Here is a 56,342-nt window from a genome sequence, read left to right as displayed (position 1 = left end):
CGCCACACCGTCAGCGTTTCGGCGACGGAACTCCGCCGAACTGGACCGACTTGCGCGTCAGGGGGCGGCCGCAGTGGTCGCACAGGAGGATCGGCCGCAGCCGGTTGCCGCACTCCACGTGGTGCAGCGTGATGTCCGGTTCCTGGTCCGTCACCTCGAACCCGCGGGACCACTCCGCGATGAACGCCAGCGCCGGGAAGAACCCCAGCCCCTTCGCCGTCATCCGGTAGTCGCGCGCGTCCGTGCGCGTGGCCGCCGTGCCCGTGCGCAGCACGCCCACCTCGACCAGCTTGCTCAACCTCGCCGACAGCACACTCGGCCCGATCCCCAGCTCGCGCTCGAACTCCGAAAAGTGCCGGCAACCCAGCAGCGCCGACACCAACAGCCCCGTCGACCAGCGGTCGCCCAGCAGCTCCATCGTGTCGGGGAAGAACATCATCGGGTCGCCCGCCAGGGACTCCGCGTCCTTGCGGCGGAAGCGCTTGGACGCCGTCGCCGCCGCGACACCCGTGCTGTCCAGCCGCGACGCCCGCACGTCACGCGCGTCGACGCGGCGGCCGCACGCTCCACAACCCAGCGGCGCTGATGTAGCCAGCTCGCAGTCGAGGTGGATCAGCGTCGGCAGCACCTCGCGCCGGCCCTCGACCCACTCGCGCTCCCAGGCCCAGATCGAAATCAGCAGCGGCCACAGCTCCAGGCCGCGTTCGGTGAGCCGGTACTCGTGCCGCGTGCGACGCGCGTCGCGGTACGGCACGCGGGTGAGCATCCCCGCGTCCACCATGTCCCGCAGCCGTCCGGACAACGCCGTCGGCGAGATGCCGAGCCGCAGCCGCAGCTCCTCGTAGCGCCGGAACCGCAGGAACAGGCTCTGCAGGATCAGCAACGTCCACTGGTCGCCGACCAGCTCGAGCGCCCGGCGGAGCGGATCGCCCGCCGGCCGGACGCGCTGTGCAGTCGCCTGAACCACTTCATCCCCCTCGTTACATCGCCGCTTCAGGGTAGCACCTGACTACACCTAAAGAAGCCTATTGACAGCTGGGTACACAAATCATAGTCTCGTCTCCATCAGCCAGCGCGGTGAGCCCGAGAGTCAGGGAGCAGCCCGATGACCAGCACCTCCGAACAGCCGCTGATGGTGGCCCGGACGGCGGACACCGGCGAGGCCAACCCCTACCTGCTCGGCGTCTACGCCCCGGTCGAGACCGAGATCGACGCCGAAGACCTGCAGGTCATCGGTGAGATCCCGAAGGACCTCAACGGCGTCTACCTGCGCAACGGCCCGAACCCGCGGTTCGCTCCGGAAGGCCGCTACCACTGGTTCGACGGCGACGGCATGATCCACGCCGTCCACCTCGAGAACGGCAAGGCGCGCTACCGCAACCGCTGGATCCGCACCAAGGCCTTCGAGTCCGAGTCGGAAGCCGGCAAGGGCCTCTGGACCGGCGTCATGGAGAACCCGGAGGGCAACCCCTTCGGCAACGCACACGGCCTCGGCCTCAAGGACAACGCGAACACCGACGTGGTCTTCCACCGCGGCCGGATCCTCGCGACCTGGTACCTGTGCGGCTCGCCGTACGCGGTCGACCCGCTCTCGCTGGAGACCCTCGGCGCCGAAGACTTCCTCGGCACGCTGGTCGGCGACATGATGGCCCACCCCAAGGTGGACGAAAAGACCGGCGAGCTGTTCTGGTTCGACTACGGCCCGCGCCCGCCGTACCTGCGCTACGGCGTCATCAGCGCGGACGGCCAGGTCGTCAAGACCACCGAGGTCGAGCTGCCCGGCCCGCGCCTGCCGCACGACATGGCCATCACCGAGCACTTCGCCGTGCTGATGGACCTGCCGCTGGTGCAGGACGCCGAGGCGGCGAAACTGGGCCGCCACAAGCTGCACTTCGACCGCTCGATGCCGAGCCGCTTCGGCGTCATGCCACGCTACGGAGACGGTAGCCAGATCAAGTGGTTCGAAGCGAGCCCGTGCTACATCTACCACGTCGTCAACGCCTGGGAGCAGGGCGAAGAGGTCGTCCTCGACGTCTGCCGCGTGCGCAAGCCGGCCCCGCGGGCCGACGCGCACACGCCGCTCGCGAAGATGCTCTCCTACCTGCGCCTGGACGCCCAGCTGCACCGCTACCGCTTCAACCTGCGGACCGGCGTGTGCCGCGAGGCCCCGCTCGACGACGACAACACCGAGTTCCCGACCGTCGACTCCCGAAGCGTCGGCCGCGTGAACCGGTTCTCCTACGCGGTGCACATCTCGCCCGAGTCGACGCTGAAGTTCGACGGGCTCGTGCGCTACGACAATCTTGCCGGCTCCAAGACCGAATACCGGTTCGGTCCCGGCCGGTGGGGCAGTGAGGCCCCGTTCGCACCCCGCGACGGAGCAGCCGCCGATTCGGCGGACGGTTATCTGGTGACGTTCGTGCAGGACGAGCGTGAGGGACGCTCGGAACTGGACATCTTCGACGCCGCCGATCTCGCTGCCGGACCCGTGGCCAGGGTCCTGCTTCCCCAGCGTGTCCCGCTCGGTTTTCACGCGACCTGGGTCCGGGCGGACCAGCTGGAACCACTCCGCGCATGAGGTGCCATCGAGAGGGTCGCGCCCGGGACTTCCGGGCGCGGGGATGGTGGCCTGCGGAGACGATCGACCAGCTCGTGAAGGAGCGGGTCAGTGCCGACCCGGAGGGTCTCGCGCTGGTCGATCCACCGAACACCGCCGCACTGGTCGGACGCGACCCGGTGCGGTGGACCTGGAACCGGCTCGACGAACGCGTCGACGTCCTGGCCGCGTTCCTGCTCGCCGGAGGGGTGCGAGCAGGCGACGTCGTGGCCGTGCAGCTGCCGAACTGCTCGGCCCTGGTCCAGGCGTTCCTCGCGATCGTGCGGATCGGCGCGATCGTCACCCCGTTCCCGGTGTCCTACCGGGAGCACGAACTCGGCCCGATGTGCCGGCGCACCGGGGCCGTGGGAGTGGTGACCGCATCCAGATACGGCGAGCACGAGCTCGCCGGGGCGGCCCTTGGGCTCATCGGCGCTGCGGCGCCGTCGGTCCGGTTCGTCGTCGCCCGGGGGGACGACGAACCGGCCGGCGCCCTGGCCTGGCCCGAAGCACCACTGTCCGAAGTAGAGAAGTCCACTTTGGACTCGAACTTGGCCGAAGCCGACGTGAACGACTGCGTCACGATCTGCTGGACGTCCGGCACCGAAGCCGAGCCGAAGGCGGTCCCGCGCTGCCACGGCGACTGGCTCGCGACCGCGGGCGGCTGCGTCCAAGCCGCCGGGATCACCCGCGACGACGTCCTGCTGTCGCCGTTCCCGATGACGAACATGGCCGGCATCGGCGGGATGTTCCTGCCCTGGCTGCTGACCGGCGCGGTGTTCGTCCCGCACCACCCGTTCGACCTGCCGGTGTTCCTCGGGCAGCTCGCCGCCGAACGCGTGACGTACACGCTCGCGCCACCGGCGTTGCTGACCATGTTGCTGCACAACGAAAAAATTCTGTCCGGAGTGGACATCTCGGCGCTGCGCAAGATCGGGTCCGGATCGGCGCCGCTCTCGCCGTGGCTCGTGCGCAGCTGGGCCGAGCGCTACGGCATCGACCTCATCAACTTCTTCGGCTCCAACGAAGGCACCGCGCTGCTGTCCGGCCCGGTCGACATCCCGGACCCGGACCAGCGCGCGAGCTTCTTCCCGAACTACGCCTCCGACGTCACGTGGTCGACGCCCGTCGCCGGCTGGACGTCGGTGCGGCTGCACGACCCGGTGACCGGCGAGCACGTCACCGAACCCGGGCGGCCCGGCGAACTGCGCATCGCCGGGCCGACGGTGTTCGCCGGCTACCTCACGGCGGTGGGCGAGCCGCTCGACACGGCGAGCTTCGACGAGGACGGCCACTTCCGCACCGGCGACGTCTTCGAGATCGCCGGCGAGCGCGGGGAGTTCCTGAAGTACGTGGACCGGATGAAGGACCTGGTCATCCGCGGCGGCATGAACATCTCGCCGGCCGAGGTCGAGGGCCTGCTGGCCGGGCACCCGGACGTCGCCGACGTCGGGGTCGTCGGCGTGCCCGACGACGTCATGGGGGAGCGGGTCTGCGCGGTCGTCGTGCCGGGCGAGCGCAAGCCGTCGCTCGAGGAGCTGGTCGCGTACCTGCGCGAGAAGAAGGTGGCCGCGTTCAAGCTGCCGGAACGGCTCGAGTACGCCGATGCCTTGCCCCGCAACCCGGTGGGGAAGATCCTGAAGCGGCAGCTGCGGGAAAGTCTGGAGTGAGGCCATGACGGTGTTCGTGCTGGGCGGGGCGCAAACCGACTTCGCGCGCAACTACGCGAAGGAGGGGCGCGGGATCCTCGAGCTGTTCGCCGAGGTCGTGCCCGCGGCCCTCGCGGACGCCGGGGTCGGCGCGGAGGACGTCGAGGTCGCGCACGTCGGGAACCTCGCGGCCGAGCTGTTCACCGGGCAAGCTCAATTGGGCGGGCTGCTGGTGGCCGCCGTCCCGGAGCTGGACGGCGTCCCGTCGACGCGGCACGAAGCCGCGTGCGCGTCCGGCAGCACCGCCGTCCTCGCCGCGTGCGCCGACCTCGAAGCAGGCCGGTACGACCTGGCGCTGGTCGTGGGCGTCGAGCTGATGCGCAACGTCGACGGGCAGCGCGCGGCCGAGCACCTCGGGTCCGCCGCGTGGGCCGGGCACGAGGCCGTCGGCGCGAAGTTCCCGTGGCCCGCGTTGTTCGCCGACGTCGCTTCCGCGTATGACAAGCGGTACGGCCTCGACCCCGAGCACCTCGGGCTCTTCGCGGAGCACGCTTTCGACCGTGCGGCAAGGAATCCACTCGCGCAGGCCCGGGACTGGCGCTTCCCGGAAGGCGCTTTCGGCCCGGACGACGAGCTGAACCCGCTGATCGAAGGCCGGCTGCGCAAGCAGGACTGCGGCCGGATCACCGACGGCGCGGCGGCGGTCCTCCTGGCGTCGCCCGCGTTCGCCGAACGCCTGGGCGGCGGCTTCCCGCGCATCGCGGGCTTCGGGCACCGCACGGCCCACCTCGGCCTGGCCGAGAAGATCGCGGCCGACGGCGAGTACCTGTTCCCGCACCTGCGCGGCGCGGTCGTCGACGCCTACGAGCGCGCGGGCGTGGCCGGGCCGGACGCGCTCGACGTCATCGAGCTGCACGACTGCTTCACGATCACCGGGCTGGTCGCGCTGGAGCACCTCGGCGCCGCGCCACCCGGCGACGGCGGCCGGTTCATCGCCGGCGGCGGCCTCGACGCGGCCGGGATCAATCCTGGTGGCGGCCTGATCGGGCTCGGTCACCCGGTCGGCGCGACCGGCGTCCGGATGCTGCACGACGTCGCCCGGCAGGTGACCGGGACCGCCGGCGAAACGCAGGTCGAGGGCGCGCGGACGGCGTTGACGCTCAACGTCGGCGGGTCGTTCACCACGGTCGTCACGATGGTGGTCACCGCATGAGGCTGTCGGTGTCGCTGGGGCTCTGGCAGGACCGGCCACCGGAGGAGGCCCTCGAAACCGCGCGCGCCGCCGAGGCCGCCGGCTACCCGGAGCTGTGGATCGGCGAGATGGCGACGTGGGACGCGTTCGCGCTGGGCACCGCGATCGGCGCGGCGACCTCGAGGATCTCGCTCACGTTCGGGCCCTTGGCCGTGACCGTGCGTGACCCGGCGACGATCGCGATGGGCGTCGCGTCGGTCGCGGCCCTGACCGGCCGGACCACCGGGGTCGCGCTGGGCACGTCCAGCGACGTCGTGGTGCGCGGCTGGCACGGGCGGTCGCGTGCTCGCGCCGCGACGGCGTTGGGGGAGTCCGCGCTGGCTGTCCGGCAGCTGCTCGACGGCGAAAAGTCCACTGTGGACGGCTCGGTGGTTGGCTCGCGGGGGTACCGGTTGCGGCTGGCCGCGCCGAAGTCGCCGCTGACGATCGCCGCGTTCGGCCCGCGGGCCTTGGGAGTCGCCGCGCGGCACGCCGACCGGATGGTGGTCAACCTCGTCAGCCCCGCCGCCGCGGCTTCCTTGGTGCGGGGACTGCGGGACGCGGCCGCGCGGGCGGGAACGGCACCGCCGCCGGTCGCCGCGTGGGTGGTCGGCGCGGTGGACCCGGGACCCGCGGAGATCGAGCAGCTGCGGCGCGGGGTGGTCGGGTACCTGGCGGCGCCCGGGTACGGCGAAATGTTCCGCGAGGCCGGGTTCGGCGACCTGGTGGACTTCGCGCGCACCCGCCCGCACCCGCGCGAGCTGCTGGCCGCGGTGCCGGTGGAAGCGATCGCGACGGTGGGCCTGCTGGGCTCGCGCGCGGACGTCGCGGCGAAGGTGCGGGAGTACGCGGAGGCCGGGATCGGCGAGCTGGCGATCGTGCCCGCGACCAGCGACGACGATCCCGGCGGCGCGAAAACCCTCGCGGCGGTCGCCGCCGCGACCGACGCCGCCGGAAGCGAATCCTCGCCGCCTGTCGATCCGCCCTCTCCTCGTTCGACGCGTAGGCATGACTGAACCCACGAAGACCAAGAACCTCGACCAGAACGGCGCCCCGGCGCTGCCGTGGAGCCGGGCGCGCGACCTCCTCGCGACCCAGACCCCGAAGGAGGACCTGACCTTCTTCGTCGGGACCGTCCGCCCCGACGGCCGGCCGCACGCCGCCGGTGTCGGCGCCATCTGGGTCGACGACGCCCTCTACTTCGTCAGCGGGCCGGGCACCCGCCGGGCTCGCAACCTGGCCGCGAACCCGGCGTGCAGCGTCTCGGTGCGCCTGAAGGGCCTCGACCTCACCCTCGAGGGCGAGGCCGAGCAGATCACCGATCCCGCCACCCTGGAGCGGGTGGCGGCCGTCTACCGCGAGGGCGGCTGGCCCGCGACGGTGTTCGAAGGCGGGTTCGACGCGTCGTTCATGGCGCCGAGCGCCGGACCCGCGCCGTGGTTCCTGTACCGGCTCGAACCCACCCGGGCGATCGGCGTCGCCTGCGCCGAGCCCTACGGCGCGTCTCGCTGGGACTTCACCCGCTGATCGACGCCGCGACCAGCGCGCCGATGTGCCGCATGCCGGTGGCGTTCGGGTGCAGCGGGGCCGCCACCGCCGTCGGGATCACGCTTTCGAACCACTTGACGCCGGGCAGCTTGCAGACGTCGTGCCCGATCGACGCCGTCCGGACGTCGACGTACCGCGCGTCGTGCGCGGCGGCCTGCCGGGCCAGTGCGGCGTTCGTCTTGTCGATGCTGCCCTGGATGTAGTTCGCGTCACGCGGGGTCAGTGGCGCGATCGGCCAGCACCCGTTGCGCGGCAGGTAGGTGCCGTAGCCGGCGACGAAGACGTCGGCGTTCGGCGCCTTCGCGTGGATCGCGTCCAGCAGCGCGCCCCACGTCGGTTCGAACGCGGCGATCTTCTCGGCCAGCTGGTCGTGGCCGCCGGCGGTGTAGCGGTCGACGCAGTCGGGGTTGATGCCGGGCAGCAGGTTGATGCAGCTGGTGGCCGCGCCGACCAGGCCGACGTCGTTGCCGCCGATGGTCACGGTGACGGTCTCCGTGCTCGCACTCAGCGCGTCGAGCTGCGGCGGGACCGCGCCGGTTTCCGTCGACTGCGGCGCGTACATGTCCGCGGTCGTCGCGCCGGAGCACGTGACGTCCTTCAGCGGGCCGCCGAGCTGCTTCGCGGCGACGTGCGGGTAGTCCGCGAGCGACCGCAGGCACCCCGGGGACGAGAGGTCCGGGGGCAGGATCAGCGGCCCGGCCGCCGCCGAGTCCCCCAGAGCCACGTACTCGCCGGCGGTGCTCGCGGCCGCCGTGCCCGCTGTCGTCGTCAGAGCCGCGACCAGGATCGTGATGAACGCCGTTGTCCTCACTCGCACGCCGTCCTCCTTGACGTAGTTGGCTTCCGTGACACCATCGGCACCGAGGGCGGCCGGATTGACTGGGAGTCCGGGCAGAGAACGAGGGGATCGGTTGTGACGGAGCACAAAACCGGCGGCGACCTGACCCTCGGCGGCCAGCGCGTCCACGAGCGGCTGACCCGGGAGGAGCCGGAGCTGATCGCCCGGGTGCTGACGCGCATCCAGGAGGAGGTCGCCGACTACCGGCGGCTGCCGGTCGAGGAGCTGGCCGGCGACATCGCGCGGATCACGCAGCAGGCGGTGCGCGCGTTCGCCCGGAGCCTGCGCGAGGACCGGCAGCTCAACGACGCCGAGCTGCGGCAGATCGGCGCGTCCGCGGTGCGCCGCGCCGAGGAGGGCTTTCCCCTGGAAGCCGTGCTGACCGCGTACCACGTCGGCGCGCGGGAGATCTTCGCCGTCGGCTCGGCCGACTCGGGCAGCGCGGACGTCGCCGACCTCCTCGACGTCGCCGACCGGGTGCTCGCGTTCGTCGGGACCATCACCGGCGCCGTCACGCGCGGCTACCTGGAGGAACTGCGCACGAAGGTCGGGCAGGAGCACACCGCGCGCCGGACGCTGCTTTCGGTGCTGGCCGACGGCGGCCCGGTCGACGGCGTCGCCCGCAGCGCCGGGATCACGCTGCCGGCGCGGTACCTGGTTTTGAGCGTCGAGCTGGGGCCGCACGCCGACGAGGCGTCCCCGGGCGTCGACGCGGGGATCGCGATCCGCCGGAAGCTGCGGCGGTTCCTGGCGGCGTTCGAACAGTCCTGCGGCGACGGCGTCCTGGCGTCGCTGGACGGGCCAGGCGGGCTGGTGCTGCTGCCGCTGGCCAGCCGGCTCGCCGAGGTGGCGGAGTGGCGCGCGCTGCTGGACACGGCGGGGCGCGCGGCGGGGGTCGACGTGCTGGCCGCGGCCGAGACGGCGGCGCCGTCGGAGGTCCGGCTCGTGGCCGCGCGGACGGGCGAAGTGCTGGAGGTGCTGCGCTGGTTCGGGCGGCCGCCGGGGCTGTACCGGCTGGACGACGTCCTGGTGGAGTACCAGCTGACCCGCCCGGGCGAGGCCCGCGACCGGCTGGCGGCGGTGCTCGCGCCGCTGGACGCGCACCCGGAGCTGATCGAGACGGTGTCGGCGTACCTGGAGCTGGACACGAACCGCCGTCGGACGGCGGCCCGCTTGCACGTCCACCCGAACACGGTCGACTACCGGTTGCGGAGGGTGCGCGACTTGACGGGGATCGATCCGCTGCACCCGGCGGGCTTGCCGCGGATCATCGCGGCGTTGGCGGCGCGGCGGGCTTCGGAGCGCTGAAGGGCACCTTCCTCTCGTCAGATGCGACGAAGGTGCCCTTCAGCGCGTCCTATGTGAGGAAGGTGCCCTTCAGCCCACGCCGGTCAGGTCGGGACGCCGGGCTGCCACCTCCGCGGGCGGCCGAGGTGCCGGTACCCGCACCGGCACCCGCGGTCGCGATCGAGCGAGCAAGCCCACCACGACCGCCGCGCCCAGCACGCCCCCTGCCAGCGCCGATGCCGCGTCGAACCGCAGCTCGCCCGCCCGGCCGAGCACGAACCCCGCGTCCAGTGCCCACGCCACCGCCGCGACCCCGATCGCGGCCGTCACCGAGCTCCAGAACGCCGTCAGCAGCACCACCGGCCCGAGCGTGACCAGCGCGTACCACGGATCCCGCGTCGCGCCGGCCAGGTCCGCCAGCACCACCGCGACCACCGCCGCCACGCAGCCGAACGGGAACCCGAAGCCACCACTCATGCCGTCCAGCAAAGCCCCGGGCAACCCGCGGAGCATGACCCAGGACACATTCCCTACGCCGCGACCACCCGATCTTGACGCGCTATTGACCCGTCACGCCCACGATCGCTTCGACCAGCGTCGGCCACACCGCGCGCGGCAGGTTGTGCCCCATGCCCGGGATCACCAGCAGCTCCGCGCCCGGGATCGCCTCCGCCGTCGCCTTACCGCCGCTCACGTTGATCAGCGGGTCCGCGTCGCCGTGGATGACCAGGGCCGGCAGCCGCACGTCCCGGAGACGAGCCGTCCGGTCGCCGGACGCCACCACCGCCGCCGCGTGGCGCAGCGTGCCCACCGGGTGGCGGGCGCGGTCGTAGTGCAGCGTCGCCTTGGCCAGCAGGAACGCCTCGTCGTCGGGGTAGCCGGGGGAGCCGAGCCGCCGGTAGCCGTCGACGCTGTCGGCGAGCGCCTGCTCGCGCGTCGACGCCGGCGGGCGCGCCAGCAGCCCCAGCGCCCACGGCTCGGCCTGGCCGACCGCGGGGTCGCCGGTCGTCGACATGATCGACGTGACCGACAGCAGCCGGTCCGGGTGGTCGATCGCCAGCTGCTGCACGATCATCCCGCCCATCGACGCCCCCACGACGTGGGCACGCGCGATGCCGAGCGCGTCGAACAGCCCGACGGCGTCGTCGGCCAGGTCCGAAAGCAGGTACGGCGCCGTCGCCAGGTCGCCGGCGGCCAGCGCGGCCAGGTCCGGCGCGGGCAGGTGGTCGAGCCACGTCGAGAGCCCGACGTCCCGGTTGTCGTAGCGGACGACGAAGAACCCGCGCGCGGCGAGCAGCTCGCAGAAGCCGTCCTCCCAGGTGATCATCTGGGCGCCGAGGCCCATCACCAGGACCAGCGGCGGGTGGTCCGGATCGCCGAAGGTGTCGTACTCGAGCTCGAGACCGTTGGCCTGTGCGCGTGCCATGCCCCGATCCTGCCGTACCCCCGCGGCGCTGGCACCGGTCCCACCCGTGCGGTTACCGTTACCTCCCATGCCGACCTCATCCTCGGGCACGGGCCAGCGTCCCCGGTCGCGGGCCGCGGCGGGACTGCCGGCGCTCACGGCCGGCCGGATCATCGACGCCGCGACGACCCTGACCGCCGAACGCGGCCTCGACAACTGGACGCTGCGGGAGCTCGCGCGCGCCGTCGAGGCCTACCCCGCGGTGATCTACCACCACGTCGGCGACCGGGACGCGGTGGTCAACGCCGTCGTCGACCGGGTGGTCGGCCTGCTGGAGCTGCCCGCCGGGGACCTGCCGTGGCAGGACTGGTTCACCGAGCTGCTGGCCTCGCTGCGCGCGGTGCTGCGCACGTACCCGGGCTGCGCGCGGCGGCTGGCGCTGTTCGGCCCGTCCGTCAAGGCGGCCACGCTCAGCATCGACGCCGGCGTCGGCGTGTTGCTGAAGGCGGGCTTCGGCCGCGAGAGCGTGCTGGCGTACAACCTGCTGCTGATGACCGCGTGCCAGTTCGTCGCGATGGAGGACGACCGCGACGGCGCGCTCGCGCTGCGGATCGACAACACCGAGGAGTACGCGGCCTACCGCGAGCGGGCCGACCTGCCGGGCATGGCCGAGCTCGGCTCGGCGATGCACGACCTGATGGGCGACCCCGACCTCGCGGCGGGCTACTACGCGCAGCTGTACGACTACGCGGTCGGCCGGTGCCTCGACGGGCTCGCGGCGCGGCTCACCGAACTACGCGAATCGGGCGACGCGGGGTTGACAGCGACTTGACAGCGCTCCGGCGTACCGTGGACGTGCGTCGGCGGTTCGCCGCCGACCCGGAGCCCCTGGCGCCCTCCTCCCCCTCGTGGCGCCGGGGGCTTCGGTCTACTCCGGACCGTTCGGCTGCGCCGGTTCCGCCTGGATCGCCGGGAAGATCTCGCCGACGAGCGTGACGAGCGATTTGGACAGCAGCAGGTGCACCTGGGCGCGGGTCAGCGATCCGCGCACGAGCCATTCCCGGCCCGCGGACTTCACCATCCCGCCGAACGCGCGCACGAGCGCGTTGAGCTCGGGGCCGTGCTCGCTCGCACTGGAGAGCCCGACGGCTTCCAGCACGCGGTCGGCGGATTCGCGGTCGGCTTCTTCGAGGATGCGTTCGACTTCGAGGTCACGCCCGATGCCTTCCGGCGCGATCGCGGCCAGCCACATGCGTTCCTGGCTGGTGACCATGTCGAGGAACCACTCGATGGCGACGTCGGCCCGCAGTTCGAGCGGCCCGTCCGGGAGGATCTCGACGGCCAGCCGCGGCACGGTCAGCGCGCGGCGGATGATTTCCAGGTACAGCTCGCGTTTCGTGCCGAAGTAGTGGTTGATCAACCCCCGCGCGACACCGGCCGCCGCGGCGATGTCCGAAGTGGACACTTCGGAGTAGGGGCGGTCACCGAACAGCCGTGCCGCGCAAGCGTAGATCTGTTCCTTCCGTTCGTCCGGTTCCAGTCTTCGCCATCTCGGCGCCGGCTCGGTGTTCATGGTCCCATCGTCGCACGCGAGCTGGGGCGGGGCAGGGTAGTGGGCACGATGTCGGACCCGATGGCACGATCGGGGCACGCTCAGTCCGGCAGAGTGATCGGCGCGGGCCGGGTTCGCACCCGGTGCGCCCCGGTTGTGTGACGTGGGCTGAAGGGCACCTTCGGCGCATGTGGTGAGACGAAAGGGCCCTTCGTTGCGTCGAATGAGACGAAGGTGCCCTTCAGCCCGTCAGTCCGGCAGAGTGATCGGCGCGAGGTCCTCGAACAGGTCCCCCGGCCCCGGGTTCACCGGATCGGTTGCTCCGCCGAAGTGGTGCAGCACGCCCCACACCGCGTTCAGCGCCGTCTGGACCGCGCCCTCCGCCCAGCCCGCCGTCCACGACACGTCGTCGCCCGCCAGGAACAGCCCCCGGTACTTCGGAAGCAACGAATCCTGCATGAAGTGCGTGAACAGCCGGTGCTGGTAGCGGTAGTGGCCCGGCAGGTTCGCCTTGAACGCGCCCATGAAGTGCGGCTCCGCCTCCCACGACACCGTCACCGGGTCGCCGATGATGTGGCGCCGGACGTCCACGCCCGGGTAGATCTCGCGCAGCGACTGCAACATCACCTCCACGCGCTCGCCCGCCGACAGCGGCAGCCACTTCAGCGAGTCGTCGGCCCACGTGTACGACAGGCAGATCACCGCCGGCGAACCCGGGTCGGAGCCCAGCAGGTACGTTCCCCGCGGCATGCGGTCGGTCAGCGTCATGCTCATCGTGTCGCGGCCGGTCGCCGGGTCGGGGTCGAGCCAGAACGGGCGGTCCACCGGCACGAACACCTTCGACGACTCCATGTAGTGCGTGCGCTCGATCGCCGTCCAGTGGTCGATCGGGAACAGGGCTTCGTCGCATTCGATCTTGGACAGCAGCATCCAGCTCTGCGCGGTGAACACCGCCGCCGGGTACGTCCGGATGTGCCCGGACGCGTCGGTCACCGTGATGTTGTTCGGCGCCGTCCGGTGCAGCCGCGTCACGCCCGGGCGCGGCCCGCCCTCGTGCAGTGACGCCAACGACGTTCCGGCGGGCCAGAAAGCGATTTCCGGCGGCGCGTGGTCCCACAGCCGCAACGGCAGCTGCCTGCTGCCGCCGGCGATGCTGCGGTGCTCGTCGTCCGCGCCGGTGTAGACCACGCGCAGGATTTCCAGGATGGAGTTGGGGAAGTCGGTGTCCCAGCCGCCGGTGCCGAAGCCGACTTGGCCGAAGATTTCCCGGTGGCGGAAGGAGGCGAACGCGGGGGAGTCGCAGAGGAAGCCGTAGAACGTCTGGTTGTCCAGCCGCGGGACGAGCTCGTTCCACAGCCGCTTGACCGTCTTCGCGTCGCGGTCGCGGATCGCCGTCTGCATCTCGGCGAAGGAAGCGTGCTCGGCCAGCGTCCGGTCCCACGCCGCGGCGACGTCGCGGAACACCGCGGGCAGGTCTTCGGGCGTGCGCGCGTAGTGGCTCTGTCCTTTGAGGTCGACGACGGTGCTCGGCGTCCCCGGGGCGAGGGGGTTCGGGAACGGCGTGGTCTCCAGGCCCACCTTGTCGATGTAGTGGAACAGCGCGGTCGACGCGGGTGGGAAGCGCATCGCGCCCATCTCGGCGACGACGTCGTCCGGGCAGCCGGGGAACCGGACCGTGCGCAGCCGGCCGCCGATCTCCGCGATCTCGTACACCACCGGCCGCAGGCCCAGCTTCATCAGCTCGTACGCGGTGACGACGCCGGACAGGCCGCCGCCGATCACCGCGACCTCGGTGCCGTGGCGCTCGGCCGGGATCGAGCCGAGCCCGGCGGGGTGGGCGAGGTAGTCGTCGTAGGCGAACGGGAAGTCGGGGCCGAACATCGTGATCGGGCGGCCCGCCGGCTCGTCGTGGTGGATCGCGGTGGGTACGGCGGAGGTCATGCGGTGGTTCCTCGGTACAGTTCGGGCCGCCGGTCGGCCAGGTGGGTGTTCTCCAGCCGGGACGCGGCAAGCGCTTCCCGGGTCACTTCGGCGGTGACCAGCGCCGGGCCGGAGCCGGCGCGGGTGAGCACCGCACCCGTCGGCGCGACGACGCAGGAGCGGCCGCAGTAGGTCAGCTCCCGTTCGACGTCACAACGGTTGGCGTAGGCAACGAACAGCTGGCTTTCGTAGGCCCGCGCCGGCACCACCGTGTCCGCGACCACCTCGTAGGGGCTCATCAGCGCGGTCGGCACGACCAGCAGCTCGGTGCCGGCCAGCGCGTGCGCGCGGACCAGCTCGGGGAACTCGACGTCGTAGCAGATCAGCAGCCCGACGCGGACGCCGGCGACGTCGGCCTGCACGACCGGTTCGTCGCCCGGGGTGAACCACGCCTTGTCGAGGTCGCCGAACAGGTGCGTCTTGCGGTAGTTCGCGAGCCGGCCGGTCGCGTCGACCAGCTGGACGCTGTTGTACACGCGGGAACCGTCGGCTTCCGGGTACCCGTACGCCAGTGCGACGCCGGTTTCCTTTGCCAGCGCGGACATCTTCGCCGCCGTCGGGCCGTCGGCGGGCTCGGCGAGTTCGTGCGTGCGGGCGCCGATGTGGTAGCCGGTGGTGGCCATCTCGGCCGTGACGACGAGGTCGGCGCCGGCCGCCCGGACCGCGTCCGGCAGCGCGTCGACCGGGCCCTGGTGGATCGCGACCCTCATGCGAGCCTCGACCGCCGGATGCCGTAGCCGAAGTAGATGAGCAGGCCCAGTGCCATCCAGCCGCCGAAGACGACCCAGGTGGCGCCGTCGAGGCTGAACATCATGTAGCCGCAGCAGAGCACGCCGAGGATCGGCGTCACCGGCGAGAACGGCACGCGGAACGAGCGCGGCCGGTCGGGCTGGCGCCGCCGCAGCAGCAGGACGGCGATGTTGACCAGCAGGAACGCGAACAGCGTCCCGATGCTGGTGGCGTCGGCGAGCTTGCCGAGCGGGATGAACGCGGCCAGAACGGCGACGAACGCCGAGACGACCAGCGTGTTGATCCGCGGCGAGCCGGACTTGGCATCTACTTTGGACAGAGAAGAGGGCACCAGGCCGTCGCGGGACATCGCGAACAGGATGCGCGTCTGTCCGTAGAGGACGGTCAGCACGACGCTGGAGATCGCGACGATCGCGCCGACCGCGAGCAGGCCGGCCCAGAACGGGTTGTCCGACACGACGCTGAGCACGTGCGACAGCGCGGCTTCCTGGCCGTCGAACTGCTGCCACGGCAGGGCTCCGACGGCCGCCACGGCCACCAGGCAGTAGAGCACGGTGACGATGCCGAGCGAGAGCAGGATCGCCCGCGGCAGGTCGCGCTGCGGGTTCTTCGCCTCCTCACCGGCGGTCGACGCGGCGTCGAACCCGATGTAGGAGAAGAACAGCTTGGCGGCGCCGGCACTCATCCCGGCCAAGCCGAGCGGCAGGAACGGGGTGAAGTTCCGCGCCTGCACCGCGCTGAACGCGATCGCGCAGAACAGCACCAGCGTGCCGATCTTCACCGCGACCATGACGGCGTTGGCCCGCGCGCTCTCCCTCGCGCCGGACAGCAGCAGGAACATCGCCAAGACCACGACGACGATCGCGGGCACGTTGACGACCCCGCCCGAGCCCGGCGGCTGGCTCAGCGCGTCCGGGATGGCGAAGCCGAAGGCCAGCCGCAGCAGCTCGTTGAGGTACTGGCCCCACCCGACGGCGACCGAAGCGACCGAGACGCCGTATTCGAGCACCAGGCACCAGCCGCAGACCCAGGCGACCAGCTCGCCGAGCGTGGCGTACGCGTAGGAGTACGACGAACCCGACAGCGGGATCATGCCCGCCAGCTCGGCGTAGGAGAGCGCGGAGAACAGCGCGGTGACGCCGGCGAGCACGAACGACAGGACCACCGCCGGCCCGGCCACCGGGACGGCTTCGCCCAGCACGACGAAGATCCCGCTGCCCAGCGTCGCGCCGATGCTGAGCATGGTGAGCTGCCCGAGGCCGAGCGACCGCCGCAACGTGCCGTGCTCGCTTTCGGCGACCAGATCGGCGACCGGTTTCCGCCGCACCGTCGCGGCCCGCAAGTTCATGCCGCCGACGGTATCTGCCGTCCTGGGGCGCACAAAACAGGACGACGTTGCGCGTACAGATGAATCACAGGTGATTCATTGCACACGACGTACGAATCGTGGCGAATCGTTCCGCGGTCTACTCGGCGGCGGGGAGCAGCAGCGTGAACGTCGGCGGCGCCGGCTTGCTCAGCCGCAGCCGGCCGCCCTCGGCTTCGGCGAGGCCGCGCGCGAGGCGGAGGCCGATGCCGTCCCCGCCGGTCGCGGCCGCGAACGGGTCGGTCTCGCCGAGGTCGGGGCCTTCGTCGGCGACGTCGATGGCGAGCGTGTCCCCGGCGTCGCGGGCCACCACCGTGACGGTGCCCCGCCCGTGGGTCACCGCGTTGTCCAGCAGCACGCCGAGCACCTGCCGGACGGCCGCGGCCGCCACCCGGGCCGCCGGCGGGTCCTGCCGGACGATCCGCAGCTCCCGCCCGTGCGGTGCCAGCAGGGCCTCGCCGGACTGCCGGACTTCGTCGAGGAGGGCGTCGAGGTCGAGTTCCGCCCGCGGCGCCCGGCGCTCCCGGCCCAGGGCCAGGAGGTCGTCGATCGTGCGTTCCAGCCGGTCGGCGGACGCGATCCCGGCGCGGATCGCCGCGTACGGGTCGGCCGCCGGCGTCTGCAACGCGGCTTCGAGCTGCAGGCGCAACCCGGTCAGCGGGGTCCGCAGCTGGTGCGACGCCTCCGCGGAGAACGCGCGCTCGCGTTCGAGCGTCTCGCCGATCCGGGCGGCCGTGGTGTCGAGCGTCTCGCCGACCTGGTCGATCTCGGCGATGCCGGCTCGCGGCGACCGGGCGGTGAAGTCGCCGTCGCCGAGCCGCTCGGCCGCGGCGGCCAGCTCCTCCAACGGCCGGACCAGGCGGGTCGTGAACCGCCGGGCCAGCAGCCAGCTCGCCCCGATCGCCGCGACCGCGAGCCCGGCCATGCCGAGCCAGGTCAGCGCGACCCGCAGCCGCAGCTCCGACATCGGCAGCGCCGCGCGGACCACCCCGGTCACCCGGGAGCCGCTGACCACCGGCACCGCCAGCGCCACCTCGTCGCCTTCTTCGCCGAGGACGACGTCGACGGTCGCGCTCGCCGCCTGCCGTTCCACCGGGCCGCCGGCCGCGGGGCCGTGCCCGGCGAGCAGCCGGGCGTCCGGGCCGTAGATGCCGACTTCGCCGCCGACCTCGTCGTCGTCCTGGTCGAGCAGGGGCACGACCGGCGTCCGCCCGGCCTTCAGGTCCGCGGCCACGGCGAGCGCGACGGCGTCCGCGGCCCGCTCCAGGTCCGCCTTGGTGTCGTCGCGGTAGTACTGCATCACCGCGATGCCCAGCGGCAGGGCGAACAGGACGGTCGCGACCAGCGCGGCCAGCACCGTCAGGGAGATGATCCGGCGGCGCACGGCTCAGCCTTCGGCGACGGTCCGGGCCGGGTCCTCCAGCCGGTACCCGTGGCCGCGCAGGGTGGCGATCCGGGGCACCTCGACCTCGGGGCCGGCGGCCGACGCGAGCTTGCGGCGCACCGCCGCGATGTGCACGTCGAGGGTCTTCGTGGAGCCGTACCAGTGCGCGTCCCAGACCTCGGCCATCAGCGTTTCGCGGCTGACGGCGACCCCGGGCTGCTCGGCCAGCCGCGCCAGCAGGTCGAACTCCTTCGCCCGCAGCACGACCTCGTGCCCGCCCACGGTGGCGCGGCGGCCGGCGATGTCCACGGTCAGCCCGCCGACGGTCACCGGCGGCCGGGCCCCGGCCGGCGCGCCGCGGCGCAGGTGCGCGCGCACCCGGGCCAGCAGCTCGCCCAGCCGGATCGGCTTGGTGAGGTAGTCGTCGGCGCCGGCGTCGAGGCCGACGACGACGTCCATCTCCTCCTGCCGGGCGGTGAGGATGACCAGGACGGTGGCCGGCAGGGCGGTCCGCAGGCGGCGGCAGACCTCGACGCCGTCGAGGTCGGGCAGGCCGAGGTCGAGCAGCACGAGCTCGAACTCGCCGGCTTCGGCGGCCTGGAGGGCGGTGCGGCCGTCCCGGCGCCAGCACACCTGGTAACCGTGCAGTCGCAGGGTCGATTCGAGCACGCTGCCGATCGCCGCGTCGTCTTCCACCACCAGCAGGTTCGGCATGCCGGGAGCCTAACCAACGACCCGCCGGGAGCCCGACGACTGTGGCCTATTCCGCCCGCGTCCCGAGGCCGATCTGCGATATCCGCAGTGAAGCCCCGGCGACGGCTTCGGTAAACGCAGCGACTTCGGCGGGCCCGAACCGGCTGCCGGGTCCGGTGATCGCGAAGGCCGCGAGGACGCGCCCGTCGCCGTCGTGCACCGGCGCGGCGACGCTGGACGCGCCAGCCTCCGGCTCGCCGTGGCTGACCGCCGCCCCTTCGGCGCCGTCGAGGACCCGCCCGGCCGCGCCGAAGCCGAGCGACAGCTCGTCGCCGACGTGCCCGACGTGCCGGATGGACAGGGGTCCCTCCTGCTGGGCCACGCAGACCAGCACGGAGGTGCTGCGGACGTAGAGGTTGACGGTCTCGCGGCACTCCTGGGCGAGGTCGCGCAGCACTTGGCGGACGGGCTCGGGCAGTTGCCACGCGGAGTTCGCCAGCTGCGCCCACCGGAGCATCCCGGGCCCGACGGTGATCCGCCCGTCCGGCCGGGTCCAGAGCAGGCCGCGCTGTTCGCAGGTGGCGACGAGCCGCAGCACGGTGGTCTTGGCCAGGCCGCTGGCGGCGGTGAGGTCCTTGACCGCCCAGGTCCGGCGGCGTTCGGTGAAGAGGGCGAGGAGGTCGAACGCGCGGAGCACGCTCCGGACCGACCCGTCGTCGTCTGGTTTCATGAGCGACCCCCGTCCGCCTGGTGGTCCAGAGTACCGCCAGGTGGACCGTTTCAGGCCACGTGTCGCTCGAACGCCGCAACCGTCTCGGCCAGCACCTCCGCCCCCGGCCGCGCCCACAGCTCCGCGTTGAAGACCTCCACCTCGATCGGCCCCTCGTACCCCGCCGCCTCGACGGCCGCGCGCAGGTGGCGGTGGTCGATCGGCCCATCACCCGGTAGCGCTCGCCCCAGCAACGGGTCCGGCAGCGGCACCAGCACGTCGCACACGTGGAACCCGGCGATCCGCCCCGCCGCCGCCGCGATCGACGCCTCGATCCGCGGATCCCACCACACGTGGAACTCGTCGACGATGACCCCCACCTGCTCGGCCGGGTGCTCGGCCGCGATCGCCAGCGCCTGGTCCACAGTGGACAGCACGGACCGGTCCGCGCACTGCATCGGGTGCAGCGGCTCCAGCCCGAGCCGCACGCCGCGTTCTCCCGCGTACGGCGCCAGTTCGCCCACGGCGTCCGCCACCCGCTGCCGGGACGCCGCGAGGTCGTTGCCCGCGATCCCGCCCACGACCAGCACGAGCACGTCGGCGCCCAGCGCGGCCGCCTCGTCGATCGCCTCCCGGGTCTCCGCCACACCGTCCACAGGGGACCCTTCCGGCGTCACGCCGGTGAAGAACCCGCCGCGGCACAACGAAGAAACCCGCACCCCGTGGTCCGTCAGCAGCCGCGCGGCCGCGTCGACGCCGGTTTCCGCGACCTTGTCGCGCCACAGCCCGATCCAGCCGACGCCGGCCGCGGCGCACCCCGCCACCGCCTCCGGCAGCGACCAGGCCTTCGTGGTGATCTGGTTGAGGCTGAACCGCGGGTCCATCACGCCACCCCCGCCACGCGCAGCAGCGCCCGCATCCGCGCGACGGCCAGGTCCGGGTCGGTGAGCACGCCCGCGGTGTCGGCCAGCCGCAGCAGCGTGGCCAGGTGGGTGATCGTGCGCGCGGACTCGCTCCCGGCGAGCATCCGGAAGTGCTCTTGATGACCGTTCAACCAGGCGAGGAAGACGACGCCGGTCTTGTAGTGCCGGGTCGGGGCGCGGAAAATTTCGCGCGCCAGCGGGACGGTCGGGTCGAGCAGGGCGTGGAACCCGGCCCGGTCGCCGTCGTCCAGGCGACGCAACGCGGCCGCGGCCACCGGGGCGATCGGGTCGAAGATCCCCAGCAGGGCCTCGCTGTGGTCCCGGTGGTCGCCCGCGATCAGGTCCGGGTAGTGGAAGTCGTCGCCGGTGTAGCAGGCGACGCCCTCGGGCAGCGCGCGCCGGAACTCGGTCTCGACCTCGGCGTCCAGCACCGAGACCTTCACGCCGGCGATCGTGCCCGCGTGCTCGGCGCAGAGCGTGGCCAGCTCCCGGGCCGCCGCGCGGACGTCGTGGTGGCCCCAGTAGCCGGCCAGCGCCGGGTCGAACTGCTCGCCCAGCCAGTGCAGCAGGACCGGGCCGCTCGCCTCGGACAGCAGCTTCCCGTAGGCCGCGTGGTAGTCGTCGGGGCCCTTCGCCGCTGCGGCCAGCGCCCGGCTCGCCATGACGACGGGGACCGCGCCCACACCGCCGACCAGGTCCAGCTGTGCGCGCCAGGCGTCCACAATGGACGCCGGGGTGGCCGGCCCCGCGGGCAGCTGGTCGGTGCCTACGCCGGCACACCACCGCCGGCCGCCGGCGATCGCCCCGGTGCGCGTGACGAGCTCTTGGGTGGCCGCCCAGTCGAGCCCCATGCCGCGCTGCGCGGTGTCCATCGCCTCCGCGACGCCGAGCCCGCACGCCCAGACGTGCTCGCGGAAGGCCAGGGTGGTGTCCCAGTCGATCGCGCCGGGCTCGTCGGCGAGCGCGTCCACGACGACGTGCACGGCGGCGTAAGCGATCCGCGACGACGGTGGAGTGCCCGGCGGCCGGGGTGGCGGCGGGCCGGACGGCGACCAGTTCACCAGCCCGCCGCCGGGAACCGGGAGCACGAGCATCGGGTGACCTCCGCAGGCTCGGAAAGCGCTTTCTGCCGACCACGGTAGGGCTTGTGCCGAGAGGCGACAAGGCCCGACCGGGTGCGCCGCGCGTCAGCGCGGGGGACGCGCGGTGCTGTCCCGCAGCACGACTTCGCCCGACAGCCGGACGGTCCGCGGCCGGGTGCCCGCGGACCCCTTGACCGCCAGGTCCATCGCCCGTTCGCCGAGCTCCTCCAGCGGCAGCCGGACCGTGGTGAGCGCCGGGGCGAGGTCGCGGACGACCGGGATGTCGTCGAAGCCGGCCACTGAGATGTCCCCGGGCACGGACAGGCCTTCCTCGCGCAACGCCGTCATCGCGCCGATCGCCATCACGTCGGTGACGGCGAAGACGCAGGTCGGCAGCTTGCGCTTGCGGCCGGCGAGCAGCCGCTTCGTCGCCTCGTAGCCGCCGTCGCGGGTGAACGCGCCTTCGACGACGTCGTCCTCGCGCAGGGTGATGCCGTGCTCGGCGAGGCCGTCGGTGAACCCGGCCAGCCGGTCGATGACGGTGCTCAGCTTCCGCGGCCCGGCCAGCACGGCGAACCGCTTGTGGCCGAGCCCGGCGAGCGCCTTCGCGAGCGCCGCGGCGCCGCCCTTGTTGTCCGGCTGCACGGTGTCGATCTTGAGCCCGCGGTGCCGGCTGACCGCCGCGACCTGCCCGCCGCCGCGGCGGTACGGCTCCAGTTCGGCGGCCATCGCGCGTTCCCACGCGCGGTCCTCGAACGCCGACCCGATCAGCAGGATCGCCGCGGCCCGCTGCGCGCGCAGCGTCGAGACGTAGGCGACTTCGCGGTCCGGGTCGCGGAAGGTACCCGCCAGCATCACGAGCAGCCCGTTGTCGGTCGCCACCCGCATCACCCCGCCGGCGATCGCCGCGAAGTACGGGTCGCTGACGTCGTGGCAGATCACGCCGACCGTGCGGTGCGTGCCCCCGGCGAGCGCCTGCGCGTGCGCGTTGGGGGCGTAGGCCAGCTCGGCCGCGGCGGCGGATACGCGCTCCCGCAGGTCGGCGCGGACGGACGCGGTGCCGTTGAGCACCCGCGACGCCGTCGCGAGCGAGACGTTCGCGCTGCGTGCCACGTCTTCCAGTGTCACGTGCGGCCGGGCCTTCATGGCTGGCTCCTCCAAGATCGGTCTCGAGTGTCTCGGCGTGCTCGGTCGGTGCAATCTACTGGGAGGGGGGTGGGCCGGGAGAAGCCGCTGGCTGGGGGACCTGACCCGTTCGAGTGAATTGCGCGGGAAGATCCGCGGTGGCGGGTGTGTTGCAAACAAGGAGAACCTTCAAGTGGTTTGTACGCCACTGCTCTGACGACCGCGAAAGGAATCACGCATGCTGTTCGGTGACGAGCACGTCCGCCGTTACGAGGAGACCGACGGCGAGGTCGGCCACGACTGGAAGGACGGCGTCCCGACGCTCGTGCTGACCACGAAGGGCCGCAAGACGGGGCAGGAGCGCAAGTTCGCCCTGATCTACCAGGAGGTCGACGGCAACCCGGTGATCGTGGCCTCCAAGGGCGGCGCGCCGAACCACCCCGGCTGGTACTTCAACCTCGTCGAGACCCCCGAGGTCGGCGTGCAGGTGAAGGCGGACAAGTTCAAGGCCCGCGCCCGCACGGCCGAAGGCGAAGAGCGCGCGAAGCTGTGGGAGAAGCTGGCCGCCGTTTGGCCGGACTACAACAACTACGCGAAGAAGACGGACCGCGAAATTCCTGTCGTGGTTCTCGAGCGACTGTGATCTGCGCCGCCTTCGGCGCGCGCGGGGGCCGATCCGGCCGGTCGTGGGCTACGAATGACACCCATGGACCGCTGGACCGCCCTGGACACCGAAGGTGAGCTGCTCACCCGACGCCAGATGATCGCTTACGGCCGGCGCTTCGCCCGCGCCGGCCGGGGCGCCTGGTACAGCTTCGCGATCGAGGTCGTCTGGCAGTTCCTCGCCCAGACGACCCGCTTCCGGGTGCGGGGCTCGCACCACATCCCGAAGACCGGCGGCGTGCTGGTGGCGTCGAACCACCTGTCGTTCGCCGACCCGACGACGTTGACGGCGTTCTGCCTCGGGGCCGGCCGCGTACCGCGTTACCTGGCGAAGGCGTCGCTGTGGAAGCTGCCGTTGGTCGGCCGCGTGATGCGGTCGGGGCGCCACATCCCGGTGTACCGCGGCGCGGCGACGGCCGCGGAGGCCTACCGCGACCTGGTCGCCTCGGTGCGGGCCGGCGAGTGCTGCGCGGTCTTCCCCGAGGGCACGTTCTCGAAGGACCCGGACGGCTGGCCGATGCGCGGCAAGACCGGCATCGTGCGCGCCGCGCTCGAGACCGGCGCGCCGGTGATCCCGGTGGCCAACTGGGGCACGCACCGCCTGTTGCCGTCGACCGCGTGGTTCCCCCGCGGGTTCCCGCGCAAGACCGTCGAGCTGCTCGCCGGCCCGCCGGTCGACCTTTCGGACCTGCGTGACCGCCCGCTCACGCGCGAGGTGCTGGAGGAGGCGACGGCCCGGATCATGGGCGAGGTGACGTCGCTGCTGGAGACGATCCGCGGCGAGGAGCGGCCCGTCGCCGCGTGAGTTCCGCGTCACCCCGCCTCGACCTGCCCGAAGGGGTAGTTTCGGGCGTATGAGTGCACAACACTTCGATGTCGTCGTGCTGGGGGCCGGGGTCGGCGGCTACGTCGCGGCGATCCGCGCGTCCCAGCTGGGGCTGAGCGCTGCCGTGGTCGAGGAGAAGTACTGGGGTGGGGTGTGCCTGAACGTCGGGTGCATCCCGTCGAAGGCGCTGCTGCGCAACGCCGAGCTCGCGCACGTCGTGACCCAGGAGGCGGCCGCGTTCGGGATCTCTTCCGACAGCCCGATCCGGGTGGACTACACGGCCGCCTACGAGCGGAGCCGGAAGGTCGCCGACGGGCGCGTCAAGGGCGTGCACTTCTTGATGAAGAAGAACAAGATCACCGAGTTCGACGGGCACGGGACGTTCGTCGACGACCACACCCTCGAGGTGAACGGTTCGCGGATCACCTTCGATCACTGCATCATCGCCACCGGGGCCACTACTCGGTTGTTGCCGGGGACTTCGCTCAGCTCGCGGGTGGTCACCTATGAAGAGCAGATCCTGTCCAGTGAGCTGCCTTCCAGCATTGTGATCGCCGGGGCTGGGGCTATTGGGGTCGAGTTCGCTTACGTTCTTCGGAACTACGGCGTTGACGTCACCATCGTCGAGTTCCTTGATCGGCTGGTGCCTCTGGAGGATGCCGAGGTCTCCGCTGAGCTTGGCCGGCGGTATCGGAAGCTCGGGATCAAGGTGTTGACTTCGACTCGGGTCGAGTCCATCGATGACTCCGGTTCGTCGGTTCAGGTCACCGTTTCCTCGGAGAAGGATGGGCAGCAGGTTCTCTCCGCTGACAAGGTTCTTCAGGCCATCGGGTTCCAGCCTCGGGTTGAGGGGTATGGGCTGGAGAAGACCGGCGTTTCCTTGACCGAACGCGGTGCCATCGCGATCGATGGGCGGGGGCGGACCAATGTTCCGCACATCTTCGCCATCGGTGATGTGACGGCGAAGTTGATGCTGGCTCACGCCTCCGAGTCGATGGGGGTTGTTGCTGCCGAGACCATCGCTGGGGTTGAGACCATGGAGCTCGACTTCCCGATGATTCCTCGGGCTACCTACTGCCAGCCTCAGATCGCCAGCTTTGGGTGGACTGAGGAGCAGGCTCGGTCCAAGGGGTTCGATGTTAAGGTGGCCAAGTTTCCCTTTACTGCCAATGGGAAGGCTCAGGGGTTGGGGGATGCTGGGGGGTTCGTCAAGCTCATCAGTGATGCTCGGTATGGGGAACTCATTGGTGGGCACCTGATCGGGCCTGATGTCACCGAGCTGCTTCCTGAGCTGACTTTGGCTCAGCAGTGGGATCTTACTGTTCACGAGGTCTCGCGGAATGTTCACGCGCATCCGACTCTTGGTGAGGCCGTCAAGGAAGCTGTTCATGGGCTTGCCGGGCACATGATCAATATGTGATCTTCTCCTGCCCCGATGCCCGATTGTCACTACGGCCGGCGAGTTGTGTCAAGGCGGGAAAGCGTGCCTTGACACAACTCGCCGGCCGTGTACTGCGGCTTCGTATCGGGGCCGGGGAGGTTTGGGCTTGCTTGTGGTTGCTTCTGCGGGTAATGCTCGGCTTCACGATGTTGGGATGTTGAAGCGGAGTTCGGGCCTTTCCTAGCGGATCTTTGGCGGTCTTGGTGGGATTGTTCCGGTGCGTTGGGCGCCCATGTGGACGTAGAACTCCAGTGCCGGCGGGTGCGCTACCACGCGGATGCTCCGCATTCCGCGGGCTTGCGCTTCGCTCCGCATGTGGCTGATCAAGCGGCGGCCGATGCCTGAGCCCTGGGCGGCGTTCGCCACGAAGAGCAGGTCGAGTTCTGCTTCCGCGAGCGCGTAGAAGCCGAGCAGCTCTTCTTCGGCCATGGCCACGAAGGTCGGATTGGCGGCGATGTAGGCGGGCGTGACTTCGTAGCCCTCCAGGATCGATGCGTATTCGCCTTGGTACGCCGAGGAAGCATGCATCAACGCTGTCAGTGCGCCGGCTTGGGATGTCGTCGCGCGTCGGATCTCGACCATCTACCCAGCCTACGATGACGGACCTCGATCGGCTCCGCTGAACTCGCCGTCTTGACTTCAAGGTAACTCGAAGTATCACACTCGGGCTCATGAAAGCCGTTGCCTTCACCGAGTTCGGTGGTCCCGAAGTTCTCCGCGTTCTCGACCTCCCTGAGCCGCACGCCGGGCCCGGGGAGGTTCGCGTTCGCGTCAGAGCCGCCGGGGTGCAGCCCTTTGATGCCGCCGTTCGGGCCGGGTGGGAGCCGCCCCATCTCAAGCTTGGGTGGCCTCGGGTTCCCGGGAACGAGTTCGCCGGTGTTGTCGATGAGGGTGATCTCGCGGCCGGTACCGAAGTTCTCGGCTTCACCGCCGTGCAAGCCGCCGCCGAATACGTCGTCGTTCCCGTCACCGATGTCACGCCGAAGCCGCCCGAGATGCCGTGGGACGTTGCCGGTGGGTTCACCGCCGGTACCCAGACCGCCTCCATCGCGCTGGAGCTGCTGCGGGTGAAAAGGGGCGAGACGCTGCTCGTGCACGCCGCCGCCGGGTCCGTCGGGACCGCCGCCGTTCAGCTCGGGCGGCTCGCCGGGGCCAGGGTTGTCGGGACCGCGAGCGAGGCCAACCAGGACTACCTTCGCGAGTTGGGCGCCACCCCCGTCGTCTACGGGCCGGGACTCAAGGAACGCCTCGCTCCGTTCGAGGTCGACGTCGTGCTCGACGGGGCCGGTGGGGATGCCCTCGATGTCTCACTCGATCTGGTGAGTGACCGAACTCGGATCCTCACCCTCGTCGACCACGACCGGGCCGCCGACCTCGGCGTGCTCGTCTCGAAGTCCGGACGCTCCGCCGAGCGGCTTGCGGGACTCGCCGCTCTCTACGCCAAGGGTGACTTGCGGTTCCACGTCCGCCGCGCCTACCCGTACACCGAGGCCGTGGCCGCGCACCGGGAAATCGAGACCGGGCACGGGCGGGGAAAAATCGTTCTCATGTTTCCCTGATCGTTCCAGCATGTGGGCGCCCGGACGTTCCCGACTTTGGTCGGTGGACCACCGGGCGGTCACTACTTAGATTCTCCCCATTACACCCGGTTGGGTGTCATACGGCCGAGTGCCTTCAGGGAGAAATCGATGGTGAGATTCAGCCGGGTCGCCGCGCACGCGGTTCCGCTGACGGTCGGCGCCCTGCTGCTGACCACGGGGGTTTCCGCGGCGCAGCCGTCCACCGTGGACGCGGCGGCCGCGCGCACCGAGGCGGGCATCAACGCGCTGCAGGGCATCAAGAAGAGCCTGACCCCCGCCGAGCGCAAGCAATCGAGCCAACTCGTCGTCGAGAAGCGGTTGCGGGCCGATCGGTCGCTGGCCGCGAAGCTGCCGGACTACCGCTCCGGCGTCGGCGTCAGCACCGCCGGCACCGTCTCGGTCGACATCGCCGCCAGCCGTGACCAGGCCGTCGCGGACGCCGTCAAGGCCGCTGGCGGCACCGTCCGCTACGCCGCCGGTGGCGCCGTGCGCGCCGACCTGCCGCTCGGTGCCGTCGACGGGATCGCCGGGCGCGCCGACGTCGCCGAGGTCCGGCCCGCTTCGCAGGCCACCACCTGGAGCGAGCAGGGCAACCGGGACTTCCGCGAGGCCGCCGCCGTGCGGGCCGCCGCCGCGACCCAGGTGTCCGAAGGCGACAAGGCGCACGGCGCCGACGCCGCCCGCGCGACCTACGGCGTCAGCGGCTCCGGCGTCAAGGTCTGCGTCCTCTCCGACGGCGTCGACTCGCTCGCGAAGTCGCAGAGCGCCGGCGAACTGCCCACTGTGGACGTCCTGTCCGGCCAGAAGGGCAGCGGCGACGAGGGCACCGCGATGCTGGAGATCATCCACGACCTCGCGCCGAACGCCGCCCTCGGCTTCGCCACCGCGTTCACCAGCGAGGCCAGCTTCGCCGCCAACATCCGCGCGCTGCGCACCACCGGCCACTGCACGATCATCGTCGACGACGTGTCCTACTTCGACGAGTCGCCGTTCCAGGACACGCAGGTCGCGCAGGCGGTCAACGACGTCACCGCGGCCGGCGTCCTGTACTTCTCCTCGGCGGGCAACTCGGGCAACGCGACCGACGGCACGAGCGGCTACTACGAGGGCGACTTCCGCGCGTCGCCGTCGAAGATCAGCGGCATCACCGGCACCCCGCACGACTTCGACCCCAGCAGCACCACGCAGAACTTCGACGCGCTTTCGGCGGGCTCGCTCGGCAAGCCGGTGACGCTGTTCTGGTCCGACCCGTGGGGCAAGTCCGCCAACGACTACGACCTGTTCATCCTGAACTCCTCGGGCAGCGTCGTGGCCTCCAGCGAGAACGGCCAGTCCGGCGCGCAGAACCCGTACGAGATCGCTTCGGTGCCTTCGACGGGCTCCGGCTACAAGGTCGCGGTGGTCAAGTACAGCGGCGCCGACCGGTTCATCGCGCTGAACGTCATCCGCGGCCGGTTCGTGGCCTCGGGCTCGCTCAAGGCGTTCAGCACCAACGGCGTCACGAACGGCCACTCGGCGGCGGCGAACGCGTTCAGCGTGGCGGCGGCCCCGGCCGGCCCGGCGTTCGGTCGGCCGCTGGAGACCGGTGACCCGGCCAACCCGGCGGGCCCGTACCCCGGCCTGTACAGGGCGTCGAGCAAGTGGGAGCGCTTCTCCTCCGACGGCAAGCGTCACCTGTTCTACAACGCGGACGGGTCGGCGATCACGCCGGGCAACGTCTCTTCGACGGGCGGCACGACCCGCAACAAGCCGGACATCACGGCGGCGGACGGCGTGGCGACGTCGGTGACGGGCTTCCAGCCGTTCTTCGGCACGTCGGCGGCGGCCCCGCACGCGGCGGCGATCGCGGCGCTGCTGCTGTCGGGCAAGCCGACGGCGACGCCGGCCCAGATCCGGTCGGCGCTGGTGTCGTCGGCGATCGACCTGGGCGCGCCCGGGTTCGACACGGTGACGGGCACCGGCGTGATCATGGCCGGCCCGGCCCTGGCCGCGCTGGGTGTCCAGCCGAAGTAGGTTTTTCCACGGAAGAGGGCCCGGTGTTCGCCGGGCCCTCTTTTCGTTACGGTCGGAACATGGCGAAGACAGCGGTGGTGACCGGAGCCGGCTCGGGGATCGGGCGCGCGGTGGCCCGGGCGTTGCTGACCGACGGCTGGTCCGTCGCCCTGGCCGGGCGGCGCGCCGCCGCGCTGGAGGAAACCGCGGCCGGCTTCGACGGCGCCCTCGTCGTGCCCACCGACGTCGCCGACGAGGACTCGGTCGCCCGGTTGTTCTCCGCGGTTCGCGCCGAGTGGGGGCGGCTCGACCTGCTGTTCAACAACGCCGGCATCGGGGCCGCCGGGACGGTCGCTGATCTGTCCGTCGAGGACTGGAAGCGGACCGTCGACGTCAACCTCACCGGGATGTTCCTCTGCGCCCAGCAGGCGGTCCGGCTCATGCGCGACCAGGACCCGCGCGGCGGCCGGATCGTCAACAACGGCTCCATCTCCGCACACGTCCCACGCCCGGCGAGCGTGGCGTATACCGCGACGAAGCACGCGGTCACCGGGTTGACCCGCTCGATTTCCCTGGACGGCCGAGCGTGGAACGTGGCGTGCGGCCAGATCGACATCGGCAACGCGGCCACGGAGATGACCGAGCGCATGGCGGCGGGGATCCCCCAGGCGGACGGCCGGGTGGTGGCGGAGCCGACGTTCGACGTGGAGCACGTTGCTTCCGCGGTGCGGTACATGGCGGAGTTGCCGCTGGAGGCGAACGTCCAGTTCCTGACCGTCACGGCGACGACGATGCCGTTCATCGGCCGCGGCTAGAGGCGGTCACGCCACGGGTGCGACTTCCCGAGGGCGTCCGCGAGCCACTGGCGTTGGGCGGCGTCCAGCACCGGCAGCGCCGCGGTGAAGTCCTGCTCGTCCTTGGGCCGGGTGGCCCGCGACTTGGCGAACAGCTGCACTTCCGTTGCCAGGTAGGGGATGCCGTCCGCGGAGACCGCGCCGAGCCGGTCGATCGCGCGCCGCACCGCCGGGTTGCGGCGGGAGACCCACTCGCCGCCCTCCGATTCGTCGAGCATCACCTGGATCCGCCACGGCGCCGAGGCCGACGGGCGGCACCACACGTCGTCGACCCCGGGTGGCAGGACCTCGCCGGGGCGCCACGGGCGGAGCGTGCCAGGCGGGTCGGCCGCCCACCATTCCCATGACTGCAGCGCCTCCTGCACCGCCGCCTGGTCGCGCCGGAGTACCAGCACGTCGACGTCGGCGTGCGAGCGGAACGCGTGTCCCACGGCCAGCTCGATCGCGTGGCCGCCCGCGATCCACCACGGCGTGCGGACCCGCGAGAACAGCGTGACCACCTCGGACAGTGGCGCGGGACTCCAGGTCACGAAACCCCGATTCCCGCGAGCACCGGCCCCGTGAACGGCGTTGTCGTGACGTCGTGGACCCTCGGTGCCCACACCGCGTGGCCGTGGCCCGACCACAGCGGGGCCACCGGGAGGTCGCGCAGCAGCTGGTTCTCCGCCAACCGGTACAGCTCACCCGCCTCCTCCGGTGTCGCCGCCGCGTCGGCCAACTCCAGGTTCTGGCGGAACACCTCGTCCGTGTACCCGGACGCCGATGCCAACAGTGACAACAACTCGTACGGACTCGCCGTCGCCAGCGAGACGTCCAGTGTGGACGGTCCGTCCGCCGCGCCGGGGGACGGTTGGGCCGTCACCGAAACGTCCAACGACTTGTGCAAGCCGACCACTAGCGCTCGCGTCCACGCCTCGGTCGAAGGTCCGAAGTAGACAGTCGCTCCGCCGGGGAAGGACGCCTGCTGCAACAACGCCTTCCCGGCCGCCGCGTCGAAGGTGCACGGGCGGCACGTTCCCGATCGCTCGCCCGGTGCGTCCGCCGGGGGCAGCAGCGCCTTGGCCGGGTCCACCTGGTGCTCGAGCGGGCCCGCTTCGAGGGCCGCGCGGTCGATGCCGAGCGCGAAGCCGTGGCGGACCGTCGCGTCGGCGAACCGGGGGTTCGCCACCGGGAACGCCAGGTAGCCCGCCCTCGGCAACGCCCAGGTCGCGTGGTGGTCGTCGCCGAAGTCGGGGTGCATCGCGTCGTGCTTCTCGCCCGGGACCTCGGTCGCCAGGTCGAGCCTGCCCGCCTTCACCTCGTCGTACTGGACCACCGGGTCGCCGACGCGCAGGTCGATCTCCTCGGCCTTCCCGGAGCCGACGCGCTTCAGCGTGCCACCCGAGCCGGGCCGCCACGCGCCGTCGAGGCGGTACGGGCCGTTGCCGATCGGGGCCTTCGCGAAGCCGGTCCAGTCTTGGGACGCGAGCACCGACGCGGGCAGCGGGACCAGGCCCGGCGCCGACAGCAGGGCCGGTACCTGTCCCGACGGCCGGTCCAGGACGAGCGCGATCGTGGAAGGAGTGGGCGCCGTGATTTCGCGGGCGCGCAACAACTTCGTCAACACCGCCGCGGAAGCCCACTTCGACGACGCAACCGCTCGCCACGTGTCCACATAGGACTGCGAAGTGACCGGCGTGCCGTCGTGGAACTTCGCCGGCCGGAGCTTGACCGTCCAGTGCACCCGGTCGGTGCTCTCGATCGACTCGGCCGCGCGCGGCGTGACCTTCCCGGTCGCCGGGGCGTAGTCGGCCAGCGGTGTCCACAGCGCGCCGGTCACCAGCCGGCCCGCCTGGTCGGTGACGTCGGCCGGCAGGAGCGTCGCGGGCTCCCGGATGCCGGCGGACAGGACGCCGGGCCGGGCCGGGGCGGGGTCGGAACAGCCCGTGACGGCGAGGGCCACGACGGCGAGCAGGGCGAGCAGGCGCATGGGCCAGTCCTACCAGCCAGGAGGCAACCAAAGGTGGTTGTGTCCGGTTGATCTCCGTCGTACCGTTCGCTGGACACGCGTTCTGGGAGGTTCCGTGCGTACCTGGCTCCGGTCGTGCTTCGCCGCCGTCACCGTCAGCGCCACGCTGGTCGCGACCGGGCTCCCGGCCGCCGCCTGCGGCGAGGACGACAAGCCCGCGGTCCCGGCCGCGCGCACCCTGGGCGACCCGGGCGCGATCAAGAACGTCAAGGCCGTCGGCAGCGTCCCGGACGCCGCCGGCGCCATCTCGGTCAACTTCCTCGACTACGGCCGCCGCGACGTCATGGTCGTGTCCGGCGAGTTCGGGCTCAAGGTCTACGACCTGACGAAGAACCCGGCCGCGCCGAAGCTGGTCGGGCAGGTCAGCCTGCCCGGGCTGTGGGAGACCGAGGACACCGAGGTCGACCAGAACCGCAAGCTGGTGTTCCTCTCCCGCGACCCGCGCGCGTACGGCGGCACGACCCAGACCGGTGAGTCCGGCATCTACGTCGTCGACGTCTCCAAGCCGGAGGCGCCGGCGATCCTCAGCTACACGAAGGTCCCGGCCGGCCACACGACCAGCTGCGTCGACGGCTGCCGCTACCTGTGGACCGGCGGCCCCTCGAAGGCCGCCGACCAGCCCGCCGAGTGGGGCGGCCGGCCGATCTGGGTCACCGACATCCGCGACCCGCGGCACCCGAAGGTGAACCCGCAGCCCATCGAGCTGGCCCGCAACGACGGCAAGACCGACTACGTGCACGACGTCCAGGTGGACGACAACGGCGTGGCCTGGGTGTCCGGCCGCGGCGGCGTCCGCGGCTACTGGACGAACGGCGTGCACCGCGACCCGGTGACGAACAAGGTCCGCCGCGCCACCGCGCACGAGCCGGTGCCGTACGCCGGCGGCGGCATCGCCGAGACGGCCGCGCCCTCGCGGTTCATGCACAACAGCTTCCACCCGGCCGGCCACCGCATCGGCGACGGCGCGTGGCGCGGCCAGGACCTGATCTACGCGACGGAGGAGAACTTCGTCGACGGCTGCGCGGGCGACGGTGTCCTGACCATCTCGTCGCTGAAGGGCTCCTACCACGGCGAAGGCTGGCGTTCGACGCCTGAGCAGCCGTTCCGGCTGGAGAGCGTCGGCACCTGGGGTGTCAACGGCCAGGAGGGCAGCGACCCGGCGTCGGACGACTGCTCCGCGCACTACTTCGACGTCCGCGGCAAGATCCTCGTCCAGTCGTTCTACGCGCAGGGCACGCGGTTCCTCGACGTCAGCGACCCGACGAACCCGCGCCAGATCGCGTACTACCGCCCGGGCGACGCGAGCGCGTGGGCCCCGTACTGGCACGGCAAGTACGTCTACGTCGCCGACAACGCCCGCGGCATCGACATCCTGCAGCTCACGAAGTGACGCACCAGAAGCGCAGCCGCCCGGCCGAGCTGACGTCGGTGTAGACGCCGCCGTTGCGTTCGATCACGCGGCGCGACGCGTGGTTGTCCGGCGCGCAGGTCAGCAGGGCGCGCTCGACACCCGCGGCGCGCGCTTCGCCCAGGACGGCCCGCAGCAGCGCGGTGGCGTGGCCCCGGCCGCGGGCCGTGGGGCGGATGTCGTAGCCGATGTGGCCGCCGAACTCGGGCAGCTCCCCGGTGAGCCGGAAGTTGAGCCGGGCCCGCCCGAGGAAGTGCGGGCCGTCGACCCACCAGTAGACGCGGTGCGTGGGCGTGGCGGTTCCCGCGGCCCAGCGCCGGAAGGCCGCCGGGTCGGCGAGGACGTCGGTCCGGAGGTCGGTGTGCAGCCCCTCTTCGTGGAACTCGCGCAGGGCGGCGAGGAACGACGCGTGGTAGCGCGGACCAGGCACGGTCAAGCGGGGTTCGGACACCATTCGACCATCGCGAACGGCGATCGCCGGCGCAAAGCATTTTCGGGCTGATCCACCGGAGGCCGTCGCCGAGCCGGCTCGGCGACGGCCTCCGGTGCGTCGGTCAGGAGCGCAGCCAGACCGCCGTGTCGGTCGGCAGGGACTCCGTCACCGGGCCGCTGGCCAGCAGGACTTCGCCGGCCGGCAGTGGCACGGCCGACGCCGAGAAGTTCAACGCGACCGTGAACTCCGTCCCGATCCGGAACGCCAGCACACCCTCGCCGAGGTCGAGCCACTCCAGCGTGCCGGCCGGGAGGTCCCGGCGCAGCCGCAGGCCGTTGCGGTAGAGCGACAGCATCGACTCCGGATCAGCCGCCTCCGCCGCGGCCGTGTACGCCTTCCACTCCTCCGGCTGCGGGAGCCACGCGCCTCCCGACCCGAAGCCGAACGGCGGCTCGTCGCCCGACCACGGGATCGGGACGCGGCAGCCGTCGCGGCCCGGGTCGGCGCCGTTCGTGCGGGCCCACACCGGGTCCTGGCGCAGGTCGTCCGCGATGTCCAGGACCTCCCACAGCCCCAGTTCCTCGCCCTGGTAGACGTAGAGGCCGCCGGGCAGCGCCAGCGTCAGCAGCGCGGCCGCGCGGGCCCGCTGGGTGCCGAGCGAGAGGTCCACCGGCAGCTCGTGCAGCCGGTTCGCGAACGAGAAACCCGTGTCGCCCTGCCTGCCGTACCGGGTGACGTGCCGCGTGACGTCGTGGTTCGACAGCACCCACGCCGCCGGCGCGCCGACCTCGTCGTGCGCCCGCAGCGTCCGGTCGATGACGTCGCGAAAGCGCTTGCTGTCCCACGGGCAGACCAGGAAGTCGAAGTTGAACGCCGAGTGCAGCTCGTCGCGGCGCAGGTAGCGCGCCGCCCGGGACATGTCGGGCAGCCACATTTCGCCGACGAGCACGCGCTCGCCCGGGTAGCTGTCGACGATCTTGCGCCACGAGCGGTAGATCTCGTGCAGGCCTTCCTGGTCGGAGAACGGCGTCTCGTCGCCGTCTTCGACGTCGGGCAGGGCCGGGTCCTTCACCAGGCCGTCGGCGACGTCGATGCGGAAGCCGTCGACCCCGCGGTCGAACCAGAACCGCAGCACGTCCTCGAACTCCGTGCGGATTTCGGGGTTGTCCCAGTTGAAGTCGGGCTGGCGCGAGCTGTAGAGGTGCAGGTACCACTCGCCGTCGGGCACGCGCGTCCACGCGGAGCCGCCGAAGCGCGACTTCCAGTTGTTGGGCGGTTCGCTGCCGTCCGGGCCGCGGCCGGGCCGGAACCAGAACCGCTGCCGTTCCGGCGAACCCGGGCCCGCCGCCAGCGCGGCCTGGAACCAGCGGTGCTCGTCGGAGCAGTGGTTGGGCACGATGTCGATGATCACCCGGATGTTCCGGGCGTGGGCCTCGGCGATCAGCTCCTCGGCCTCGGCGAGCGTGCCGAAGAGCGGTTCGATGTCGCGGAAGTCGGCGACGTCGTAGCCGCCGTCGTCCATCGGGGACGGGTACCACGGGGTGAACCAGATCGCGTCGATCCCCAGGTCGGCCAGGTGGTCGAGCCGGGCGCGGACGCCGGCGAGGTCGCCGACGCCGTCGCCGTTGCCGTCCGCGAAGCTGCGGATGTACACCTGGTAGATCGCCGCGCTCCGCCACCAGCCGGTTTTCTCGGTCACGAAAGTGCCCCTCCTGAGTCGATTGGGAAGTCAGCCCTTGATGGAGCCGGCGGTCAGCCCGGCGAGGATCTGCCGCTGGAACGCCAGGAACAGCGCGACCATCGGCAGGCTGGCCAGCACCATCCCGGCGACGAGCACGTTGAGCGGCATGTCGATCGCCACCCGCTGCAGCATCACCGAGAGCGTCTGCTTTTCGGTGTCCGGGAACACCAGCAGCGGCCAGATGAAGTCCTTCCACGCGGTGACCACCGCGAGGATCGACACCACGGCCAGGATCGGCCGCGAGATCGGCAGGATGATCCGCCAGAGCGTGCGCACCGGCCCGGCGCCGTCGATGCGCGCCGCCTCGATCAGCTCGTCCGGGATCTGGTCGAAGAACCGCTTGAGCAGGTAGATGTTGAACGCGTTCGCGGCCGCGGGCAGCCAGACCGCGGTCGGCGAGTTGATCAGGTTGAGGTGCAGCAGCGGCAGGTCCGTCACCGTCACGTACGTCGGGACGAGCAGCGCGGTGGCCGGCAGCATCAGGGTCGCCAGCATCAGGCCCAGCACGACGTTGCCGAACTTCGGGCGCAGCTTCGACAGCGCGAACGCGGCCGGGACGTCGATGGCCAGCTGCGCCAGCCACGCGCCGCCGGCGACGACGAGCGTGTTGAGGAAGTACTTGCCCAGGCTCAGCTGGCTCCACGCGTCGCCGAAGGTTTCCGGGTGCCACTCGTGCGGGACGAGCGTCGCCGGTGTCTGCGCCAGCTCCTGCGGGGACTTCATCGCGCCGGTGATCACCCAGTACAGCGGGAACATGAAGGCGAGGATGAAGATCAGGAGTGTGCACGCGAAGACGACGCCGTAGACGACCTTGCCGCGCGGGCTGCGCAACGCGCTCGGCGAGACGAGGGTTCTCATGACTGGTCCGCCTTCCGCGTCAGCCGGACGTACCACGCGGAGAACACGCCGAGCGCCACGAACAGCAGCAGGCTCATCGCGCTCGCCGAGCCGAAGTCGTTGTAGACGAAGGCGTAGCGGTACAGGAGCAGGAGCACGGTGACCGTCGAGTCGTCCGGGCCGCCGCCGGTCATCACGTACGGCTCGGTGAACACCTGCATGGTCGCGACGATCTGCAGCAGGAGCAGCACCAGCAGGACGAACCGCGTCTGCGGGAACGTCACGTGCCGCAGGCGTTTCCACATGCCGGCGCCGTCGAGCTCCGCGGCTTCGTAGAGCTCGCCGGGGATCGTGCCGAGCGCGGCCAGGTAGATGAGCGTGGTGCTGCCCATGTTGGCCCACGTCGAGACGAAGACCAGCGACAGCATCGCCGTGCCGGACGAGTCGAGCCACTGGCCGCCGGGCAGGCCGACCGCGCCGAGCACGGAGTTGAACAGGCCGGGACCCGGGTCGTAGAACCACTTCCACATCAGCGCCGTCACGACCGGCGGCAGCATCACCGGCAGGTAGACGGCGAGCCGGAAGAACGCCTTGGCGTGCCTCAGTTCGTTCAGCAGCACCGCGGTGAGGAAGGGGACGGCGAAGCCGAAGACCAGCGCGAGCCCGGTGAACAGGAGCGTGTTGCGCCAGGCGACGCCGAAGAGCGGGTCCTCGAACAGGCGCTGGAAGTTGTCGAACCCGACCCACGTCGGCGGGTTGACGAAGTCGACCTGCTGGAAGCTCAGCAGGACGCCGCGGACGATCGGGTACCAGGAGAACAGCGCGAACACCACGAGCGCGGCGCACAGGAGGCCGTACGCGGTGAGGTTCTCCTTGATCTTGCGCTTGAGCTTGGTGCGGCGGCGTTCTTCTTGCGAGACGGCCGGGCGCCTGGCCCGCGACGAGGACGTCGCGGGCCAGGCGAGCAGGCTACTTGACCTGGGCGAGGACACTGTTGACCTTCGACGCGGCCGACGACAGCTGCTGGTCGATGTTCGCGTTCTGATCGGTCAGCACGGCCTGCATCACGCTGTCGAGCGCGGCGTAGATCTGCTGCGCGTTCGGCGGCTCGATGCTGCCCTTGATCTTGCTGGTCGTGTCCACGTAGGACTGGTAGTTCTTCGCGGGAACGTTGGCGTACTTGGCCTTCAGGGCCAGCTGCTGCTCGCGCACCGAGCCCGTCCAGACGTCCGGGGTCGGCTCGGCGGGCAGGCCGACCGGCTGCTTGCCGTCGACGTACTGCTGGATGTGCTTTTCGAAGCGGTCCGGGTTGAGGTACTTCCACTGGATCCACTCGAGGCCGGCCTTGACCTTCTCCGGCGAGGCCTTCGGGTTGATCATGTAGCCCTCGCCGCCGAGCAGCGTGCCCTGGCCGCCGGGCATGCCGGCGACGCCGTAGTCCTCGTACTTGCCGTTGAACTGCTTGACGAGCACGGGCACGTTGTCCGGGGCGGCCATGTACATGCCGAGCTGGCCGGCGCCCATCATGCGCTGCACGTCGGTGGCTTCGAGGAGCTGCTTGGCGCCCATCGAGTTGTCGGTCCAGCGCATGTCGTGCAGGTACTGCAGGGCCTGCTTGCCCTTCTCGTTGTTGAAGTCGGCAACCCACTTGTCGCCGTCCTTGCGGGCGATGTCGCCGCCCATCGAGTAGAGCCAGCCGGTCATGTGCCAGCCGCCCTGGTTGTTCTTGCTGTAGTCGGCGTACCCGACGGTGCCGTTGCCCAGCGCGGCGATCTTCTTGGCGTCTTCGCGGACCTCGTCCCAGGTGGTCGGCGGCTTGTCGGGGTCGAGCCCGGCCTTCTGGAACAGCGGGCGGCTGTAGACCAGGCCCATCGTGTAGTTCATCGTCGGCAGGCCGTAGAGCTTGCCGCTGGAGTCGCGGAAGTTGTCCAGCAGTTCCGGCTTGATGTCGTTGATGTGCGGAACGCTCTTCGCGGCTTCCGTGATGTCGGCGGCTTGGTGCCGCGCGATGATCTGGGCGGGGTCGGTGAAGTAGACGTAGTAGACGTCCTCGAGCTGCCCGCCGGCGAGCTTGGCGGAGAACGTCTTCGGGTCCATGAACCCTTCGTGCGGATCGATGTCGATGTTCGGGTGGGAAGCCTCGAACTCCTTGACGTCGGCGTCGAAGACGCTGCGCTCGAACGGCTGGCTGGTCGGCGGCTGGCCGGTGACGGTGATCTTCACCTTCCCACCGGTCTGGGCGGCGGTGTCGCCGTCACCGCAGGCGGCCAATCCGAGGGCCAGGCCCCCTGCGGCGATCAGGCACAACGTACGGCGGGACCAGGGACTGCTCATCTCAAGCCTCTTCTCGGGGTCGCGACGGCTGTCACGTGATTGCGGTCACTCTAAAGTGTGAGAGCAGATCGACGCAATAAGACGACGAGAATTTGCAAGTTACGAACAGGGCGCGCCCGCCCAGGGCGCCCCAATGTGGCCTTGGTTGCGTCAGACGCACCGAAGGCCGCCTTGGGTGCGCCTGACGCACCGAAGGCCACATTGGGGCGCTGGGTGCGGGCACGAAAAAGGCGCGACGGCTCGCAAGCCGTCGCGCCTCGGGGGAGGGAGCTATGCCGTGCGGCGGGCCGTGGATCCGCGGACCACCAGCTCCGGCGCGAACAGCAGCTCCTCGGCCGCCACCTCGCCGCCGTTGATCCGCTTCACCAGCAGCTCCACCACGGCCCGCCCCATGGCCTCGATCGGCTGGCGGGTCGTCGTCAGCGGCGGGTCCGTGCAGTTCATCAGCGCCGAGTCGTCGTAGCCCACCACCGAGATGTCCTCCGGCACCGACAGCCCCTGCCGGCGCGCCGCCCGGACCGCTCCCAGCGCCAGCAGGTCGCTCGCGCACAGCACCGCCGTCGCGCCTCGGGGGTACAGCCTGGCCGCCGCCGCGTGGCCTCCCTCGATCGAGAACATCCCGTGCTCGACCAGCTCGTCCAGGACCGGCAACCCCAGCTTCGCCGCGTACGCCTGGAACGCCGCCAGCTTGCGCTGCGACGGCACGTGGTCCGACGGTCCCAGCACCAGCCCGATCTTCTCGTGCCCCAGCGAGCTCAAGTGCCCGACGACCTGCTCGACCGCCACCGCGTCGTCGCACGAGACCTGGGGGAGGCCCAGGTGTTCGACCGCCGCGTTGATCAGCACCGTCGGGAGCCGGCGCTCGACCAGGTGGTGGTAGTGCGAATGCACCGCGTCCGCCTGCGCGTACAGGCCGCCGGCGAAGACCACGCCCGACACCTGCTGCTGCAGGAGCAGCTCGACGTACTCCGCCTCGGACACCCCGCCCGCCGTGCGCGTGCACAGCACCGGCGTGAACCCCTGCTGCGCGAGCGCGTTGCCCATGATCTCGGCCAGCGCCGGGAAGATGGGGTTCTGCAGCTCCGGCAGCACCAGCCCGACCAGCCGGGCCCGCTCGCCCCGCAGCTGGGTGGGCCGCTCGTAGCCCATCACGTCCAGCGCGGTGAGCACGGCGGCCCGGGTGCTGGCGGACACTCCGGACCGGCCGTTGAGCACCCGGCTGACCGTGGCTTCACTGACCCCGACCTGGCGGGCGACTTCGGCAAGACGACGCGTCATGAGTGAAACTTTACAGCAACCGGGCGCAAAAGTATGACAAGCCCGTACCGGTCTCGCTGACCGGTACGGGCTTGTCGCGAGCCGAGCTACGAAGCCGCCACTTCGAACTCGGACACCTGGCCCGCGGGCCAGCCCGTGTTGCCGGTGAACGTCAGCCGGACGAAACGCTGGGACGTCGCCGGGAAGGACGCCGACGCCGTGTTGCCGGACGCCGGGTCGAACGCGTAGCCGCGCGAGCCCACCAGGGTCGTGTACGTTCCGCCGTCCGTGCTGCCGGAGATCGTCACCGTCTGCGTCCGCGCGCCCCACGCCGAGGACGGCGGGAGGCGGAGCGTCACCTTGTTGATCGACGCCGCCGCGCCCAGGTCCACCGTCAGCGTCTGCGGGAACGCGTTGTTCGCGCTCTCCCAGTACGAGTTGGCGTCACCGTCGACCGCGTTCGACGGCGGGAAGCCACCGACCGACGCCGACGCGCTGATCGCCTTGCCGCGCGCGAGGTTGCTCCCCGACGTGGGCGGCTGCGGCGGCCCCGAGTTCGGCGCCGGCCACGTCGAGCAGTCACTCCACGTGCCGGTCCAGCCGCTGTTGCCCGACCCGCTGAAGGTCATCCGCGGGATCGACGTCGGGTACGGGCAGTTGTACGTCCCGGTCACCCCGACGCCGGACGCCGTCAGGTTGCTGATCGACACCGACCCCTGCGTCTGCGACTGCGCCACGAACGTGCCCACGCCCTGCACCGAGACGCCGTCGATCGTGATGCCCTGGATCGGCTTGCCCGCGCCGTTGCCGTCGATGAACTGGATCGCCTCGTACGGGCTCTGGATCGCGGTGAACCCGGTGACGCGGATCGTCACGCCGGTGATCGCCTGGTCCCGCGCGTCGAACCACAACGCGCCCACGCCGAACTTCCAGTTCGGGTCGAGCGCCCCGGCCCGCAGCGCCGTGTTGTTCGACAGCGTCACCGTGCCCGACAGCGGCACCGAGTTGAACCGGTTCGCCACCAGGTAGCCGCCGCCGAGCGCGTTGGTGTCCTGCACCAGGTTGCCGCTCACCGTGTTGTTCGAGCCGCCGTACAGCGCGATGCCGTTGGCCAGGTTCGGCTGCACGATCGTGTTGTTCACCAGCGAGTTGCCCGAATCGGCCTGGCCGTTGGACCACAGCGCGAGCCCGTCGTCGCCGTTGTTGCGCAGGTAGTTGTTGCGCAACGTCGAGTTGGTCACCGCGCCGTCGAAGTTCACGCCGTCGGCCTGGGTGTCGAGGATGCGGTTGTTCTCGATCGTGACGTTCGACGACGCGCCGTTCATCAGCCACAGCCCGCACTTCGTGTCCTGGATCCACAGGCCGCTGACGACCGAGCCGTTGCCCAGCACACCGTGGAACGCGTTGTCCGGGCTGCCGTCGTTCCGCTCGGTCACGTCGCCGAACACCGCGAAGTCGTACAGCTTGATGTTGCCGGACGCGCTGCCGTTGTTGAAGATGTTGTTGCCGTGCAACACGGTGTACCACTGACCCGCACCGCGGACCGTCGTCTGGTCGATCTGCAGAGCCGACCCGATCTCGAACCGGCCGGACGGCACCCACAACTCGCGACCCTGTGACCGCGCCGCCGCGAGGCCGTTGCGGAACGCCTGCGAGTCGTCGGAAGAGTCGTTCGCGGTGGCGCCGTAGTCGGTCACCGACAAAGCCGCGGACGGCTTGGTCCCGGCGCCGCCGACCTGCTCGAAGTCGGCGAGGTCGATGGTCGCCTGCCCGACATCACCCGAGTCGGCGGCCACCCGCACCTTCGCGCCGGCCGAAGCGTTCTGCCCGAACAGCAGGCGGGCGTCGTCGAAGAAGTGGTGCGTCTTCGCGCCCGGGATCCAGCTGGTGTCCACATAGGAATACCGGGACGTCACCGACAGCCCGCTGCCGAGCTTGGTCCCGTTGACGTAAACCGAAAGCCGGCCCGATGAGCCGTCCGGCAGGTTGTAGTGGACGTTGATCGAGTTGGCTGCCGCGGGCAGCGTGAATTCGACGTACTGGCCGGTCGTGATCCGCACGGCCTGCCGTCCGGACGCCTCCGAGGCGATCGAAGCCTGCGTGTAGTCGGGGCCGACCGCTGAGCCGTTCGTGGCGGAACACTCGGCCTCGACCGTCCGGAACGGCACACTCGCGCCGCCGGACGCCGTCGTCGGGCAGGTCGCGGCCGCCGCGGGTGTGCCGCCGGCCAGCACGGTCAGGCCGGACGCGGCGAGCGCGACGGCGAGTAAAGCCGGGATGCGGGACATCGTCATCACCTCTCAGGACGAATAGGCTTCGAGCTCGGACAGCTGCCCGGCGGGCCAGCCGGTGTTGCCGGTGAAGGTCAGCCGCAGGGTGCGGGCGGACGTCGCCGGGAACGTGATGGTCGCGGTGTTGCCCGACGCCGGGTTGAACGTGTAGCCGGCGGCCGCCTTGACGCCGTCGACCGAGATCGTCTGCGTGCGCGTGCCCCACGCCGAGGACGGCGGCAGCTTCAGCACCAGGCGCGACACCGAAACCGTGCTGCCGAAGTCGACAGTCAGCGACTGCGGGAACGCGTTGTTCGCGCTCTCCCAATAGGAATTCGCATCGCCGTCGACCGCGTTCGAAGCCGGGAACCCACCCTGGGACGCCGACGCGCTGATCGCCTTGTGCAGCGCCAGGTTCCCGCTCGGCTGCGTCGGCGTGGTGGTCGGCGGCGGGGTGGTCGTCGTGCCGCCGTTGTCCGAGCCGTACACCGGCGACGGCCACGAGCCGCAGAACGTCGTCGTCCACCCGGAGTTGCCGCCCTGGTCGGCCAGCCCGGCCATCGCGTCCGGGCCCATGCAGTTGTAGACGCCCGCGCGCCCGACGCCGGTCGCGACGACGTTCTTCACCGACCCCGTCGGCTTCGACTGCAGCTGCCAGGCGAACGTGCCGGCGCCACTGATCCGGACGTTCGTGAAGTGCACGTCCGTGGTCGCGCCGTCGATGAACTGGATCGCCTCGTAGTTGTTGTCCTGCAAGTCGAGGTCGGTGACGTCGACGCGGCCGGTGATGGCCGAGTCGCGGCCGTCGAACCACAGGGCGCCGACGCCGAACTGCCAGTTCGAGTCGAGCACGCCGGTGCGGATCGCGGTGTTGCGCGCGACCGTCGTCGTCCCGGACAGCGGCACCGCGCTGAACCGGTTGGCGATGTGGATGCCGCCGCCCTGGTCCTGGTTGTCGGCCACGACGTTGTCGGCGACGGTGTTGTCGTGCCCGCCGTAGATCGCGATGTTGTTGGCGAGGATCGGCAGCAGCACGGTGTTGAAAGAGAACGTGTTGTGGTGGTCGGCGTCGTGCTCGGACCACATCGCGAGGCCGTCGTCACCGGTGTTGCGCAGGAAGTTGTTGGTCACCGTCACGTTGCTGATGCCCTGGTGCAGGTTCAGCCCGTCGGCGGTCTGGTCGAGGATCCGGTTGCCGGCCACGGTGAGCCCGTCGAACGGCCCGTCGAGCCACAGCCCGACCTTCGTGTGCTGCAGCCACAGGTTCTGCACGACCGAGCCGCCGCCCAGCGCCCCGCCGATGGCGTTGGACTGGTCGCAGTCGACGCGCGCGTCGACCTGCCCGATGATCGCGAAGTCGTAGAGTTTCACCGCGCTGCTCGTGCCGGGCACGGCGGGGTTGCCGGGGTACGTCGACGTCCCGCAGCTCGCCGGTTCGCCCTTGCCGAAGATGCCGGCGCGCGAGCCGGTCAGCACCGAGTACCAGGGCCCGGCGCCGCGGATCGTCACCTGGTCGACCGTGATGTGGTGGCCGAGGGTGAAGGTGCCGGACGGGATCCAGACTTCCTTGCCCTGGCCGCGAGCCGCGGCGACCGCCGAGTCGAACGCCGAAGCGTCGTCGCTCGTGTCTCCCGCGATGGCGCCGTAGTCGGTGACGGACACCGAGTTCGCCGGCCGTGTGGCCGCCGCGCCGACCTGCTCGAAGTCGGCGAGGTCGATCGTCGCCGGGACGTCGCCCGCGTCGACCTGCAGCTTGATCTTGGTGCCGGCCGGGTACGACGTGCCGAGCAGCGCGCGCGTCTCGTCGTAGAAGTGGTGTGCGTGCCCGTCACCCGGGTTGTTCGTGAACGGGTACGAGCCGTAGTACCACGCCCACTTCGACGTCAGCGCGATGTCCCGGTTGTGGGTACCGCCGACGTACAGCGAGATCGTGCCGTTCACGGAATCGGGGACGCTGTAACGGAAGTCGATCGAGTTCGCCGGCGCGGTGAGCGTGAACTCGACGTACTGGCCCTGGCCGAGCGTCACGGCTTTGCGGCCGGACGCCTCGCCGGCGAGCGTGCCCGCCGCGCGGTTCGGGCCGATGACGGAACCGTTGGTGGCGGCGGTTTCGGCTTCCTGTTCGACGAAGGGCACGCTCGCGCCGCGGCCGGCGGCGAGCGCGTCGGCCGGAAGCGCGGCGATGGTGACGCCGGCCGCGGCGATCACGGCCAACGCAAGGGCGCCCAACCGGATTTTGGGCGCGCTGAAGACAGAGCTGGGAGACATGGGCGGCACTGGCCTTTCCGCAGCAGGTGGGGACCTCTGTGATCCGGATCATACGAATCGTGGACAGGAAATCGCAATAGTTGGACTAACTTACGCAAGTTTGCGACAGGAATTGACGACTGCGCCGGATGCCCGACGTTCGGTTGCGCCCGGCGGAGCAACGCCCTCGACGGCGGGTCGCGCTGATAGTTTTCAGGCATGAGCCAGCGACGTGCGGACGGCAGCGCCGGGGACGCGGACTACGGCGCGATCGGCGGGGTCTACACCGACTACCGCAAGCCGGATCCCCGCATCGGCCAGTACCTCCTCGACGCGCTGGGCGACGCGCGGACCGTGCTGAACGTCGGCGCGGGCGCCGGCGCGTACGAACCCGAAGACCGTTCGGTGACGGCGGTCGAGCCGTCCGCGTCGATGCGCGCGCAGCGCCCGGCGGACCTGCCGCCCGCGGTCGACGCCGTGGCCGAGAAGCTCCCGTTCCCGGACCGGTCGTTCGAGGGCGCGATGAGCACGTTCAGCGTCCACCAGTGGGCTGATCTGTGGACCGGGCTCAAGGAGATGCGGCGGGTCACCCGCGGCCCGATCGCCATCCTGACCTGCGATCCCGCGCTGCTGCGGCGGTTCTGGCTGCTGGACTACGCGCCCGAGGTGATCGAGACCGAAGCGCGGCGCTACCCGTCGGTCGACGACATCGCCGACGGACTGGGCGGCCACACGTCGATCGTCGGCGTGCCGATCCCGATCGACTGCACGGACGGCTTCAACGAGGCCTACTACGCGCGGCCGGAACGCCTGCTCGACCCGGGCGCGCGGCTGTCCTGCTCCGCGTGGAGCTTCGTCGACGACCGCGTGCACCACCGCTTCGCCGCCGAACTGCAGCACGACCTCGACGACGGCACGTGGACCCGCCGCTACGGGCGCCTGCGCGAACAACAGACGTTCGACGGTTCCCTGGTCCTCGTGGTCTCGGACCCGACGTCGTGACGCCGCCGCCGTTCGACCCGGAGCTGGCGCCGGTCGTCGAGATGCTGCGCGCCCTCCGGCCGCCGCTGGCTTCGCTGGACGACATCCCCGGCCGTCGCGAGCTGAACGCGGCCGAACACCGGACCGTCGAGGAGCTGGCTGCCGCGTACCCGGCGTACAAGGTCGCCGAGGAGTACGCGGGGGACGTCCCGCTGCTCGTCATGACCCCGGAATCGAGCGCGGGCGTCCTCTACTACATCCACGGCGGCGGCACGATCGTCGGCAGCCACCTCGGTGCCGACGTGCCCAACCTGCTGGCCTGGGCGGGCGAGGCGAACCTGACGATCGTCTCGCCCGGTTACCGGCTCGCTCCCGAAAACCCTTACCCGGCACCGGTCGAGGACTGCTATGCCGGTCTCTTGTGGACGGTCGAGCGGTTCGCCGGACCGTCGGTGCTCGGCGGGATCAGCGCGGGCGGCGGGCTCGCGGCGGCGACCGCGTTGCTGGCCCGCGACCGCGGCGGGCCGTCCGTTGCCGGGCAGCTGCTGCTGTGCCCGATGCTCGACGACCGCAACGACACCGCGTCGGCCGTCGACCTCGACGGCCGCGGGCTGTGGGACCGCACGGCCAACAACATCGGCTGGACGGCGTACCTCGGCGGCCTCGCCGAGGTCCCGGCCTACGCCGCCGCGGCCCGCGCATCCGATCTTTCCGGTCTGCCGCCGGCGTTCCTGGACGTCGGCACGGCGGAGACGTTCCGCGACGAGGTCGTCGCCTACGCGAGCCGGATCTGGCAGGCGGGCGGCGAGGCGGAGCTGCACGTGTGGCCGGGTGGCTTCCACGGCTTCGACTCGCTGGCCCCCGAAGCGCGGATCAGCCGGGCAGCGCGCGCCGCCCGGCTGACCTGGTTGCGGCGCCTACTCGGCCAGTAGGTCCTGCAGCTCCCGGACCGCGACCGCGAGTTCGTCCGCGAAGCGGTGCATCTCGGCCGACACGTGCTTCGGCGTGCTCAGGTAGATGTTCCACCGGTCCGGCAGCAGGACGTACGCGATGCCGATGCACTGCGGGCTCGTCGAACCGAACCCGAAGTACTGGATGTTGACCGACGGCGCCGAGCTGGTGCTCAGGAAGTCGTCCCGGGACTTCAGCCAGCCCGGCGAGGAGTACAGCGCCAGGTTCGAGTCTTCGCCACGGCGCTTCGCGATCAGCTGCAGCTCCCAGAGGTGCTGCTCCGGCGCGTCCCCGGCCTGGCACTCCTTCGCCCGCGAAACGTGCTTCGCGGCCGCGGCACGGAATGCGGCACGCTTTTCCTCACGAGAGGCGTCCGAAGTCATCACGTCGGCGAAGCGCACGACCTCCGGCGTCACGACCCGCATGGCCTCGGTCCGGCCGTTCTGGAACTGCCGCGTCGCGATCGACTCGTACGTCGCGCCGGTCAGGCCCTTCGCACGGCGATGCGCGAGCTGGTACGACATCTGCGCGAAGGCGTCCGGGGACATCCCCAGCTCCTTCGCGCGGTTGGCGCCGAAGTCGAACGACACGGTCTGCGTCGCCGTCGCGTCCGCGTACGCGCGGAAAGCCGCCGCGGCCGCTTGGGCGTCTTCGCGGAGAGCGTCGGTCAGCGCGAACTCGACGACTTCGTAGCCCGGGACGCCGTCAGCCGGCTCGCGCTCGTCGCGCGAACCGCTCAGCAACGCGTCGGTGAAGCCGAGGATCGTCGTGCCGTCGAGTTCGCAGTGCTCGACGTTGATCCCGGCGGTGCCGTCCTCGAACACGATCAGCGAGACGGCCTTGTCGTACCAGCGGTTGTCGCCGTACAGCAGCCGGTCACCCGCCTCCAGGGCGTTCGACGGCGTGAAGTCGTCCAGGCACAGGCAGAACAGCGCGGTTTCGATGGTCTCCAGCGCGGCGGCGTTGCCCGCTTCGATGAGCGCCGCCCGCGAAGCCGCCCACTCCGCGCGCGCCTTCGTCGTGAAGGGGCCGGCCGGGACGTCGGTGACGTGGTCGTCCTTCAGGATCGCGTGCAGCCCGTCGGCGATCTGCTCCGGCGAATACGGACGGCCGTCTTCGGCGAGGACGTCCATCCGGAACGGTGTGCCCTTCGAGAACACGACGATGTGCCGCTCGGGCGACGGGTACCGCGTGCGCGCGGTGTCCAGCAGCTCGCCCGGGATCCGCGTCGCCGAGAACAGGTACTGGTGCTGCACCATCGACTGCGGCGTGCCGCGCAGGAGCACCGGCGGCACACGTTCGTCGTCGAGCTTCAGCTTGTAGTCCACGGCGGACGCGGTCAGCTCGGCCGCGCGCTCCACCTGGCCGAGCGGGGAGTCCTGGAACAGGAAGAAGAAGTTGGCGTTGAGCGCGATCCGGTCGCGGCGGCCGAGGTAGCGGTACGGCCAGAACGTGTCGAGCCAGCTGCGCACGCCGGGCGAGCGGTCGTACTCCTCGAGCGCGGCCTGCAGCCCGGGCCCGGGGCCCGCGATGAACTCCGCGAGCGCCGCCTCGGTTTCGGCCAGTTCGTCCGGCGTCAGCAGCGGGGCGCACCACTCGAGCAAGCGGCGGCGGCTGTCCTCCAGCGTGGGGACGGGGACGCGGGGGAGCCGGTCCTCGTTGCCGAAGGTGCGGGTGGACCAATCCGGACTGCTCACGGTCATCCTTCTTCGTCGGAGGTGCCCAGCGCGGCGGCGAGTGCGTCCGCGCCTTCAGGTCGGGAAACATACAGCTGCGCGTAAAGCCAGCCGTCGGCTTCGAGCCCGGTGGGGTCGATCCCGGCGGCGTCCAGGGTGTCGAGGATCTGCGCCTGCTCCTCGGCGGAGGCGAACTTCCGCTGCCGGAAGACCCCGGGCACCGGCGCGGTGTCGTACCCCAGCCCGGCCAGGCTGTCGGCGACCGGCTCGTAGGAGAACATCCGCAGCACGAAGTGCGCCATCCAGGGCCGCGACTCGCGCGCGATCCGGGCGATCGTCTTCTCGGTGACGTAGCCGACGCAGCCGGTCGAGATCACCAGGTCGACGTCTTCGAGGAGCTTGCGCTGGGTGCTGTCCGGGTCTTCGCTTTCGAAGTCGGCGTGGATCGCCTCGTCGAGGAACCCGGCGGAAAGCGCGTACTCGAGAGCCGGCGCCGACGCGTCCAGGCCGTAGAACTTCGCCCCACCCGGATCGGTGACGCGGGCGCGGTCGGCCTCGATCAGCTGCGCGTGGCTCAACGCCCGCACGTCCGGATCCGTGTAGTGCGCGTAGAGGTCGTCCATCGTGGCTTCGCAGCGCCTCAAGGCCGCGTTGACGCCGTACGAGCAGCCGACGTCGAGCACGGTCGGACGCTCGGCCGGGTGCTCGCCGATCAGCTTGGCGAAGTACGGCTTCGCCAGCTGCGGGATTTCGTAGTCCACGCGCCGCAGCGTGCCGAAGAACGGCCGCGGGTCGGGCGCGGTGTAGATGTGGTCGAACGAGATCTTGCCGGTCGAGTCGAAAGGCACTGGCCAGGCTCCTCATCGAATCGCAGCTCCGCTGTCCGTTGAGGGCGGCGGCGGGGGCATGGATGGACTAGTCGAGCAGTTCGTCGCCCCGGTCGGTGCGTCCGGCGAGGTGGGCCGGCAGGACCCGGCCGAACAACTGCCTGGTCCGCTCCACGCTGCCGATGACCCCCGGGCGCTCGCTGTAGGCGAAGATCGCGGAATGCCGCGCGATCGCACCCTCCACCGTACTGACCCGGTGCAAGGCGAAGCGTCCTTGAAAGAGCTGGAGATCCCCCGGACGGAGGCCGAGGCGCTGGACCGGATGGGTGCCGTCGTCGCGGATGACCGCCCGGACGGCCGGGAAGTTCTCGTCCGCCGCGGACCGGATGCCCGGGCAGTACTCGAAGGTCCCGCCCGCTTCGGCGGCCTGCGTCAGCATGCTCACGGTGTAGGAGTTCGTGTCGAAGTGCCACGGGTGCGCGCGGCCGGGCGCGATCACGTTGAGCGTCAGGCCGGACAGCGGATCGGCCAGCTCGTGCAGCTCCGGCAGGCCGAAGCAGTCGGCGACGAACCGCTGGAACACCGGGCTCGAGTAGAGCCGGGCGATGATCGACGACGCGGGGATGTGGTCCCGCGCGACGAAGGCGTTGCCGCGTTCCATGATCGTGCGGCCCGGGTGGTCTTCGGGCAGCGGCTCGTCGATCGCCGTGTTGTAGGCGTTGACCTTCTCGATCTTCGTGTAGGCGTGCGGTTCGAGCGCGGCGCACTCTTCCCGCAGCAGGTCGTGCAGCTCGGGCCGGATGAAGTCGGCGAGCACGCTGCACCCGACGTCGGCCAGGTCGGCCCGGGTGCGCCCGACGGTCTCGCGCCACGCGGGACTGTCCGGATCGGTGAGCGGGTAGCGGTCGGTGTCGACCATTTCCAGTGGCGCTACGGAGGTGCTCATCGAGGTCCCTTCCGGCGGGTGAAGGACCAGAGTTAGCACAGACTCCCGCTGGTCAACCGTCGGTTTGTGAGCGGTGACACAGGGTTGTCAGGCGCCGACCTCGGTGGCCCACGAGCTGACGGTGACGGTGTCCGTGGTGCCGAGGTCGGTGTCGAGCGGCTGCTTTTGCGCGGGTTCGCCCGGAACGGGCACCACCGCGATGGCCGCGCCGCTACGCGTGTCGCCGCTCGTGACGGTCGCCGACCACGCGAGCACGGCCACGACCTTCTCGCCCGGCTGGACGGTCAGGTCCTGCGGGCCGAGGTCCCGCGCGAAGTACGACGTCCCGTGCTCGACCTCGACCTCGAGCGGGGAGCCGTCACCCGCGAGGATCTTGAGGTCGGGGTAGCCGGTGACCTTCCGCGGCGCGGTGTCCCGGTTGGTCAGCGTCAGCACGCTCGCGCGGTGGCCGAGACCGGCTTCGACCTGGCCGACCGTGAGCGACAGACCTTTCGACGGCGGCGGCCCGTACGTCGGGCTCGGGGTGGACGTCGGAGTCGGCGCGGGCGGTGGCGGACTTTCACAGCCCGCCAGAAGCGCGAGGACGAGCAGCGGTGTGAAGCGGAAAACCCCCATGCGCCGGAAGGGTAGCGGAGGTCTTGAATGACTCATTCAGGACGCCAGGCGTCTTGAATGAGTCATTCAAGACCTTTCACGGAGTCAGCAGGGGCAGCAGCGGCTTGCGCACAGCGGTGGCGACGCCGTCCGACGCCGCCGCAGCGGCGACGCGCTCGGCCGACGGCCGCCCGTACCCCGTCGTCCGCTGCACCAACGGGCGGCCGAGTGGTTCGACCATCTCGCGCATGTCGCTGATCGTCTTGTACGACCCGTTGGACGCGCCCGCCATCCGGCTGATCGTCTCCTCCATCAGCGTCCCGCCGATGTCGTTGACGCCGCCCTGCAGCACCGCGCGGCTGCCTTCGACGCCCAGCTTCACCCAGGAGCTCTGGATGTTGTCGATCATGCCGTGCAGCAGGAGCCGCGACAGCGCGTGCACCGCGCGGTTCTCGCGCACGGTCGCGCCGGCGCGGGCCAGCCCGGCGAGGTAGATCGGCGAGCTCTGGTGGATGAACGGCAGCAGCACGAACTCGCTGAACCCGCGTCGCCCGTGCTTCTCCAGGCCCTCACGCTGCAGCCGCGCGAGCAGCTTGAGGTGCGCGACCCAGTGCGCCGGCGTGTCGACGTGGCCGTACATCATCGTGGACGTCGTCGGCAGCCCGACCTCGTGCGCGGTCGTGACGACCTTGATCCACTCCGACGTCGGCAGCTTGCCCTTCGTGAGCACCCAGCGGACGTCGTCGTCGAGGATCTCCGCGGCCGTGCCCGGCAGCGAGTCGACGCCGGCCTCCTTCGCCTTGATCAGCCAATCGCGAAGCGACAGGTTGGTCCGCGAAGCGCCGTTCACGACCTCCATCGGGCTGTAGGAGTGCAGGTGGATCTCCGGCTGACGGCGCTTGACCTCGGCCGCGAGGTCGAAGTAGGCGGTGCCCGGCAGGTCCGGGTGGATGCCGCCCTGCATGCAGATCTCGGTCGCGCCGGCGGCCCACGCCTCGTCGACGCGGTCGCCGACCTGCTCCAGCGAGAGCGTGTACGCGTCGGCGTCGGTGCGACGCTGCGCGAAGGCGCAGAAGCGGCAACCCGTGTAGCAGACGTTGGTGAAGTTGATGTTCCGCGTGACGACGAACGTGATGTCGTCGCCGACGGTCTCGCGGCGCAGGTCGTCGGCGAGCTTCGTGAACGCGTCCAGCTCACGACCGTCCGCGTGCAGGAGTGCCAGCGCGGCGTCGTCGGACAGCCCGGCCGGGTCCTTTTCCGCGCTGCGCAACGCTTCCAGGATGTCCGTGTCGAACCTGGCCGGCCCGGTCTTGATCCGGTCGCCGATCTCCTTCCAGTCCCCGTACACGGAGTCGAAGTCGCTGCGGCGGTCTTCGGTGCGGCCGGTGGTGTCGATCTCGGTGTGCAGGTCGGTGCGGCCGGACTCCTGCCAGCCGCCGTCCGGCTCCTGCCACGGGATGCCGACCGGCATCGCGTCCTCGCGGGCCAGCCCGGTGTCGTAGTCGACGAGCGCGGCGACGTGCCGCGTGATCCGCGGGTCCAGCCACGGCTCGCCGGCCTTGACGTACTCCGGGTAGATCGTCAGCCGTTCCTTGAGGTCGAAGCCGGCCTTCTCGGTGCGGCGGGCGAGCTCGTCGATCTGCGGCCAGGCGCGTTCCGGGTTGACGTGGTCCGGGGTCAGCGGCGAGACGCCGCCCCAGTCGTCGATGCCGGCCCGGATCATCAGGTCGTACTGGCTGCCGATCAGGTTCGGCGGCGCCTGGATGCGCATCTTCGGGCCGAGCACCAGCCGTGCCACGGCGATGTTCGCGGCCAGCTCTTCGAGGTCGGCGTCCGGCGTCGCGCGCATCTTCGTGTCCGGCTTGGCCCGGAAGTTCTGCACGATGACTTCCTGGATGCCGCCGTAGGTCTTCGCGACCTTGCGGATCTCGAACAGCGCGTCGGCACGCTCCTCGAACGTCTCGCCGATGCCGATCAGGACACCGGTGGTGAAGGGGACCGAGCTGCGTCCGGCGTCTTCGAGCACGCGCAGCCGGACCGCCGGGTCCTTGTCCGGCGAGCCGTAGTGCGGGCCGCCCTTCTCGCTCCAGAGCCGGGTCGCGGTCGTCTCCAGCATCATGCCCATCGACGGCGCGACCGGCTTGAGCCGCTGGAAGTCCTGCCAGGTCAGCACGCCCGGGTTGAGGTGCGGCAGCAGGCCGGTCTCCTCGAGCACGCGGATGGCCATCGCGCGGACGTAGGAGAGCGTGTCGTCGTAGCCGTGCGCGTCGAGCCACTCGCGAGCGGCCTTCCAGCGGTCCTCGGGGCGGTCGCCGAGGGTGAAGAGGGCTTCTTTGCAGCCCATCTCGGCACCCTTGCGGGCGATGTCGAGGACCTCGTCCGGGGACAGGAACGGCGATTCGAGCCGGCCGGGCACGGTGACGAACGTGCAGTAGCCGCAGCGGTCGCGGCACAGCCGGGTCAGCGGGATGAAGACCTTGCGGCTGTAGGTGATGATCCCGGCGCGCCCGGCCTCGGCCAGGCCGGCGTCGCGGATGCGGGAGGCGTACTCGGAAAGCGTGGTGAGGTCGTCGCCGCGGGCGTGCAGCAGGACGGCCGCTTCGGTGACGTCCAGTGTCTTCCCGTCACGCGCCCGGGCGAGCGCGCGGCGCATCGCGGAGGCGGTCGGGGTGGTGGCGTCGGGTTCGGGTCCCATTCCGCCCACGCTAGGACCGTCCTCACGCGACCAGCCAGTGTGTGTTGCGCACCCGGCTGCGGTTGTACCCGGACGTGATCGTCGTCGCAGGTCACCGCCGTGCCGTGGTTGTCGATCAGCTGCTCGACGTGTATTACCTAAAGGGTGGCATCGGTGGTCGGCAAGAAGATCGGCGGACGGACGTACTACTACCTGGCGGAGTCCGGCCGGGTCGACGGCAAACCGCGGGTGGTCACCCAGCGTTACCTGGGGACGGCCGAGGAGATCGCCCGCGCCGTCCCGGGCGGCGAGCCGGCGTCGACGTCGTACCGGGCGTTCGGCGACGTCGCCGCGGTGTGGTCGACGCTCGCGCGCCTGGACTTCCTCCACCGCGTCGACGACGTCGTGCGCGCGAAGCCGTCGCTCGGCTTGACCCTCGCGGTCGCGGTGCTGCACCGGGCGACCGCGCCCGAGACGCCGATCGGCGAGTGGTGGGCCGCGAGCGCGGCCGCCGACCTGGTCCGCCCGCGCTTGTCCACAGTGGACGGAATCTGGAAAGCGCTGGAACGCCTTACACCGGAACGCATCGCGGGGATCGAGGACACCGTCGCCGCCGCCGTGCTGGAGACGCTCGACGACCACGCGGCGCTCGCCGTGGACGTCCCCCAGTTCGCCGCCTTCGCCCCGGCGGACTGCACGCTGCCCTCGGCGTGCCAGGGCGTCCTCGCCGGCGTCGGCCTGCGGGTGACGCGCGACGGCGCCATCCCACTGGCGTCGCGGTTGTACCGGCGCGACGACGGCACGGCCCCGACGTTCGCTTCGCTGATGGCGGGACTGGGACCGGCGACGCTCGTCTTCCACTCCGGCCAGGCCGCGCAGCTGGACCTCGGCTCACGCAGCGGGTTCGTCGGGTCGCTGCCGCTGACCGACCACCCCGAGCTGCTGACCCAGCCCGCGTCCGCCCGCAAGCGCGTCGACCCCGAGCGGTTCGCCGGCCTGACGGCGCTGGACACGCACGCGGTGGTCGACGGCGTCCGGCGGCGGGTGATCCTGACGCACTCGGCGACGCTGCACGCGGCGCAGTCCCGCGCGTTCGCCGACGAGCTGGCCACCGCGACCCGCGAGCTGGACGGCCTGGCCGAGGCACTGGCCGCCGGCACCCACCGCGGCGACCGCGCCCAGGTGCACGCCGAGCTGGGCCGGGTCACGCGCGGCCGGCGCATCGAGCGCGTGCTCACCGCGGTCCTGAGCGGGAACCGGCCGGGCGAGATCCGGCTCGAACGGCGGATCGACGCCGCCGCGCTGGCTCGGCTCGACGACGAGTTCTTCGGCAAGCAGGTGCTGGTCACCGACCGGGACTGGCCGATCGGCGACGTCGTCACGGCCTACCGCGCGCGCACCCATCTGGAGTCGACGTTCCGCTGGCTGACCGGGCCCGCCGTCACCGGCCCGACCCCGCGCTGGGAGTGGACGCGGCAGCGGATCGCGGCGCACGGCCTGGTCTCGGTGCTCGCCGCGACCGTCACCCACCTGATGCGGCGCGAGGCCGACCGGGCGGGGATGAACCTGTCCGTGCGGGAGCTGCTCGACCGGCTGGCCGGCGTCGGCGAGCTGGTGCTGCGCTACCCGTCCACCGGCGGGCGGCCGCGCACGAAGCGCCTGCTGACCGAGCTGGACCCCGGTCAGCAGGCGTTGGCCGGCCTCTTTCAGCTCTCGCGGTAGATCTGCAGCGCGGAGAAGCTCTGCACCACCGGCATCAGCTCGATGACGTTGATGTTCACGTGCTTCGGCTGGCTGGCCGCCCAGAAGACGGACTCGGCGACGTCTTCGGCGGTCAGCGGGGTGGTGCCCTCGTAGACCTTGTCCGCCTTGGCCGCGTCGCCGTCGAAGCGGACCTTCGAGAAGTCCGTGCCGCCGACCATGCCGGGCTCGACGTTCGTCACGCGGACGCCGGTGCCGTGCAGGTCGCTGCGCAGGTTGAGGCTGAACTGGTGGACGAACGCCTTGGTCGCGCCGTAGACGTTGCCGCCGGGGTAGGGGTAGGTACCGGCGATCGAGCCGATGTTGATGACGTGGCCGCGGCCGCGCTCGACCATGCCGGGCAGCAGCGCGCGCGTGACGTGCGCGAGGCCGCGGACGTTCGTCGCGATCATCTGGTCCCAGTCGTCGAGCTCGGCCCGGTGGGCGGGCTCGAGGCCCTTGGCCAGGCCGGCGTTGTTGACCAGGACGTCGACCGCCCACTCTTCGGGGAGGTTCTCCACGGCGGCTTTGACGGCCTCGGGGTCGCTGACGTCCAGGGGCACGGGCAAGACGGCGTCGCCGAGCTCGCCGGCCAGCTTCTCGAGCTTGTCCTCACTGCGGGCGACGGCGATCACGCGGGCGCCCTCGGCGACGAACCGGCGCGCGATGGCGTCGCCGAAGCCGGCGCTGGCGCCGGTCACGAACACGGTCTGCTGGGTCATCTGGTGGCTCCGCTACTGGTCAGGAACGTGTCGAGCGCGTCGTTGAACTCGGTCTCGCGCTCCAGGTTAGGCAGGTGGCCCGCGCCCTCGACCACCACCAGGGTCGAACCCGGGATTTCCCGGTGGATGAGCTCGGCGTCGGCGACCGGGGTGAACTCGTCCTCGCTGCCGACGACGACCAGGGTGGGGACGTCGATGTGCCTCAGCGCCGGCGTGTAGTCGGGACGCTCGGCGCGTCCCCTCAACGCGGCCGCGGCTCCTTCTGCGGGCGCGTGGGTCATCATCCGGCGGACGTGAGCTTCGACGTCGGGGCGGGTTTCACGGGTCTGCTTCGAGATCATCTTGGGGAGCAGCTCGTCGGCGTAGCGCTCCATGCCCTCTTCGGTGATCCGGTCCGCCGTGTCGTAGCGGGCCTGCTTCGCCACTTGGGTGTCGAGGCCGGGGAAGGTGTCGGCCAGGAGGAGGGCCGCCACTCGTCCGGGGTGGTCCTTCGTCAGCTGCATGACGATCTGGCCGCCCATGGAGAGACCGCCGAGGACGAAGCTCGCCAGCCGGAGGTGGTCGGCCAGCTCTACGAGGTCCTGCGCGAAGACGTCGAGGCCGGTCTTGGTGTCGCCTGTCTCGGAGTCGCCGCTCTTCGAATCGCCGTAGCCGCGGAGGTCGGGTGTCACCACCCGGTGGCCGCGCTCGGCCAGGTGCTCCGCCTGGGGTCGCCACAGGGAGCGGTCGAAGGGGTGGCCGTGGACCAGCAGGACCGGCTGCCCGTCGCGCGGGCCGAGGTCGTCGTGGGCGAGGTTCATGCGGCCGACGCTAGGCGGAGCACTCACGCGGAGCAATACGGCGCAATGTACTCGGAGCAATGTTCTTTCGCTGGCGCTTCGGGGCTCCTGGGTGCAGACTGGGTCGCAGACGGGCTTCGTCACGGGGTCTGACCTGCGCTGATCTTGTTAAGGGACCCCCCTGTTTCGGGCCCTTTCGGGGCATGTAAAGTTCTCCAAGTCGCCAGGGAAACCGAGCGGCAGGGACACGAACCAAGCTCTCGCTCACCGCGATTGAGTGGGTGTCCCACACAAACTGCTAGAAATAACTCGCTTCGAGTAAGGCCGCTTGACGGCGGTGCGACTCGGGGTGTGTTGCTTGAGAACTCAACAGTGTGCTAGTGAACTAAGCCAGTAGAGCTTATGTATTGAACCTCGTATGAGGTTCCTTTGAGAGCATTAAA

Annotated in this window: 49 protein-coding genes; 17 read left to right on the top strand and 32 right to left on the bottom strand. The window is 70.9% G+C overall.

Annotated features, from left to right (window positions below; genetic code table 11):
• Positions 1 to 10: 10 nt before the first annotated feature.
• Positions 11 to 967, bottom strand: a complete 957-nt coding sequence (locus ACIQWX_RS29685; protein WP_400877769.1) for a winged helix-turn-helix transcriptional regulator — start codon at positions 965 to 967, stop codon at positions 11 to 13.
• A gap of 138 nt (positions 968 to 1,105) precedes the next feature.
• Between ACIQWX_RS29685 and ACIQWX_RS29680 the strand changes: the two genes are divergently transcribed.
• Genes ACIQWX_RS29680 through ACIQWX_RS29660 form a run of 5 tightly spaced genes read left to right on the top strand, consistent with a single transcriptional unit; the run spans position 1,106 to position 7,003 of the window.
• Positions 1,106 to 2,578 (top strand): carotenoid oxygenase family protein, encoded by a 1,473-nt coding sequence (locus tag ACIQWX_RS29680; protein ID WP_400877766.1) that lies wholly within the window; start codon positions 1,106 to 1,108, stop codon positions 2,576 to 2,578.
• Positions 2,575 to 4,266, top strand: coding sequence for a class I adenylate-forming enzyme family protein (locus tag ACIQWX_RS29675; RefSeq protein WP_400877763.1), 1,692 nt, complete (start codon positions 2,575 to 2,577; stop codon positions 4,264 to 4,266). The genes ACIQWX_RS29680 and ACIQWX_RS29675 overlap by 4 nt, the downstream gene beginning before the upstream one ends.
• Before the next feature lie 4 nt (positions 4,267 to 4,270).
• Positions 4,271 to 5,458 carry an acetyl-CoA acetyltransferase gene (locus tag ACIQWX_RS29670; RefSeq protein WP_400877760.1) on the top strand — a complete coding sequence of 396 codons (1,188 nt, stop codon included), beginning with the start codon at positions 4,271 to 4,273 and terminating at the stop codon, positions 5,456 to 5,458.
• Positions 5,455 to 6,492, top strand: a complete 1,038-nt coding sequence (locus tag ACIQWX_RS29665; protein ID WP_400877757.1) for an LLM class F420-dependent oxidoreductase — start codon at positions 5,455 to 5,457, stop codon at positions 6,490 to 6,492. Before ACIQWX_RS29670 ends, ACIQWX_RS29665 begins: the two co-directional genes overlap by 4 nt.
• Positions 6,485 to 7,003, top strand: a complete 519-nt coding sequence (locus tag ACIQWX_RS29660) for a pyridoxamine 5'-phosphate oxidase family protein (protein ID WP_400877754.1) — start codon at positions 6,485 to 6,487, stop codon at positions 7,001 to 7,003. The genes ACIQWX_RS29665 and ACIQWX_RS29660 overlap by 8 nt, the downstream gene beginning before the upstream one ends.
• On the opposite strand, the gene ACIQWX_RS29655 is transcribed toward ACIQWX_RS29660, so the two are convergent.
• A complete protein-coding gene (locus tag ACIQWX_RS29655) occupies positions 6,993 to 7,835 on the bottom strand; it encodes an SGNH/GDSL hydrolase family protein (protein ID WP_400879742.1) in 843 nt (280 codons plus the stop codon). The two genes, ACIQWX_RS29660 and ACIQWX_RS29655, sit on opposite strands and share 11 nt — an antisense overlap.
• Positions 7,836 to 7,937: 102 nt before the next feature.
• On the opposite strand from ACIQWX_RS29655, the gene ACIQWX_RS29650 reads away from it, so the two are divergent.
• Complete coding sequence (locus tag ACIQWX_RS29650) at positions 7,938 to 9,170, top strand: PucR family transcriptional regulator (RefSeq protein ID WP_400877751.1); 1,233 nt, start codon at positions 7,938 to 7,940, stop codon at positions 9,168 to 9,170.
• A gap of 69 nt (positions 9,171 to 9,239) precedes the next feature.
• On the opposite strand, the gene ACIQWX_RS29645 is transcribed toward ACIQWX_RS29650, so the two are convergent.
• Together ACIQWX_RS29645 and ACIQWX_RS29640 are read right to left on the bottom strand one after the other, a co-directional pair.
• Positions 9,240 to 9,626 carry a hypothetical protein gene (locus ACIQWX_RS29645; protein WP_400877748.1) on the bottom strand — a complete coding sequence of 129 codons (387 nt, stop codon included), beginning with the start codon at positions 9,624 to 9,626 and terminating at the stop codon, positions 9,240 to 9,242.
• Positions 9,627 to 9,708: 82 nt separating this feature from the next.
• A complete protein-coding gene (locus ACIQWX_RS29640) occupies positions 9,709 to 10,575 on the bottom strand; it encodes an alpha/beta fold hydrolase (protein WP_400877745.1) in 867 nt (288 codons plus the stop codon).
• A 67-nt stretch (positions 10,576 to 10,642) separates the two neighbouring features.
• On the opposite strand from ACIQWX_RS29640, the gene ACIQWX_RS29635 reads away from it, so the two are divergent.
• Positions 10,643 to 11,386 (top strand): TetR/AcrR family transcriptional regulator, encoded by a 744-nt coding sequence (locus tag ACIQWX_RS29635; RefSeq protein ID WP_400877743.1) that lies wholly within the window; start codon positions 10,643 to 10,645, stop codon positions 11,384 to 11,386.
• A gap of 96 nt (positions 11,387 to 11,482) precedes the next feature.
• Here the strand turns inward: ACIQWX_RS29635 and ACIQWX_RS29630 are convergent, their stop codons facing one another.
• The 10 genes from ACIQWX_RS29630 to ACIQWX_RS29585 all read right to left on the bottom strand — a co-directional run bounded on the left by ACIQWX_RS29630 (position 11,483) and on the right by ACIQWX_RS29585 (position 22,139).
• Complete coding sequence (locus ACIQWX_RS29630) at positions 11,483 to 12,127, bottom strand: TetR/AcrR family transcriptional regulator (protein ID WP_400877741.1); 645 nt, start codon at positions 12,125 to 12,127, stop codon at positions 11,483 to 11,485.
• Between the two features lie 228 nt (positions 12,128 to 12,355).
• On the bottom strand, positions 12,356 to 14,047 hold the full coding sequence (locus ACIQWX_RS29625) for a flavin monoamine oxidase family protein (protein WP_400877738.1): 1,692 nt from the start codon (positions 14,045 to 14,047) through the stop codon (positions 12,356 to 12,358).
• Positions 14,044 to 14,796: a carbon-nitrogen hydrolase family protein gene (locus ACIQWX_RS29620; protein WP_400877735.1), complete on the bottom strand. Its 753-nt coding sequence runs from the start codon at positions 14,794 to 14,796 to the stop codon at positions 14,044 to 14,046. Before ACIQWX_RS29620 ends, ACIQWX_RS29625 begins: the two co-directional genes overlap by 4 nt.
• On the bottom strand, positions 14,793 to 16,184 hold the full coding sequence (locus ACIQWX_RS29615; RefSeq protein WP_400877732.1) for an amino acid permease: 1,392 nt from the start codon (positions 16,182 to 16,184) through the stop codon (positions 14,793 to 14,795). Before ACIQWX_RS29615 ends, ACIQWX_RS29620 begins: the two co-directional genes overlap by 4 nt.
• Positions 16,185 to 16,302: 118 nt before the next feature.
• Positions 16,303 to 17,586 carry a sensor histidine kinase gene (locus tag ACIQWX_RS29610; RefSeq protein ID WP_400877729.1) on the bottom strand — a complete coding sequence of 428 codons (1,284 nt, stop codon included), beginning with the start codon at positions 17,584 to 17,586 and terminating at the stop codon, positions 16,303 to 16,305.
• Positions 17,587 to 17,589: 3 nt separating this feature from the next.
• On the bottom strand, positions 17,590 to 18,300 hold the full coding sequence (locus tag ACIQWX_RS29605) for a response regulator transcription factor (protein WP_400877727.1): 711 nt from the start codon (positions 18,298 to 18,300) through the stop codon (positions 17,590 to 17,592).
• Between the two features lie 46 nt (positions 18,301 to 18,346).
• Positions 18,347 to 19,009, bottom strand: a complete 663-nt coding sequence (locus ACIQWX_RS29600; protein ID WP_400877724.1) for an IclR family transcriptional regulator — start codon at positions 19,007 to 19,009, stop codon at positions 18,347 to 18,349.
• Positions 19,010 to 19,059: 50 nt separating this feature from the next.
• Positions 19,060 to 19,872: a sugar phosphate isomerase/epimerase family protein gene (locus ACIQWX_RS29595; protein WP_400877721.1), complete on the bottom strand. Its 813-nt coding sequence runs from the start codon at positions 19,870 to 19,872 to the stop codon at positions 19,060 to 19,062.
• Positions 19,872 to 21,005 carry a DUF993 family protein gene (locus ACIQWX_RS29590; protein WP_400877719.1) on the bottom strand — a complete coding sequence of 378 codons (1,134 nt, stop codon included), beginning with the start codon at positions 21,003 to 21,005 and terminating at the stop codon, positions 19,872 to 19,874. The genes ACIQWX_RS29595 and ACIQWX_RS29590 overlap by 1 nt, the downstream gene beginning before the upstream one ends.
• A 93-nt stretch (positions 21,006 to 21,098) precedes the next feature.
• A complete protein-coding gene (locus ACIQWX_RS29585; protein ID WP_400877717.1) occupies positions 21,099 to 22,139 on the bottom strand; it encodes a LacI family DNA-binding transcriptional regulator in 1,041 nt (346 codons plus the stop codon).
• A gap of 217 nt (positions 22,140 to 22,356) precedes the next feature.
• Here ACIQWX_RS29585 and ACIQWX_RS29580 point away from each other — a divergent pair, with 217 nt between their 5' ends.
• From ACIQWX_RS29580 to lpdA, 3 genes are all read left to right on the top strand, one after another.
• A complete protein-coding gene (locus ACIQWX_RS29580) occupies positions 22,357 to 22,761 on the top strand; it encodes a nitroreductase family deazaflavin-dependent oxidoreductase (RefSeq protein WP_400877714.1) in 405 nt (134 codons plus the stop codon).
• 63 nt (positions 22,762 to 22,824) lie between these two features.
• On the top strand, positions 22,825 to 23,586 hold the full coding sequence (locus ACIQWX_RS29575; RefSeq protein WP_400877712.1) for a lysophospholipid acyltransferase family protein: 762 nt from the start codon (positions 22,825 to 22,827) through the stop codon (positions 23,584 to 23,586).
• Positions 23,587 to 23,635: 49 nt separating this feature from the next.
• Positions 23,636 to 25,027, top strand: coding sequence for a dihydrolipoyl dehydrogenase (gene lpdA, locus ACIQWX_RS29570; protein WP_400877709.1), 1,392 nt, complete (start codon positions 23,636 to 23,638; stop codon positions 25,025 to 25,027).
• A gap of 201 nt (positions 25,028 to 25,228) precedes the next feature.
• Here lpdA and ACIQWX_RS29565 read toward each other — a convergent pair whose 3' ends face one another.
• Positions 25,229 to 25,630 (bottom strand): GNAT family N-acetyltransferase, encoded by a 402-nt coding sequence (locus ACIQWX_RS29565; protein WP_400877707.1) that lies wholly within the window; start codon positions 25,628 to 25,630, stop codon positions 25,229 to 25,231.
• A gap of 89 nt (positions 25,631 to 25,719) precedes the next feature.
• Here ACIQWX_RS29565 and ACIQWX_RS29560 point away from each other — a divergent pair, with 89 nt between their 5' ends.
• The 3 genes from ACIQWX_RS29560 to ACIQWX_RS29550 all read left to right on the top strand — a co-directional run bounded on the left by ACIQWX_RS29560 (position 25,720) and on the right by ACIQWX_RS29550 (position 29,435).
• Entirely contained in the window at positions 25,720 to 26,607 is an 888-nt protein-coding gene (locus tag ACIQWX_RS29560) for an NADP-dependent oxidoreductase (protein ID WP_400877704.1), read from the top strand.
• A 129-nt stretch (positions 26,608 to 26,736) separates the two neighbouring features.
• Entirely contained in the window at positions 26,737 to 28,641 is a 1,905-nt protein-coding gene (locus tag ACIQWX_RS29555) for a S8 family peptidase (RefSeq protein WP_400877701.1), read from the top strand.
• Between the two features lie 59 nt (positions 28,642 to 28,700).
• Entirely contained in the window at positions 28,701 to 29,435 is a 735-nt protein-coding gene (locus ACIQWX_RS29550) for an SDR family oxidoreductase (protein ID WP_400877698.1), read from the top strand.
• On the opposite strand, the gene ACIQWX_RS29545 is transcribed toward ACIQWX_RS29550, so the two are convergent.
• Positions 29,432 to 30,004: a nucleotidyltransferase domain-containing protein gene (locus ACIQWX_RS29545; RefSeq protein ID WP_400877696.1), complete on the bottom strand. Its 573-nt coding sequence runs from the start codon at positions 30,002 to 30,004 to the stop codon at positions 29,432 to 29,434. The two genes, ACIQWX_RS29550 and ACIQWX_RS29545, sit on opposite strands and share 4 nt — an antisense overlap.
• The gene (locus ACIQWX_RS29540; protein ID WP_400877693.1) at positions 30,001 to 31,443 is read right to left on the bottom strand and encodes an ABC transporter substrate-binding protein; all 1,443 of its coding nucleotides are present in this window, start codon (positions 31,441 to 31,443) and stop codon (positions 30,001 to 30,003) included. Before ACIQWX_RS29540 ends, ACIQWX_RS29545 begins: the two co-directional genes overlap by 4 nt.
• Before the next feature lie 94 nt (positions 31,444 to 31,537).
• Between ACIQWX_RS29540 and ACIQWX_RS29535 the strand changes: the two genes are divergently transcribed.
• Entirely contained in the window at positions 31,538 to 32,872 is a 1,335-nt protein-coding gene (locus ACIQWX_RS29535) for an LVIVD repeat-containing protein (RefSeq protein ID WP_400877691.1), read from the top strand.
• Here ACIQWX_RS29535 and ACIQWX_RS29530 read toward each other — a convergent pair.
• The 8 genes from ACIQWX_RS29530 to ACIQWX_RS29495 form a co-directional block, all read right to left on the bottom strand.
• The gene (locus ACIQWX_RS29530) at positions 32,862 to 33,341 is read right to left on the bottom strand and encodes a GNAT family N-acetyltransferase (RefSeq protein WP_400877688.1); all 480 of its coding nucleotides are present in this window, start codon (positions 33,339 to 33,341) and stop codon (positions 32,862 to 32,864) included. The genes ACIQWX_RS29535 and ACIQWX_RS29530 overlap by 11 nt on opposite strands.
• Positions 33,342 to 33,444: 103 nt before the next feature.
• Positions 33,445 to 35,022: a glycoside hydrolase family 13 protein gene (locus ACIQWX_RS29525; protein WP_400877685.1), complete on the bottom strand. Its 1,578-nt coding sequence runs from the start codon at positions 35,020 to 35,022 to the stop codon at positions 33,445 to 33,447.
• Positions 35,023 to 35,052: 30 nt separating this feature from the next.
• Positions 35,053 to 35,922: a carbohydrate ABC transporter permease gene (locus ACIQWX_RS29520; protein WP_400877683.1), complete on the bottom strand. Its 870-nt coding sequence runs from the start codon at positions 35,920 to 35,922 to the stop codon at positions 35,053 to 35,055.
• On the bottom strand, positions 35,919 to 36,893 hold the full coding sequence (locus tag ACIQWX_RS29515) for a carbohydrate ABC transporter permease (protein ID WP_400877680.1): 975 nt from the start codon (positions 36,891 to 36,893) through the stop codon (positions 35,919 to 35,921). The genes ACIQWX_RS29520 and ACIQWX_RS29515 overlap by 4 nt, the downstream gene beginning before the upstream one ends.
• Positions 36,871 to 38,235 (bottom strand): ABC transporter substrate-binding protein, encoded by a 1,365-nt coding sequence (locus ACIQWX_RS29510; RefSeq protein WP_400877677.1) that lies wholly within the window; start codon positions 38,233 to 38,235, stop codon positions 36,871 to 36,873. The genes ACIQWX_RS29515 and ACIQWX_RS29510 overlap by 23 nt, the downstream gene beginning before the upstream one ends.
• Before the next feature lie 270 nt (positions 38,236 to 38,505).
• The gene (locus tag ACIQWX_RS29505; RefSeq protein WP_086856081.1) at positions 38,506 to 39,513 is read right to left on the bottom strand and encodes a LacI family DNA-binding transcriptional regulator; all 1,008 of its coding nucleotides are present in this window, start codon (positions 39,511 to 39,513) and stop codon (positions 38,506 to 38,508) included.
• 86 nt (positions 39,514 to 39,599) lie between these two features.
• Positions 39,600 to 41,786: a discoidin domain-containing protein gene (locus tag ACIQWX_RS29500; protein ID WP_400877674.1), complete on the bottom strand. Its 2,187-nt coding sequence runs from the start codon at positions 41,784 to 41,786 to the stop codon at positions 39,600 to 39,602.
• A gap of 6 nt (positions 41,787 to 41,792) precedes the next feature.
• Positions 41,793 to 44,030 carry a discoidin domain-containing protein gene (locus ACIQWX_RS29495; RefSeq protein WP_400877671.1) on the bottom strand — a complete coding sequence of 746 codons (2,238 nt, stop codon included), beginning with the start codon at positions 44,028 to 44,030 and terminating at the stop codon, positions 41,793 to 41,795.
• Between the two features lie 198 nt (positions 44,031 to 44,228).
• Here ACIQWX_RS29495 and ACIQWX_RS29490 point away from each other — a divergent pair, with 198 nt between their 5' ends.
• Both ACIQWX_RS29490 and ACIQWX_RS29485 read left to right on the top strand, forming a co-directional pair.
• Complete coding sequence (locus ACIQWX_RS29490; RefSeq protein WP_400877668.1) at positions 44,229 to 45,011, top strand: class I SAM-dependent methyltransferase; 783 nt, start codon at positions 44,229 to 44,231, stop codon at positions 45,009 to 45,011.
• Complete coding sequence (locus ACIQWX_RS29485) at positions 45,008 to 45,922, top strand: alpha/beta hydrolase fold domain-containing protein (protein WP_400877665.1); 915 nt, start codon at positions 45,008 to 45,010, stop codon at positions 45,920 to 45,922. Before ACIQWX_RS29490 ends, ACIQWX_RS29485 begins: the two co-directional genes overlap by 4 nt.
• On the opposite strand, the gene ACIQWX_RS29480 is transcribed toward ACIQWX_RS29485, so the two are convergent.
• The 5 genes from ACIQWX_RS29480 to ACIQWX_RS29460 form a co-directional block, all read right to left on the bottom strand.
• Positions 45,908 to 47,644 carry a choline/carnitine O-acyltransferase gene (locus ACIQWX_RS29480; RefSeq protein WP_400877663.1) on the bottom strand — a complete coding sequence of 579 codons (1,737 nt, stop codon included), beginning with the start codon at positions 47,642 to 47,644 and terminating at the stop codon, positions 45,908 to 45,910. The two genes, ACIQWX_RS29485 and ACIQWX_RS29480, sit on opposite strands and share 15 nt — an antisense overlap.
• Positions 47,641 to 48,465, bottom strand: coding sequence for a class I SAM-dependent methyltransferase (locus ACIQWX_RS29475; RefSeq protein ID WP_400877661.1), 825 nt, complete (start codon positions 48,463 to 48,465; stop codon positions 47,641 to 47,643). The genes ACIQWX_RS29480 and ACIQWX_RS29475 overlap by 4 nt, the downstream gene beginning before the upstream one ends.
• A gap of 67 nt (positions 48,466 to 48,532) precedes the next feature.
• On the bottom strand, positions 48,533 to 49,390 hold the full coding sequence (locus ACIQWX_RS29470) for an arpA protein (protein WP_400877658.1): 858 nt from the start codon (positions 49,388 to 49,390) through the stop codon (positions 48,533 to 48,535).
• A gap of 87 nt (positions 49,391 to 49,477) precedes the next feature.
• Entirely contained in the window at positions 49,478 to 50,005 is a 528-nt protein-coding gene (locus ACIQWX_RS29465; protein WP_400877655.1) for a DUF4232 domain-containing protein, read from the bottom strand.
• Between the two features lie 76 nt (positions 50,006 to 50,081).
• Entirely contained in the window at positions 50,082 to 52,679 is a 2,598-nt protein-coding gene (locus ACIQWX_RS29460) for a bifunctional FO biosynthesis protein CofGH (RefSeq protein ID WP_400877652.1), read from the bottom strand.
• Positions 52,680 to 52,832: 153 nt separating this feature from the next.
• On the opposite strand from ACIQWX_RS29460, the gene ACIQWX_RS29455 reads away from it, so the two are divergent.
• Complete coding sequence (locus ACIQWX_RS29455; protein WP_400879739.1) at positions 52,833 to 54,380, top strand: transposase; 1,548 nt, start codon at positions 52,833 to 52,835, stop codon at positions 54,378 to 54,380.
• Here the strand turns inward: ACIQWX_RS29455 and ACIQWX_RS29450 are convergent.
• The gene (locus ACIQWX_RS29450; protein WP_400877650.1) at positions 54,365 to 55,120 is read right to left on the bottom strand and encodes an SDR family oxidoreductase; all 756 of its coding nucleotides are present in this window, start codon (positions 55,118 to 55,120) and stop codon (positions 54,365 to 54,367) included. The two genes, ACIQWX_RS29455 and ACIQWX_RS29450, sit on opposite strands and share 16 nt — an antisense overlap.
• Entirely contained in the window at positions 55,117 to 55,920 is an 804-nt protein-coding gene (locus ACIQWX_RS29445) for an alpha/beta fold hydrolase (protein WP_400877647.1), read from the bottom strand. Before ACIQWX_RS29445 ends, ACIQWX_RS29450 begins: the two co-directional genes overlap by 4 nt.
• Positions 55,921 to 56,342: the final 422 nt, after the last annotated feature.

Source organism: Amycolatopsis sp. NPDC098790, from assembly GCF_044759945.1.
GTDB lineage: Bacteria > Actinomycetota > Actinomycetes > Mycobacteriales > Pseudonocardiaceae > Amycolatopsis.
This window is presented reverse-complemented; position numbering and strand designations above follow the sequence as displayed.

Bases quoted from the DNA above. Each gene is read 5' to 3' on its own strand.
- ACIQWX_RS29680 (WP_400877766.1), top strand. From the start codon at position 1,106: ATGACCAGCACCTCCGAACAGCCGCTGATGGTGGCCCGGACGGCGGAC.
- ACIQWX_RS29675 (WP_400877763.1), top strand. From the start codon at position 2,575: ATGAGGTGCCATCGAGAGGGTCGCGCCCGGGACTTCCGGGCGCGGGGA.
- ACIQWX_RS29670 (WP_400877760.1), top strand. From the start codon at position 4,271: ATGACGGTGTTCGTGCTGGGCGGGGCGCAAACCGACTTCGCGCGCAAC.
- ACIQWX_RS29665 (WP_400877757.1), top strand. From the start codon at position 5,455: ATGAGGCTGTCGGTGTCGCTGGGGCTCTGGCAGGACCGGCCACCGGAG.
- ACIQWX_RS29660 (WP_400877754.1), top strand. From the start codon at position 6,485: ATGACTGAACCCACGAAGACCAAGAACCTCGACCAGAACGGCGCCCCG.
- ACIQWX_RS29645 (WP_400877748.1), bottom strand. From the start codon at position 9,626: ATGAGTGGTGGCTTCGGGTTCCCGTTCGGCTGCGTGGCGGCGGTGGTC.
- ACIQWX_RS29640 (WP_400877745.1), bottom strand. From the start codon at position 10,575: ATGGCACGCGCACAGGCCAACGGTCTCGAGCTCGAGTACGACACCTTC.
- ACIQWX_RS29635 (WP_400877743.1), top strand. From the start codon at position 10,643: ATGCCGACCTCATCCTCGGGCACGGGCCAGCGTCCCCGGTCGCGGGCC.
- ACIQWX_RS29630 (WP_400877741.1), bottom strand. From the start codon at position 12,127: ATGAACACCGAGCCGGCGCCGAGATGGCGAAGACTGGAACCGGACGAA.
- ACIQWX_RS29625 (WP_400877738.1), bottom strand. From the start codon at position 14,047: ATGACCTCCGCCGTACCCACCGCGATCCACCACGACGAGCCGGCGGGC.
- ACIQWX_RS29620 (WP_400877735.1), bottom strand. From the start codon at position 14,796: ATGAGGGTCGCGATCCACCAGGGCCCGGTCGACGCGCTGCCGGACGCG.
- ACIQWX_RS29615 (WP_400877732.1), bottom strand. From the start codon at position 16,184: ATGAACTTGCGGGCCGCGACGGTGCGGCGGAAACCGGTCGCCGATCTG.
- ACIQWX_RS29605 (WP_400877727.1), bottom strand. From the start codon at position 18,300: ATGCCGAACCTGCTGGTGGTGGAAGACGACGCGGCGATCGGCAGCGTG.
- ACIQWX_RS29600 (WP_400877724.1), bottom strand. From the start codon at position 19,009: ATGAAACCAGACGACGACGGGTCGGTCCGGAGCGTGCTCCGCGCGTTC.
- ACIQWX_RS29595 (WP_400877721.1), bottom strand. From the start codon at position 19,872: ATGGACCCGCGGTTCAGCCTCAACCAGATCACCACGAAGGCCTGGTCG.
- ACIQWX_RS29590 (WP_400877719.1), bottom strand. From the start codon at position 21,005: ATGCTCGTGCTCCCGGTTCCCGGCGGCGGGCTGGTGAACTGGTCGCCG.
- ACIQWX_RS29585 (WP_400877717.1), bottom strand. From the start codon at position 22,139: ATGAAGGCCCGGCCGCACGTGACACTGGAAGACGTGGCACGCAGCGCG.
- ACIQWX_RS29580 (WP_400877714.1), top strand. From the start codon at position 22,357: ATGCTGTTCGGTGACGAGCACGTCCGCCGTTACGAGGAGACCGACGGC.
- ACIQWX_RS29575 (WP_400877712.1), top strand. From the start codon at position 22,825: ATGGACCGCTGGACCGCCCTGGACACCGAAGGTGAGCTGCTCACCCGA.
- lpdA (WP_400877709.1), top strand. From the start codon at position 23,636: ATGAGTGCACAACACTTCGATGTCGTCGTGCTGGGGGCCGGGGTCGGC.
- ACIQWX_RS29565 (WP_400877707.1), bottom strand. From the start codon at position 25,630: ATGGTCGAGATCCGACGCGCGACGACATCCCAAGCCGGCGCACTGACA.
- ACIQWX_RS29560 (WP_400877704.1), top strand. From the start codon at position 25,720: ATGAAAGCCGTTGCCTTCACCGAGTTCGGTGGTCCCGAAGTTCTCCGC.
- ACIQWX_RS29555 (WP_400877701.1), top strand. From the start codon at position 26,737: ATGGTGAGATTCAGCCGGGTCGCCGCGCACGCGGTTCCGCTGACGGTC.
- ACIQWX_RS29550 (WP_400877698.1), top strand. From the start codon at position 28,701: ATGGCGAAGACAGCGGTGGTGACCGGAGCCGGCTCGGGGATCGGGCGC.
- ACIQWX_RS29540 (WP_400877693.1), bottom strand. From the start codon at position 31,443: ATGCGCCTGCTCGCCCTGCTCGCCGTCGTGGCCCTCGCCGTCACGGGC.
- ACIQWX_RS29520 (WP_400877683.1), bottom strand. From the start codon at position 35,922: ATGAGAACCCTCGTCTCGCCGAGCGCGTTGCGCAGCCCGCGCGGCAAG.
- ACIQWX_RS29510 (WP_400877677.1), bottom strand. From the start codon at position 38,235: ATGAGCAGTCCCTGGTCCCGCCGTACGTTGTGCCTGATCGCCGCAGGG.
- ACIQWX_RS29505 (WP_086856081.1), bottom strand. From the start codon at position 39,513: ATGACGCGTCGTCTTGCCGAAGTCGCCCGCCAGGTCGGGGTCAGTGAA.
- ACIQWX_RS29500 (WP_400877674.1), bottom strand. From the start codon at position 41,786: ATGACGATGTCCCGCATCCCGGCTTTACTCGCCGTCGCGCTCGCCGCG.
- ACIQWX_RS29495 (WP_400877671.1), bottom strand. From the start codon at position 44,030: ATGTCTCCCAGCTCTGTCTTCAGCGCGCCCAAAATCCGGTTGGGCGCC.
- ACIQWX_RS29490 (WP_400877668.1), top strand. From the start codon at position 44,229: ATGAGCCAGCGACGTGCGGACGGCAGCGCCGGGGACGCGGACTACGGC.
- ACIQWX_RS29480 (WP_400877663.1), bottom strand. From the start codon at position 47,644: ATGACCGTGAGCAGTCCGGATTGGTCCACCCGCACCTTCGGCAACGAG.
- ACIQWX_RS29470 (WP_400877658.1), bottom strand. From the start codon at position 49,390: ATGAGCACCTCCGTAGCGCCACTGGAAATGGTCGACACCGACCGCTAC.
- ACIQWX_RS29465 (WP_400877655.1), bottom strand. From the start codon at position 50,005: ATGGGGGTTTTCCGCTTCACACCGCTGCTCGTCCTCGCGCTTCTGGCG.
- ACIQWX_RS29460 (WP_400877652.1), bottom strand. From the start codon at position 52,679: ATGGGACCCGAACCCGACGCCACCACCCCGACCGCCTCCGCGATGCGC.
- ACIQWX_RS29450 (WP_400877650.1), bottom strand. From the start codon at position 55,120: ATGACCCAGCAGACCGTGTTCGTGACCGGCGCCAGCGCCGGCTTCGGC.
- ACIQWX_RS29445 (WP_400877647.1), bottom strand. From the start codon at position 55,920: ATGAACCTCGCCCACGACGACCTCGGCCCGCGCGACGGGCAGCCGGTC.